This window comes from Arthrobacter sp. 'calajunan', from assembly GCF_046940185.1.
Classification (GTDB): domain Bacteria; phylum Actinomycetota; class Actinomycetes; order Actinomycetales; family Micrococcaceae; genus Glutamicibacter; species Glutamicibacter soli.
This window is the reverse complement of the sequence record NZ_JBKZDY010000001.1, coordinates 170,593-227,362: the sequence shown is the minus strand read 5'-3', so window position 1 is coordinate 227,362 and position 56,770 is coordinate 170,593. Positions and strand designations below refer to the sequence as shown.

Annotated in this window: 56 protein-coding genes (1 of these 56 cut by a window edge); 23 read left to right on the top strand and 33 right to left on the bottom strand. The window is 65.0% G+C overall.

Annotation, left to right across the window (positions count from 1 at the left end; genetic code table 11):
* The 17 genes from RF641_RS01080 to RF641_RS01000 all read right to left on the bottom strand — a co-directional run.
* Positions 1-398: the 5' portion of a flagellar hook protein FlgE gene (locus RF641_RS01080; RefSeq protein ID WP_047118830.1), read on the bottom strand. It extends 781 nt beyond the left edge of the window; 398 of the gene's 1,179 nt are visible here — the first part of the coding sequence; the start codon lies at positions 396-398; its stop codon lies beyond the left edge, outside the window.
* 57 nt (positions 399-455) lie between these two features.
* Positions 456-998 carry a flagellar hook assembly protein FlgD gene (locus RF641_RS01075; RefSeq protein ID WP_424572214.1) on the bottom strand — a complete coding sequence of 181 codons (543 nt, stop codon included), beginning with the start codon at positions 996-998 and terminating at the stop codon, positions 456-458.
* 17 nt (positions 999-1,015) lie between these two features.
* Positions 1,016-2,461, bottom strand: a complete 1,446-nt coding sequence (locus RF641_RS01070) for a flagellar hook-length control protein FliK (RefSeq protein WP_424572213.1) — start codon at positions 2,459-2,461, stop codon at positions 1,016-1,018.
* A 17-nt stretch (positions 2,462-2,478) separates the two neighbouring features.
* The gene (locus RF641_RS01065) at positions 2,479-3,300 is read right to left on the bottom strand and encodes a C40 family peptidase (RefSeq protein WP_424572212.1); all 822 of its coding nucleotides are present in this window, start codon (positions 3,298-3,300) and stop codon (positions 2,479-2,481) included.
* Positions 3,297-3,719 carry a flagellar FliJ family protein gene (locus tag RF641_RS01060; protein WP_424572211.1) on the bottom strand — a complete coding sequence of 141 codons (423 nt, stop codon included), beginning with the start codon at positions 3,717-3,719 and terminating at the stop codon, positions 3,297-3,299. The genes RF641_RS01065 and RF641_RS01060 overlap by 4 nt, the downstream gene beginning before the upstream one ends.
* The gene (locus tag RF641_RS01055; protein ID WP_424572210.1) at positions 3,719-5,047 is read right to left on the bottom strand and encodes a FliI/YscN family ATPase; all 1,329 of its coding nucleotides are present in this window, start codon (positions 5,045-5,047) and stop codon (positions 3,719-3,721) included. The genes RF641_RS01060 and RF641_RS01055 overlap by 1 nt, the downstream gene beginning before the upstream one ends.
* On the bottom strand, positions 5,044-5,652 hold the full coding sequence (locus RF641_RS01050; protein ID WP_424572209.1) for a FliH/SctL family protein: 609 nt from the start codon (positions 5,650-5,652) through the stop codon (positions 5,044-5,046). The genes RF641_RS01055 and RF641_RS01050 overlap by 4 nt, the downstream gene beginning before the upstream one ends.
* Complete coding sequence (fliG, locus tag RF641_RS01045; RefSeq protein WP_424572208.1) at positions 5,642-6,664, bottom strand: flagellar motor switch protein FliG; 1,023 nt, start codon at positions 6,662-6,664, stop codon at positions 5,642-5,644. Before fliG ends, RF641_RS01050 begins: the two co-directional genes overlap by 11 nt.
* A complete protein-coding gene (gene fliF, locus RF641_RS01040) occupies positions 6,661-8,262 on the bottom strand; it encodes a flagellar basal-body MS-ring/collar protein FliF (protein ID WP_120990845.1) in 1,602 nt (533 codons plus the stop codon). The genes fliG and fliF overlap by 4 nt, the downstream gene beginning before the upstream one ends.
* Positions 8,263-8,270: 8 nt before the next feature.
* Positions 8,271-8,576, bottom strand: coding sequence for a flagellar hook-basal body complex protein FliE (fliE, locus tag RF641_RS01035; protein WP_052772314.1), 306 nt, complete (start codon positions 8,574-8,576; stop codon positions 8,271-8,273).
* Positions 8,576-8,971, bottom strand: coding sequence for a flagellar basal body rod protein FlgC (locus RF641_RS01030; protein ID WP_047118824.1), 396 nt, complete (start codon positions 8,969-8,971; stop codon positions 8,576-8,578). Before RF641_RS01030 ends, fliE begins: the two co-directional genes overlap by 1 nt.
* Positions 8,968-9,309, bottom strand: coding sequence for a flagellar basal body rod protein FlgB (locus RF641_RS01025; RefSeq protein WP_424572207.1), 342 nt, complete (start codon positions 9,307-9,309; stop codon positions 8,968-8,970). Before RF641_RS01025 ends, RF641_RS01030 begins: the two co-directional genes overlap by 4 nt.
* Before the next feature lie 123 nt (positions 9,310-9,432).
* Positions 9,433-9,756: a hypothetical protein gene (locus RF641_RS01020; RefSeq protein WP_120990374.1), complete on the bottom strand. Its 324-nt coding sequence runs from the start codon at positions 9,754-9,756 to the stop codon at positions 9,433-9,435.
* A complete protein-coding gene (gene fliS, locus RF641_RS01015; protein WP_047118821.1) occupies positions 9,749-10,162 on the bottom strand; it encodes a flagellar export chaperone FliS in 414 nt (137 codons plus the stop codon). The genes RF641_RS01020 and fliS overlap by 8 nt, the downstream gene beginning before the upstream one ends.
* The gene (gene fliD / locus RF641_RS01010) at positions 10,162-11,466 is read right to left on the bottom strand and encodes a flagellar filament capping protein FliD (RefSeq protein ID WP_424572206.1); all 1,305 of its coding nucleotides are present in this window, start codon (positions 11,464-11,466) and stop codon (positions 10,162-10,164) included. Before fliD ends, fliS begins: the two co-directional genes overlap by 1 nt.
* 147 nt (positions 11,467-11,613) lie before the next feature.
* A complete protein-coding gene (locus RF641_RS01005; protein WP_053797838.1) occupies positions 11,614-12,480 on the bottom strand; it encodes a flagellin N-terminal helical domain-containing protein in 867 nt (288 codons plus the stop codon).
* A 113-nt stretch (positions 12,481-12,593) separates the two neighbouring features.
* Positions 12,594-13,412: a sigma-70 family RNA polymerase sigma factor gene (locus RF641_RS01000; protein ID WP_424572205.1), complete on the bottom strand. Its 819-nt coding sequence runs from the start codon at positions 13,410-13,412 to the stop codon at positions 12,594-12,596.
* 257 nt (positions 13,413-13,669) lie between these two features.
* Between RF641_RS01000 and RF641_RS00995 the strand changes: the two genes are divergently transcribed.
* The 6 genes from RF641_RS00995 to RF641_RS00970 all read left to right on the top strand — a co-directional run bounded on the left by RF641_RS00995 (position 13,670) and on the right by RF641_RS00970 (position 18,640).
* A complete protein-coding gene (locus tag RF641_RS00995) occupies positions 13,670-14,161 on the top strand; it encodes a flagellar protein FlgN (protein WP_047118817.1) in 492 nt (163 codons plus the stop codon).
* A 9-nt stretch (positions 14,162-14,170) separates the two neighbouring features.
* Positions 14,171-15,583, top strand: a complete 1,413-nt coding sequence (flgK, locus tag RF641_RS00990) for a flagellar hook-associated protein FlgK (RefSeq protein ID WP_113607860.1) — start codon at positions 14,171-14,173, stop codon at positions 15,581-15,583.
* Positions 15,584-15,592: 9 nt separating this feature from the next.
* Positions 15,593-16,468, top strand: a complete 876-nt coding sequence (flgL, locus tag RF641_RS00985; protein ID WP_424572204.1) for a flagellar hook-associated protein FlgL — start codon at positions 15,593-15,595, stop codon at positions 16,466-16,468.
* Positions 16,465-16,839 (top strand): flagellar assembly protein FliW, encoded by a 375-nt coding sequence (gene fliW, locus RF641_RS00980; protein WP_113607861.1) that lies wholly within the window; start codon positions 16,465-16,467, stop codon positions 16,837-16,839. The genes flgL and fliW overlap by 4 nt, the downstream gene beginning before the upstream one ends.
* Before the next feature lie 222 nt (positions 16,840-17,061).
* Positions 17,062-18,198 carry an LLM class flavin-dependent oxidoreductase gene (locus tag RF641_RS00975; protein WP_424572203.1) on the top strand — a complete coding sequence of 379 codons (1,137 nt, stop codon included), beginning with the start codon at positions 17,062-17,064 and terminating at the stop codon, positions 18,196-18,198.
* Positions 18,182-18,640, top strand: a complete 459-nt coding sequence (locus RF641_RS00970) for a MarR family winged helix-turn-helix transcriptional regulator (RefSeq protein WP_424572202.1) — start codon at positions 18,182-18,184, stop codon at positions 18,638-18,640. Before RF641_RS00975 ends, RF641_RS00970 begins: the two co-directional genes overlap by 17 nt.
* A gap of 77 nt (positions 18,641-18,717) precedes the next feature.
* Here the strand turns inward: RF641_RS00970 and RF641_RS00965 are convergent, their stop codons facing one another.
* On the bottom strand, positions 18,718-19,194 hold the full coding sequence (locus RF641_RS00965) for an SRPBCC domain-containing protein (RefSeq protein WP_424572201.1): 477 nt from the start codon (positions 19,192-19,194) through the stop codon (positions 18,718-18,720).
* Between the two features lie 123 nt (positions 19,195-19,317).
* On the opposite strand from RF641_RS00965, the gene RF641_RS00960 reads away from it, so the two are divergent.
* Complete coding sequence (locus RF641_RS00960; protein ID WP_424572200.1) at positions 19,318-19,923, top strand: dihydrofolate reductase family protein; 606 nt, start codon at positions 19,318-19,320, stop codon at positions 19,921-19,923.
* 27 nt (positions 19,924-19,950) lie between these two features.
* On the opposite strand, the gene RF641_RS00955 is transcribed toward RF641_RS00960, so the two are convergent.
* Positions 19,951-20,460: a GNAT family N-acetyltransferase gene (locus tag RF641_RS00955; protein ID WP_181728166.1), complete on the bottom strand. Its 510-nt coding sequence runs from the start codon at positions 20,458-20,460 to the stop codon at positions 19,951-19,953.
* A gap of 404 nt (positions 20,461-20,864) precedes the next feature.
* On the opposite strand from RF641_RS00955, the gene RF641_RS00950 reads away from it, so the two are divergent.
* The 3 genes from RF641_RS00950 to RF641_RS00940 all read left to right on the top strand — a co-directional run bounded on the left by RF641_RS00950 (position 20,865) and on the right by RF641_RS00940 (position 25,129).
* The gene (locus RF641_RS00950; RefSeq protein ID WP_424572199.1) at positions 20,865-22,511 is read left to right on the top strand and encodes an MFS transporter; all 1,647 of its coding nucleotides are present in this window, start codon (positions 20,865-20,867) and stop codon (positions 22,509-22,511) included.
* 429 nt (positions 22,512-22,940) lie between these two features.
* On the top strand, positions 22,941-24,482 hold the full coding sequence (locus tag RF641_RS00945; RefSeq protein ID WP_424572198.1) for an AAA family ATPase: 1,542 nt from the start codon (positions 22,941-22,943) through the stop codon (positions 24,480-24,482).
* Positions 24,479-25,129 carry an HNH endonuclease gene (locus RF641_RS00940; RefSeq protein ID WP_424572197.1) on the top strand — a complete coding sequence of 217 codons (651 nt, stop codon included), beginning with the start codon at positions 24,479-24,481 and terminating at the stop codon, positions 25,127-25,129. The genes RF641_RS00945 and RF641_RS00940 overlap by 4 nt, the downstream gene beginning before the upstream one ends.
* A 177-nt stretch (positions 25,130-25,306) precedes the next feature.
* Here the strand turns inward: RF641_RS00940 and RF641_RS00935 are convergent, their stop codons facing one another.
* Genes RF641_RS00935 through RF641_RS00915 form a run of 5 tightly spaced genes read right to left on the bottom strand, consistent with a single transcriptional unit; the run spans position 25,307 to position 31,088 of the window.
* Entirely contained in the window at positions 25,307-26,452 is a 1,146-nt protein-coding gene (locus RF641_RS00935; protein ID WP_424572196.1) for a cysteine desulfurase family protein, read from the bottom strand.
* Complete coding sequence (gene nadC, locus RF641_RS00930; RefSeq protein WP_424572195.1) at positions 26,449-27,315, bottom strand: carboxylating nicotinate-nucleotide diphosphorylase; 867 nt, start codon at positions 27,313-27,315, stop codon at positions 26,449-26,451. The genes RF641_RS00935 and nadC overlap by 4 nt, the downstream gene beginning before the upstream one ends.
* Complete coding sequence (locus RF641_RS00925) at positions 27,312-28,991, bottom strand: L-aspartate oxidase (RefSeq protein ID WP_424572194.1); 1,680 nt, start codon at positions 28,989-28,991, stop codon at positions 27,312-27,314. Before RF641_RS00925 ends, nadC begins: the two co-directional genes overlap by 4 nt.
* Positions 28,988-30,289: a quinolinate synthase NadA gene (gene nadA, locus RF641_RS00920; RefSeq protein ID WP_424572193.1), complete on the bottom strand. Its 1,302-nt coding sequence runs from the start codon at positions 30,287-30,289 to the stop codon at positions 28,988-28,990. The genes RF641_RS00925 and nadA overlap by 4 nt, the downstream gene beginning before the upstream one ends.
* Before the next feature lie 58 nt (positions 30,290-30,347).
* Positions 30,348-31,088 carry an NUDIX hydrolase gene (locus RF641_RS00915; protein WP_113607870.1) on the bottom strand — a complete coding sequence of 247 codons (741 nt, stop codon included), beginning with the start codon at positions 31,086-31,088 and terminating at the stop codon, positions 30,348-30,350.
* Positions 31,089-31,268: 180 nt separating this feature from the next.
* Between RF641_RS00915 and RF641_RS00910 the strand changes: the two genes are divergently transcribed.
* The 3 genes from RF641_RS00910 to RF641_RS00900 all read left to right on the top strand — a co-directional run bounded on the left by RF641_RS00910 (position 31,269) and on the right by RF641_RS00900 (position 33,045).
* A complete protein-coding gene (locus tag RF641_RS00910) occupies positions 31,269-31,973 on the top strand; it encodes an alpha/beta fold hydrolase (protein ID WP_181728167.1) in 705 nt (234 codons plus the stop codon).
* Positions 31,974-32,104: 131 nt separating this feature from the next.
* A complete protein-coding gene (locus RF641_RS00905) occupies positions 32,105-32,788 on the top strand; it encodes a hypothetical protein (protein WP_424572192.1) in 684 nt (227 codons plus the stop codon).
* Complete coding sequence (locus RF641_RS00900; protein ID WP_424572191.1) at positions 32,788-33,045, top strand: hypothetical protein; 258 nt, start codon at positions 32,788-32,790, stop codon at positions 33,043-33,045. The genes RF641_RS00905 and RF641_RS00900 overlap by 1 nt, the downstream gene beginning before the upstream one ends.
* 21 nt (positions 33,046-33,066) lie before the next feature.
* Here RF641_RS00900 and RF641_RS00895 read toward each other — a convergent pair whose 3' ends face one another.
* The gene (locus RF641_RS00895) at positions 33,067-33,846 is read right to left on the bottom strand and encodes a helix-turn-helix transcriptional regulator (RefSeq protein WP_047118803.1); all 780 of its coding nucleotides are present in this window, start codon (positions 33,844-33,846) and stop codon (positions 33,067-33,069) included.
* A gap of 84 nt (positions 33,847-33,930) precedes the next feature.
* Between RF641_RS00895 and ilvD the strand changes: the two genes are divergently transcribed.
* The 6 genes from ilvD to hpaD all read left to right on the top strand — a co-directional run bounded on the left by ilvD (position 33,931) and on the right by hpaD (position 44,276).
* Entirely contained in the window at positions 33,931-35,859 is a 1,929-nt protein-coding gene (ilvD, locus tag RF641_RS00890; RefSeq protein WP_120990344.1) for a dihydroxy-acid dehydratase, read from the top strand.
* An 826-nt stretch (positions 35,860-36,685) separates the two neighbouring features.
* Entirely contained in the window at positions 36,686-38,269 is a 1,584-nt protein-coding gene (locus tag RF641_RS00885) for a DUF222 domain-containing protein (RefSeq protein ID WP_424572190.1), read from the top strand.
* Positions 38,270-39,425: 1,156 nt separating this feature from the next.
* The gene (locus RF641_RS00880; RefSeq protein WP_424572189.1) at positions 39,426-40,928 is read left to right on the top strand and encodes a fumarylacetoacetate hydrolase family protein; all 1,503 of its coding nucleotides are present in this window, start codon (positions 39,426-39,428) and stop codon (positions 40,926-40,928) included.
* Positions 40,928-41,587: a GntR family transcriptional regulator gene (locus tag RF641_RS00875; RefSeq protein ID WP_047118798.1), complete on the top strand. Its 660-nt coding sequence runs from the start codon at positions 40,928-40,930 to the stop codon at positions 41,585-41,587. The genes RF641_RS00880 and RF641_RS00875 overlap by 1 nt, the downstream gene beginning before the upstream one ends.
* A gap of 52 nt (positions 41,588-41,639) precedes the next feature.
* Positions 41,640-43,145, top strand: a complete 1,506-nt coding sequence (hpaE, locus tag RF641_RS00870) for a 5-carboxymethyl-2-hydroxymuconate semialdehyde dehydrogenase (RefSeq protein ID WP_047118797.1) — start codon at positions 41,640-41,642, stop codon at positions 43,143-43,145.
* A 33-nt stretch (positions 43,146-43,178) separates the two neighbouring features.
* Positions 43,179-44,276 (top strand): 3,4-dihydroxyphenylacetate 2,3-dioxygenase, encoded by a 1,098-nt coding sequence (gene hpaD / locus RF641_RS00865; RefSeq protein WP_047118796.1) that lies wholly within the window; start codon positions 43,179-43,181, stop codon positions 44,274-44,276.
* 112 nt (positions 44,277-44,388) lie between these two features.
* On the opposite strand, the gene RF641_RS00860 is transcribed toward hpaD, so the two are convergent.
* Positions 44,389-44,682: an META domain-containing protein gene (locus RF641_RS00860; RefSeq protein WP_047118795.1), complete on the bottom strand. Its 294-nt coding sequence runs from the start codon at positions 44,680-44,682 to the stop codon at positions 44,389-44,391.
* A 140-nt stretch (positions 44,683-44,822) separates the two neighbouring features.
* Here RF641_RS00860 and RF641_RS00855 point away from each other — a divergent pair, with 140 nt between their 5' ends.
* From RF641_RS00855 to RF641_RS00840, 4 genes are all read left to right on the top strand, one after another.
* Entirely contained in the window at positions 44,823-45,299 is a 477-nt protein-coding gene (locus RF641_RS00855; RefSeq protein WP_424572188.1) for an HD domain-containing protein, read from the top strand.
* Between the two features lie 44 nt (positions 45,300-45,343).
* Positions 45,344-46,009, top strand: coding sequence for a phosphoribosyltransferase (locus tag RF641_RS00850; protein ID WP_424572187.1), 666 nt, complete (start codon positions 45,344-45,346; stop codon positions 46,007-46,009).
* A gap of 32 nt (positions 46,010-46,041) precedes the next feature.
* Positions 46,042-47,682, top strand: a complete 1,641-nt coding sequence (locus RF641_RS00845) for an ABC-F family ATP-binding cassette domain-containing protein (RefSeq protein ID WP_424572186.1) — start codon at positions 46,042-46,044, stop codon at positions 47,680-47,682.
* Between the two features lie 122 nt (positions 47,683-47,804).
* The gene (locus RF641_RS00840; RefSeq protein WP_424572185.1) at positions 47,805-48,902 is read left to right on the top strand and encodes a fatty acid desaturase family protein; all 1,098 of its coding nucleotides are present in this window, start codon (positions 47,805-47,807) and stop codon (positions 48,900-48,902) included.
* A 22-nt stretch (positions 48,903-48,924) separates the two neighbouring features.
* Here the strand turns inward: RF641_RS00840 and RF641_RS00835 are convergent, their stop codons facing one another.
* From RF641_RS00835 to RF641_RS00805, 7 genes are all read right to left on the bottom strand, one after another.
* Positions 48,925-49,302: an META domain-containing protein gene (locus tag RF641_RS00835; protein WP_113608147.1), complete on the bottom strand. Its 378-nt coding sequence runs from the start codon at positions 49,300-49,302 to the stop codon at positions 48,925-48,927.
* Positions 49,303-49,387: 85 nt separating this feature from the next.
* Complete coding sequence (locus RF641_RS00830; RefSeq protein ID WP_424572184.1) at positions 49,388-50,845, bottom strand: MFS transporter; 1,458 nt, start codon at positions 50,843-50,845, stop codon at positions 49,388-49,390.
* A gap of 173 nt (positions 50,846-51,018) precedes the next feature.
* On the bottom strand, positions 51,019-51,762 hold the full coding sequence (locus RF641_RS00825) for a TetR/AcrR family transcriptional regulator C-terminal domain-containing protein (RefSeq protein WP_047118788.1): 744 nt from the start codon (positions 51,760-51,762) through the stop codon (positions 51,019-51,021).
* A gap of 52 nt (positions 51,763-51,814) precedes the next feature.
* Positions 51,815-52,804 (bottom strand): HAAS signaling domain-containing protein, encoded by a 990-nt coding sequence (locus RF641_RS00820; protein WP_424572183.1) that lies wholly within the window; start codon positions 52,802-52,804, stop codon positions 51,815-51,817.
* Between the two features lie 84 nt (positions 52,805-52,888).
* Complete coding sequence (locus RF641_RS00815) at positions 52,889-53,782, bottom strand: sugar ABC transporter permease (RefSeq protein WP_053797814.1); 894 nt, start codon at positions 53,780-53,782, stop codon at positions 52,889-52,891.
* Complete coding sequence (locus tag RF641_RS00810; protein ID WP_424572182.1) at positions 53,782-55,377, bottom strand: ABC transporter permease subunit; 1,596 nt, start codon at positions 55,375-55,377, stop codon at positions 53,782-53,784. The genes RF641_RS00815 and RF641_RS00810 overlap by 1 nt, the downstream gene beginning before the upstream one ends.
* Before the next feature lie 129 nt (positions 55,378-55,506).
* Complete coding sequence (locus RF641_RS00805) at positions 55,507-56,769, bottom strand: sugar ABC transporter substrate-binding protein (protein ID WP_424572181.1); 1,263 nt, start codon at positions 56,767-56,769, stop codon at positions 55,507-55,509.
* Position 56,770 lies beyond the last annotated feature (1 nt).

Genomic DNA, 56,770 nt, shown 5'->3' with positions numbered 1-56,770 from the left:
AGTCCGCCGTCCGGGCTGACCAGCCGCCCGTTGGCGTCGAAGTCGAAGGCGCCGGCGCGGGTCAGCGAGGTCGTGCCGCCCGAGCGCGTAATGAAGAATCCGTCGCCGGAGATCATCATGTCCGTGGATCGGCCGGTGTTCTGGCTGGACCCCTGGGCGAAATTGGTGGAGATGCCGGCGACCTGCACGCCCAGACCCACTTGGGCCGGGTTGGATCCGCCCTGGTTGGCGGCCGGGCCCGTGGCGCCCTGGGTGAGCTGGGAGAGGGTGTCCTGGAATTGCACCGAGGACGACTTGAACCCGGTGGTGTTGACGTTCGAGATGTTGTTGCCGGTGGCATCCAGCATGGTCTGGTGGGCGCGAAGGCCGGAGATTCCTGAATAAAGTGAACGCAGCATGACGGGGGCTTTCTGTGAGTGGAATTTAATTGTTTAATGGGGCAGCTTGGTGGCGGCCTAGCTGGGCAATACGTTGGGCAACGAGTTGGGCAAGGAGGCCGCTGCGTTGGGCTTCGCGGGGGCAGCTTCCTCAGGAGACCTGGTGTTTTCGGGAAGATCGTTGTCCGGCGCCGCGGCGGGGGCTTCGGTCTTCTGCGGGTCCCGGACCGCAATCACGGTGGTCAACGCAATCTGCTTCTCCCCCACGCTGAGCACCGGTCCGTTGGCAGTGAAGGTGACCGCGGTGACGATTCCTTCCACCGGCGGCTGGTCAGCCGAGGTCACGTGCTGTCCCATGAAGGACGAGGCCGCGGTGCGCTGCTGGACTTCCAGCGAGGTTTGCTGCGCGGCAGTCAGCGTGTTGAGCCGTTCCATGGACGCCAGCTGCACGGTCTGGGAAATCATTTGATTGGTGTCCATGGGCGCACTGGGATCCTGGTTCGCCAACTGGGTGACCAGCAGGTGCAGGAACACTTCCGAGTCCATGGTCTGTTTGGGAACACGCTGCCTGGCGGCGGCGGCTGCCGTGCCGCCTGATGCGTCGAGGGGGCTGATAGTCATCGTCGGAGGTCTTTCGGTTAGGCCAGCAGGTCGAGCCTGGCGACGGGGCGAGCGGGTGGAGCGGGTGTGCCAGGCAGGGCTGGATTCTCCGTTGCAGGGGCGGTATCCGCGCCTTCGGCCAGTGGGATTCCAGGGCTCGGATGCTGCCGGGCGGGAGCGTTGTCGGGGTGACGCTGCTGGAAGTGCCCCTGGCCGGAGCCGGCGAATCCCTGGCCCGCACCGGAACCAGTGTTCCCCGTGGACGCGGCATTCTCTGGCGAGAGCACCTGCACGCTGCCCTGCCCGAGCGCTGCCATCTCACGGCGCAGTTCCGGCAGCAAGGCACGCAAGGCGTGGGTTCCCGCATCGGTCGGTGCCGACAAGTCGACCCGAAGTCCGGAGGGACCCAGCTGAGCGCTGACGGTGATCGGTCCCAACGTTTCCGGTGCCACATGGATATTCATGGTTCGCTGGCCAGGGACGGCACTGAGGACGGTCACGAGCGGCGCGGTGAGCTGCTTCAGCAAGGGCCGGTGCACGGGTGCCGGGCGTGCGGTCGGGACCTCTTCCAGCGGTGGCAGGCCGTCAGCCCGCTGCGGCGGAGCGGTTCCCTGCAAGTTGCCAGCGCTCGCCAGCGCCACCGCGGGAAGCGGCGATTCGGGCGGGGCCTGCGCAAGCCGCTCCCCTGCTCCTGCGGCGACCGCACCTGTTGGTTTCGGCTCACCGGCCACGGCAACCTCGGGCGGTTGGGGTGCATGCTGGTGCGGGAGCGCGCGGGGAACTTGGCCCTCGGAAACCTCGAGCGGCGTGGCATCGGCTTCGGCGTGACCCACAGCGTTCTGCGGCACAGCGGTCCCGGGCGCGGGCGCGGGGTTCTGCACAGGAATCGTCCCGACAGCACCCGGAATCAGGGTGCCGGCAGGCATCCGCCCTGCCGCTTGCGCGCCGGCGGAGGCGGGGGCGGTGAGCGCAGTCACGGCGGACCCCGGAGCGGCGCTCGGTATTGCCGCGCCGGCCGGCTTCTCGGTCGGGGCGATGCTCCCCGTGGAAGCAGGATCGGCCGAAGGCTCCACCGGCAGCGTGATGCCTGCGGCGGGACCGCCCAACGGCTGGATGCGGGCAGGGACCTTGCCCTGCTGCTCGACTGTCCCGGATGATTCGGTCCCTCCGGACGCACGGTCGAGCACCGGCAAGGACCCAGGCCCGGCTCCCCCGCTGGTTTCGGGAGGCAGCTCGATGGTCAGCAACAGGTTCTGCGCGAGAACCGGCGGCATTGATGATTCCGGCGCGGCGGGCGGGACTGCGGCTTCTGCAGGTAGTGCGCGATGATCCGGCTCCGGCACGGGCAGGGTCCGAGGATCCAGTGCGGCCGCCGGCTCATCCCCGGCCCGGGCCAGCAGCCCGGCGAAACGCTGCGCTCCCGAAGCCTGGCCCGACGGCATCTGCGCGACAGGTGCCGGAGAGTCCGCCAATTGGAGCGGCAAGGTGGAGGGGATCCTGGTCATCGTGAAACCGCCCGCGCGCTGTCGAACAGTGCCCGCTGCGCGGCCCGCGCGTCAGCTGGACCGGAGTTCGCGGCTGCCTCCGATGGCACGATGCGGCGGATGGTCATGATGTCCTTGTCGGTTTCGAACAGTTCGCGGATGCTCACGCTCTCGCCCGGCCGCGGGGCATGGATCATCTTGTTCCCACCCAGGTAGATGCCGATATGCCCGCCACCGCGGGTGACAATCAGGTCGCCGGGCCTGGCCTGGGCCAACGACGGCACCTCGGTGCCTTCCTTGGCTTGCTGCCTGGCGACGCGCGGGAGCTGAATCCCCAGATCGCGGAAGGTGTGCTGGACAAAGGAGGAGCAGTCAAGGCCCACCTTCGGGTTGTTGCCTCCCCAGACATAGGGCACTCCCAAGTACTTTTTCGACGCGGCGACCACCCTGGCGCCGTCGATGCCCCCTGCGGCCGCAGGTTCGGAGGCGCCCTGCGCACGCGTGGTAGCTGCAGTCTTGCCAACTGCCTCGCGCTGTCCCCGCTCGGCTTCCCTGGCAGGTCCGGCGCCGGCAGCTGCGGGCGCGGCGCCGTTCGCCGAGGCATCCAGGGCATTCTGGAGCACCTGCTGGAACTCAGTTCCGGCGGGGGAATCGAATGTGATGCCCGCATTGGTGCTGTTCGCTGCGGCATTCGCCGTCCCCTGCAGGGATCCGCCCAGAACGTTGCCCGCAGTGGCGGCAGACCTGGTTTCAGGCGCGGAGGGCTTCGGAAAGCCGGTCACCCGGGCCAAGTTGGATTCGATGGCCCCGATACGCGCGGCGACGTCAGCGTAGCTCACTGTCGAGTCCTTTCCCGAGCGGTTCCTGCCAGATCGTCAAGGAGGTGCTGCTCCCGGGCAAGATCTGCGTGCTGCACCGCCTGGTGATGGCGGGCTTCGAGTTTTTCCAGCGCTTTCACCCCGCGGCGCTGTGCGCGGTAGGCCTCGGCCGCCAACTCGCGGTCCTCGTCCAGCTGGGCTTCCAGCGCCTGGAGGTCCGCCAGCGCCGATCGCCCGGCTGACCGGGCGGCGGCAATGGCCAGCAGCGATGCGCTGTCCACCGGATCGTTGGCGCTGCCGTGCAGTTCCTGCAGGGTCTGCTCGCGCTGCAGCGTGTGGGCGCGCACCGCCTGGTTGGCCTCGGCCAGGGCGCGCGCCGCCTGGCGTTCGCCGATCTGCCGCAACCGCAGCAGGGATGCCAACGAGAATTTCCGGCTCATCATTCAACTCCCAACCGGGCAAGCAGCGCTGTCAGCTGCGCCCATGATTCGTCGACCGGGCAGCCTTCATCCAGCGGCTGCTGCAGGAAGGCGTCGATGGCCAGCCGATGCTCCACCGCGGCATCGGCCAGCGGGTTCGAGCCGCTCTGGTACGCCCCCACGTCGATCAGGTCCTGTACGCTGCGCCCGGCCGCCATCACCTGGCGCAGCCGCCCCGAGGCGGCCTTGCGGGAGGGATCGTTGATTTTCGAGGCCAGCCGGGAGACCGAGGCCAGCGCGTCGATGGACGGGAAATGCCCCTGCACCGCCAAGGCGCGGTCCAGCACCACATGCCCGTCCAGCAGCGAGCGCGCCGCGTCGGCCACCGGTTCGTTGTGGTCGTCGCCGTCCACCAGGACCGTATAGATTCCGGTGATCGCTCCCTGCTGCGCGGTGCCCGCCCGTTCAAGCAGCCGGGCGAGCAGCGAGAAGGTCGAGGGCGGGTAGCCGCGGGTCGCCGGGGGCTCGCCGGCCGACAGCCCGATCTCGCGCTGCGCCATGGCCACGCGGGTCAGCGAGTCCATCATGAGCAGCACCTGCATGCCGCAGGCGCGGAAATGCTCGGCGATGCGTGTTGCGGCCAGCGCGGCGCGCAACCGCATCTGGGCGGGTTCGTCCGCGGTGGAGACCACCACCACCGACCGGGCCAGGCCTTCGGGGCCCAGGTCGTCTTCGAGGAATTCGCGCACTTCGCGTCCGCGTTCACCGATCAGCGCGATGACGTTCAGCTGCGCCGTAGTCCCCCGGGCGATCATGGACAGCAGCGAGGACTTGCCGACGCCGGATCCGGCGAAAAGCCCAAGGCGCTGCCCGGCGCCCACCGTGCACAGGGTGTCCAGCACCCTGACCCCCAGCGGCAGCGGCCGGGTGATGCGGTGGCGTTCCATGGCCGGCGGGCTGTTATTCTCGATCGGCACCAGCTCGTGCTCGCCCAGTGCGCCTCGTCCATCGATCGGCTGGCCCAGGCCGTTGAGCACGCGGCCCAGCAGCCCCGGCCCGGCGGGCACCAAGTGCCCGTGGCGTCCGCGGCGCACCGGGTCCCCCAGCCGGATCCGCTGCAGCGAGGCCAGCGGCATGCAGTGCAGCCCGCGGCCGGTGGCCGCAACAACGTCGACCGCAACTTCCTCCGTGCCGACGCTGAGCACCGACCCGACCGGGGCGTCCAGTCCCTGCACGCCCAGGCCCAGCCCGATCAGTTCGCTCACCACCCCAACGCGTTCGGGTGCCGCGGCGGACAGCGCCTGCGCCCAGTGCGGCTGCAGCAGGTTGTGGTGCGCCGGCGCGCTCATGGCGCACCGCCGCACAGCGCGTCCTTGGCCCGGCGCAGCGCGGTGGAAATCCTAGCGTCCAGGAATCCGTGCTCCAGCTCCGCCACGGCGTCCCCGGCGGACAGCGCCGCATCCGCGCGCAGCTCGATCCCGCTGCCGGGAAGTGTCTTCCGTCCCAGCAGCTGCAGGTCCTGCGGGTTCAGCCGCACCGCGCACACCGGCTCGGTGCCTGACAGCTTCGCTGCGCGTTCCATCGCCGCGCGGGCGGCGAACTGCTCATCGCACAGCACCTGCCCGATGATCGCTTCGGCCAGTTCCACGGCCGCCGCGGTCAGCGCAGCGGCGGATTCCTGCACCGGCGGAACTGCCAGCGCGGCGACGGCCCGGCCGGCGGCGCGCAGGGCGGCCAAGGCCTGGGCCTGTTCCTCGGCCTGCCGGGCCTGGGCCTGGGCTGCCTGCAGCTGAACGGCTTCGCGCTGGGCCCGGGCCGCCTGTTCCGCGGCCCGGATCCCCGTCGCGTAGCCCTCGGCGTAGCCGGTGGAACGCGCGTGCGCCAGGACCTGTTCCTGCGGCGCGGAGTCCAGGGAGCGGAAGGCCACGGGACGGAAATTCTGTTCAGGAGACAAAGTCGTCTCCGTCGCCGCGTCGGACGGTGATTTCGCCGCTGGCTTCCAGCGCGCGGATCTGCTGCACGATATCGGCCCGTGCCGCCTCGACTTCGGAGACCCGCACCCGGTCCATGACCGCGATTTCCGAGTCCAACAGCTCGGCTGTGCGTTCGGAGATGTTCTCGCGGATGACCGCTTCCAGCTCGTCGGCCGCGCCCTTGAGCGCGAACGCCAACGTCGTGGCGTTGACTCCGCGCAGCACCCTTTGGATGTCGCGGCGCTCGAAACGCAGCAGGTCGGCGAAGGAAAGCAGCCGCGAGGTGACCTCTTCGGCCAGCGCGGCGTCGAATTGGCCCAGCGAAGCGAGGATCTCCTTTTCCACGGCGATATCCGAACGGTTGATGATGTCCACGAGCGGCTGGATGCCGCCCACCTGTTCCACCGGTTCGTGGCGGGCGACCAGGCTGCCGGTGCGCCGCTTGAGCTCCTCGGAGACCACCCGGACAGCTTCGGGCACCGCGGTGCCCATGGTCGCCAGCGCCGCGGCGATCTGCGTGCGCAATTGCGAGGGCAGCCCGGCGAGCACCTGCGAGGCGACCTCGGGGCGAAGGTAGCCCAGCACCAGGGCCGCGGTCTGCGGCAGCTCGCCGTCCAGCAGCGAGATCAGGTGGGCGGCATCGGTTCCTTCGAGAAACTCGAAGCTGCTGCCGGCGGTCGAGGAGGACAGCCGGTTCATGACGATGGTCGCCTTCTCGTTGCCGAACGACGCTTCCAGCAGGCCGGAGGCCGCGTCACGGCCGCCGACCAGGCTCGCGGTGGCCAGCTCGTGGACTTCCCCCAAGGTGGCCTGGATGACCTCGTCGTCCACCCGCCGCAGGCGCAGCAGCTCGGCGGCGATCTCCTCTGATTCGAATTCGTTGAACTGGCGCATCACCTCGGCGGCCTGATCCTGGTCCAGCTGCATCAGCACCACTGCGACCTTCTGGATTCCGCTCAGTTCACGGGGCGTGCTATCTGTTTCCTGGCTCATGCATCACCCTTTGAATCCATCAGGCTGCGCAGGTGCTGGGCCATCTTGGCGGGGTTCTGCGCGGCCAGCGCGCTCAGTTCTTCGCGTTTGGTCTGGGCGTCCAGCTGCTGAACGTGCGGCGTGCTGACGGTGGCGGGGATCTGGCTGATGGTGGTGGTCGGGGTGTCGGCCACGACGGACACCGCCGCGCTGGGCTCGCGCAGGCTGCGCAGGTCCTGCAGCTCGCCCAAATCCACCAGCTCGCTGCTGCGCCGGTTGCGGCGGCGCAGCAGCAGGTAGACGGCCAGCAGGACCAGCACCAGCACGATCGATCCGGCGATGACCAGGGTGCGCAGCAGCTCCGCGTCCCGTGCGGCTTTCGCGGCGTCGGAGGCCTCGGTCAGCGCGTTTTGCGCCGCGGTCGCCGATTCGGTGCTGAACGGCAGCACCGAGACGTTGATGGTGTCCTTGCGCCCGGTGTCGATTCCGGCGGCGGCGCTGATCATGGCGGTCAGCTCCTGCACGTCCAGGCCGGAGGCGGCCTGCGCGTCCAGCGCAACCGAAACGCTCTGCCGGTTCAGGTTCCCGGAAGGCACCAGCCGGTTCTCGGTGACCTTGTTGACCGCGTTGGTCCGGTCGGTTTCGGAGGAGGTGAACGTCCCGTCCTTGGCCTCATCGCTGGGCACCGCGATGTTGTCCGGACCCAGGACACCCGCTTCGCCGCTGCCGTTGCCGCTGCCCTGGTAGTCTTCCTTCTTGCTTTTTTCAGCCAATACCGGGTTGTCCTTGGGTGCGCTGAAGCTTTCCTCGGTCCGCTCCGCGGATTCCAGCGACACGTCGGCGGCCACCGCCACGGTCGCGTTGCCGGGGCCGACCACGCGGTCGAGCATCGTCTGGATCATGGAGCCCACACGCTGCTCGTACTCCGAGGCCTGCTTGCCGGCAGATCCCTCCACGCCAACGCCGGCGGCCGAGAGCAGGGTGCCGTTCGAGTCGACGACGGAGATGTCGGCAGGCTTCAATCCGTCCACCGCGGCGGAGGTGAGGTGCACGATGGCCTGCACCTGGTCGGCGGTGAGCGTGGTGTTCGGCTTGGGCTGGACGAAGATCGACGCGGTCGGGGTGGTCGCGGAGTCCACGAACACCGTCTGCTCCGGGATGGCGAGCTTGACCGACGCCATGCTGACCGAGTCCAGGGCCATAATGGTGGAGGCCAGTTCGCCCTCCAGCGCCCGCTTGTAGGTCACGTCCTGCTGGAACTCGGAGGCCGTGACACCCATCTGGTCGAGCAGCGAATAGCCGCCGGCGCCCGCGGTGGGCAGGCCGGCGGTGGCGGCCTTCAGCCGCGCTTCGTACACGTTCTCCTGCGGGACCAGGATGGTTCCGCCGGCGCCGGTGATTTCATAGGGCACCGCGTCGGCCTGCAGCTGCTCGACGATGCCCGACGCGTCCTCGGCGGAGAGCCCGGTGAACAGCGGCGTCATCTTCGGCTGGCTGGCGAAACTCACCAGCGCGACGGTTCCCAGCACCACGATGGCCAGGCCGATGACGGCGATGGTGCGCTGGGCAAGGGTGAAACCACGGATGCTTTCTCCGAGCTTCACCAGGGCTTTGGGCATGGTTGCCACTAGGCTTGCATCCTCATGATCTCGTTGAAGGCTTCCACGCCGCGGTTGCGGAAGGTCGCTGCCGTTTCAAGGGCCAGCGAGGCGCGCGCGGAGGCCAGGGTCGCGGTATGGATGTCGGCCAGTTCGCCGGTGACTGCCTTGAGCGACAGGTCGTTGGAGGTCGACTGCAGCTGCTGCACCTCGGCCAGCGCGCTGCCCAGCGTGGCGGCAAAGGCCGAGCCGTCGCTGCTGCGGGGTTCCGCCTGGCGGTAGCCGGCAGGGGTTGTCGGGGTGGTGGCCGACACGGGGGTGATCTCGAAGTTCATTACTGGCCACGTCCAATCTGCAGGGCGGCTTGATAGCTTTCACGGGCGCGGTCGACCACGGCGGCGTTGACCTGGTAGCCGCGCTGGGCAAGGATCAGGGAGCCCATCTGTTCCGACAGGTCGATATCGGGATAACGCACGTTGCCATCGGCATCGGCCAACGGGTGGTCGGGCTCGTGCACGATCCGGCCCTCGGCGTCGCCGCGTTCGATGCCAGCGACGTACACCCCGTTGGCGTCGTCCCCCGCGCGCGCCAGGACGTACTGGGCGCGAAAAGCCTCGTCGTCGGTGCTGCGCGCGGTGTTGGCGTTGGCCAGGTTGTCCGACACCGCGTCCAGCCACTTGCGGTGGACGGTCAGGCCGGTTCCGGCGATTCCGATGGCGTCGAACATCAGCTGCCCTTCAATGCGGTGCGGATGGAGCTGAAGGTGCCCGAAGCGGCCTGGGTCGCGAACTGGTAGCGCAGCAGGGTGTCCACGTTGGACAGCGTCTCGGTGTCAAGGTTGACATTCGAGCCGTCCAGCCGCGTGGGTTCCAGGGACCGGTTGGTGCTGGCGACGGCCTCGCCGCTGCCTTGCGAAATCGACGCGGCCAGCGCGGACTCGAAGTCAACCCGACGGGCTTGGTACCCCGGGGTGTTCACGTTCGCGATGTTGTTCGCGATGGCGCGCTGGCGCAGGGAGAGCGCGTTCAGGGCGCTCTCCATCGCTGCAGAGGTCACAGATTCAAACAAGACGTGTCGCTCCAGAGTCTTCAGCTGGGCCCATCCATGGGCAACGGGGCTTGCGAGCGATCCATGCTCCCCCATGACAGAAGCAACTATCGGTTGCTTTGCGGGCCCGGTTAGCCGAATTCCCTAGCCAACCGCGTCAAGGTACACGGCGGCGTCCGCTGGCGGACGGGGCACGCTGTCAACGGCCCTGAGCTGGGCGGCGATGTCGTTTCTGCGTCGGGCGTAGGCATCGATCAGCTCGCCCAGCTGCCCCAGGACCTCGGCGGCGCGCTGGCGAAGCCGGGCTGGAAGCGGCATTCCGGATTCAGGGGCCTTCCAGGCGGCGATGTCCAGGTCGACGAGCTGTGCGTCCACGTGCAGCGCGGCGGCCAGACGGGCGCAGCGGGCCTCAAGTTCGTCGAGCAGCTGGTCCCAGGTGCTGCACTGCGATGCAAGTACTTCAGCCAACGTTGACCCCCGCGTGCTGCACTGCCGGGCCGCCCGGGGAAGCCGCGGCCTCGTGCCATGCTTCCTGCAGCGGCTTGAGCAACTCGATGGCCTGGGCGGTGAGCTGGATGTTGCGCTGGATGTTCGCATCGATGAGCAGCTGGGTGACGAAAACGTAGAGGGATCGCAGCCCCGCGCCGCCGGACCACGCCGAGTCGTCGAGGCTGGAGGACAGCTCGGCAATGATCGCCTGGGCGTGCAGCAGGTTCTCTGCCGCTGCGCCCCAGTTCGCCGAGTCCTGGGCGCTCTTGGCCCGATGCAGGTCGACCATCAGCCGATCGTAGAGCATGGTCAGCAGCTTGGCCGGGCTGGCGGAAAGGATCGCCTCCCGGTTTAGTTGCGCGATCTTCTGGGCAGGATTGAGCATTATTTCTCCTTGGTGCTCGGCAGCGAGGCAAGTTGCGAAGCGAGGTAGGACTGCTGGGCGTTCATGTTGCTCAGCTGCACTTCCAGGGCTGAATAGATGCGCTTCAGGCTCGCTTCCCGGCTTTCCAGCCGGCGGTCCCAATTCAAGATCTGGTCATTGAGCCGGGTGATCGTCGTTTCCTGCCCCTTGATGCGCGAGCTGATGTCCCCGGAATACTTGTCGGACAGTTCGCTGCTGACAGTTTCCACGCGCTTGGCCAGGGTGGCGAAGGCCGACTGCACCCGCGCTGGGTCGGCGTTCAGCGCCTTGGTGAATTTCTCTTCGTCGAAATCGAGTTTTCCCTCTCGGGTGATCGAAATGCCGATTTCCGATGGCGAACGCCCGTCCACCGGCCTGATCGCCGCATCCGTGAGGCGCTGCGTGATGCTTCGGACCATGCTGTCGCCAGTGAAGATCATGCCGCTGGTGGCGCCACCGGTGCCGATGGTGACCGAGGAGTTGGCGGAGATGAAGTTCAGCAGTCCGTTCAGCGAGTCCACCAGGGAGGAGGCTTCCTTGGCGGCGGCTGCCATGTCGCGCTGCACGGTGAGGGTGACCGGTTCGCTCGACGTCTTGGAAACGCTCACGTCGATACCCGGCATGAGCCCGGCGAAGGTATTCGACGCGGAGCTGACTGTCTGCTCCGCGGCGCTGCCGGCCCAGAGCGTGACCGTGGCATCCTGCGCGGCACGGATCTGGGTGAAGGGAACGGCCGTGCCGGCCACTGAGAAGGAATTCGCCGCTCCGCTGGCGTCCGCGGTGAACTGCACGCGGTACGTTCCGTCGCCGACCGCGAATTTGACGGCCTTGACTCCCGCCTCGGAAGCGTTGACCGCGGTGATCACGTCGTCCAGGGACGCGGAGACGGCGGTGATGCTGTAGTCCTTGCCGGCCGAGCTCAGCGTGAAGGAGGAGCTGTCCCATTCGGTGAGCGGTCCGGTGACGGTAACCTGCTGCTGGGCGAGCTGGTCGACGGTCAATTCCAGAGATCCAGTCGCGGCCCCGTCGGAGGTCTTCACGGTGACCGAGTTTGAGCTGGATACCGAGGTGAATTTCTGCAGCGCCTCGGGTTTGGCCAGGGTGGCCGAAAGTTTGGCTACGTCCGCGACGCGGGTATTCAGCGACTGGAGCGCCGAGACCATGGTCTGCGTTGCGGTGACCCGATTTTTCAGCATGGTCTGGGGAATCGCTTCGACCTGCATCAGCGACTTGATGAGGGCGGCGGTGTCCAATCCACTGGCCAGGCCATCAAGAGAAATTCCCACGGATACTGCCTCCCGGACTGTGAAAGATGATGTACGTGCCCGCGTGCCCGGAAAGGGCCTCTCGGCCTCTTTCCGGGCGCGGGGCGCCAGGCTGCCGGATTCCGGCGCGCCGACGCGCGCGGCCGGCAGCGGCTAGCCAGCGGGTGGTTAGCCCAGCAGCTTCAGGACGCCCTGGTTGGACTGGTTGGCCTGAGCGAGCATGGCGGTACCAGCCTGGGACAGGATGTTCGAGCGGGTGAAGTTCACCATCTCGCCGGCCATGTCCACGTCGCGGATGCGGGACTCGGCGGCCTGCAGGTTTTCGCGCGACACGTTCAGCGAGTTGATCGCCGATTCAAAGCGGTTCTGCACTGCGCCCAAGGCCGCGCGGCCACTGGACACGCTGGTGATGGCGGTGTCGACGGTGCCGATGGTCGCTGCCGCAACCGAGGCCGACGCGAACCCGTCGGTGGTCACGATCGCGGCCTTCAAATCGGTGGCCAGGGTCTTGATGTCGATGCCGCCCTGGCTCAGATCCAGCGAGATCTGGCTGTCGCCGCCGGTGCCGGCGCCGATCTGGAAGGACATGACGCCGTTGCCGGTTGAGCCGGCAGTGGCATCAAGCAGGTTGATGCCGTTGAAGTTGGTCGTGTCGCCGATGCGTCCCAATTCGTCGACCAGGGCGGTGACTTCGGTGGTGATGGCCTTGCGGGATTCCGCATTGTTCGAGTCGTTGCCGGCCTGTACTGCCAGATCGCGCACACGCTGCAGGATCGAGTGGACCTCGGTCAGCGCGCCTTCAGCGGTCTGGATGACAGAGATGCCGTCCTGGGCATTGCGGGCGGCAACGTTCAGGCCGTTGACCTGCGAACGCAGGCCTTCGGAGATGGCAAGTCCGGCGGCGTCGTCTGCCGCGCGGTTGATGCGCAGGCCCGAGGACAGCTTTTCCAGCGACTTCGACAGGTCGTTCTGGGTGTTGGACAGGTTGCGGTGAGCATTCAGCGCCGCGAGGTTGGTGTTGATCTGCATACCCATGATGTTTTCCTCCGTGAGAACGGGTGTTGTTTACCTAGGTCCGTCCATGGACCTCGTGAACAACTATCGGCCGTACTCCGCGAGCGGTTAGCAGGATGCTTCCACCTCGAACATCACGCAATATCCGCTGTCATCGGCGGACCGGTCCAGTCGTCCAAGCGTCCGCCTGTTGCCTGGCGGGCAAACTCGTCGAGGTAGCTGTCGCGCCGCGCCTGGGCGGACTTCGTGAGTTTGGGCTGCACGACGGGCGGCCGGTCGGTGAGGTAATGCGTCTGGATGGCTTCGTGCAGCAGCTTGAGGGCGACGGTGCGCTGCTGCGAGATTGCCGAATGCGTCACGCCCGCCTCGGCAGCAATCTGCTTGACCGTGGCGCCTTCGAAAAAGAGTCGGCGGATCAGGATCTGGAGTTTCTGGGGCAGGCACTGCACGGCCGCATGGATCACGCTGATGCGTTCGCGGTGCAGGATGTTTTCCTCCGGGATTCCCATCTCGGACAGGAGGCTGTCATGCATGGTTTCCTCCAGCGCCACCACGCTGCGCTCGGCATCGGCCATCACCGCGCGCACGTCCGCGCTGCTCACGCCCATGGCGTCGGCCAACTCATGCTCCGATGGCTGGCGTCCCAGAACACCGGTCAAGGCTTCCTGGACGTTGCGGGTTGCAGTGATTTTCTGGCGCGCCCCACGGGTCGCCCAATCGTTCGAACGCATATCGTCGGCAAAGGCACCCATGATCCGGCGGCGGGCGAAGGCGCCGAAAGGCACTCCACGGGAGGGGTCGAATGATTCGGCAGCGCTGATCATCGCGATGGTGCCGACGGAGACGAGATCTTCGCGCGAAAGATGCGTCGCTTTCGAGCAAAGTTCAGCTGCTAGATATCCGACAAGGGGGAGGTTTGCCAAAACCAATTCATTGCGTGCTTCAAGCTCCACTGTGCCGGAGTCCTTTATCTCAGAGTGCGATTGGCTATGTGTCTACCCCAACTAGACAATCGGCCACGCGAACTAACATTAGAACTACATGAGGGTTTTTGACAAACGCTATTTATGAGGCGTTTTCGGACGTATTGTCTCCAGTTTTTCGGGCCTTCGTAGGCGCCTGGCGACCCGGCGCCGCTAACCGTCTTCCACTCGCCGCCGATACTATTGGTTATCGAGGCATTTTGGGGAAATGCCAGAATTGGAGAATCATGACCAATCGGGTAAATGAGCTGTCGACGCTCCTGTTCAAGGAACGGGAATGCCTTGAACTGCTCCATTTCAAACTCGAGGAACAGAATTTACTGCTCATTGCCGGCAAAACGCAATGGCTTTCGGCAGCGACTCGAGAAATCGAACATGTGCTGGAACGCATGCACCATACCAGCCTGGAACGCACGCTGGTCGCCCGCGAGGTGGCCGAAAGTTGGGGCGGCGACCCGGACTCGTCGCTCTCCGAATTGGCTGCGCTCGCGCCAGTGGGGCCGTGGGGAGAGATCCTCACCTCCCATCTGACGGCGATCCATGAATACACCAACGTCATCGCGGCGACTCGCGACGCCAATGAGCAGTTCCTCCGAGCCGCTCAGCGCTCGGCCCAGGAAACCCTTGCGAACCTCGGCGATTCAGCATCGACCTATGGCCGCAGCGGAGCGGCCGATGTTCCAGGCACCGATGCCCGCATACTCGACACCAATGTCTAAGGAATCCAGATGAGCACCTTCGGGAGCCTGAATACCGCCCTGTCGGGGCTCAACGCGGCGCGAGCTGCCATGGAGGTTGCGGGGAACAACTTGGCCAATGTCGCCACCCCGGGATACACCCGGCAGCGTGCCGAGTTCCAATCCGCAGGGGCGGTGGCCTCCACCGGCAAGATCACCTCGTCCGGGCGCATCGACCAAGGCGTCGTGTTCACCGGCATCGCCCGATTGGCCGACGCCAGCCTGGACGCCCGCGTCCGAGGCACCGTCGCGCTGGCCTCGCAGAGCTCGGTGCGCGCCGATGCGATGGCAGATCTCGAATCAATCCTGCGCGAACCGGGCGAGAACGGCCTCTCCGCGTTGCTCAACGATTTCTGGGCCGGATGGGAAGACGTGGCAGGCCAGCCAGGCGACGCCGCCGCGGGGGCCGTGCTGCTCCAGCGCGCGCAGTCGGCGGTCGACCGCATCGTCCAGATGGATGACGAGATCAACGGCCAGTGGACCTCCCAGCGCCAGGACCTGAGCACCCGCATCGACGATCTGAATGCCACCGCGCAGGGCGTCGCGGCGCTGAACGGGCAGATCCGTTCGCTCACCGCCGCCGGTGGTTCGCCCGCTGCGCTGCTCGACCAGCGCTCGCAGCTGGTCGAGCGCCTGGCCGAGCTGTCCGGCGCGAGCGTGCGCGAGCTGCCCGATGGAACCGTGGACGTACTGCTGGAGGGCAGCCCCCTGGTCACCGGGACTACTGCCCGCTCGCTGCAGCTGTCCGGAGGCCGGAACAGCGAGGACGCCGCGGTCTCCGTGCGCTGGTCGCACCGGCCTGACGACCAGGTGTCGCTGGATGCCGGCAGCATCGCGGCAGGGCTCGCGGTGCTCTCCCCCGCCACCGGTTCCTACAGCTCGGGGCCGCTGGCGCAGGCTGCCGCGCAGCTGGACCGGATCGCCCTGCGCCTTGCCGAGGCGGTCAACCAGGTGCACCACTCGGGATTGACCAGTGCCGGCACGCCTGGCGGCGACTTCTTCGGCATCGATCCGGCAAACCCAGCCGGCAGCATCAAGGTGCTGCTCCACGACGGGTCCCAGCTGGCCACCGGCTTGCCCGGCGGCGGCGCGCTGGACGGCTCGAACGCTCAGAAGCTGGCCGAGCTGGGCAAGACACCGGACGGCGCCGACGCGCTGTGGTCGCGGCTGGTGATCGAGGTGGGAGCCACGAGCCGCGCCGAGGCAACCCAGGCGCTGTCCAGCGCTATGGCCGCGGACGGTGCCGTCACCGCGCGCCACGGCGCCTCCGCGGTGTCGTTGGACGAGGAGAACATCGCCCTGCTCAGCCACCAGCATGCCTACCAGGGCGCTGCCCGAGTGCTCACCGCACTGGACGAAATGCTGGACACCCTGATCAATGGCACCGGCCGTGTTGGACGATAGGACCTGCACATGACACGCATTACCACGTCGGCGCTCAGCTTCAATGCCGAACGCAACCTCGCCGCCGCGGCCGCCCGGCTGGCCACGGTCCAGGACAAGATCGGCTCCAACAAACAGATCAGCCGGCCCAGCGACGACCCGGCGGGGGCCGCCGAGGCGATGGCGGTTCGCACCGAGCAGCGCCAGAACGCGCAGTTTTCCCGGAACGCAGCGGATGCCAATGGCTGGCTGTCTTCCACGGACGTCGCCTTGTCCGCCGCGACCAGCCTGCTTCACCGGGTGCGCGACCTGACCGCCCAAGGAGCCAACGACGGAGCGCTCGGACCGGAGGCCCGGGAAGCGATCGCCCTTGAACTCGACCAATTGCGTGAGCAGATGGTCGGGGTGGCCAACACCCAGTACCGCGGGCGCTTCTTGTTTGCCGGCACCTCGGATGCCGGCAGCGCGCTGGATGAGAACCTGCAGTTCTCCCAGGGCAGCGAGGTCCTGCGCCGGATCGGGCCGAATTCCTCGGTGCGCGTGGACGCCGACGGCGCTGCCGCCTTCGGCCAAGGCCCGGACAGCGTCTTCAGCCTCATCTCCTCCATCGCGCAGGATTTGCGCAATGGCGTCAATGTGTCCTCACGACTTGAAACGGTGGATGCCCACTTGCAGAACATCCTTGCCACCCAGGCCTCCGTCGGCGCCAGCCACGCCACGGTGCGCACGGCCGAGCAGAGCCTGCTGGGCGATGCAGTCAACCTCGAGGCCCGGCGCGCGGGCACCGAGGACATCGACCTCGCCACCGCCATCCTGGAGCTCAAGAGCCAAGAGGTCGCCTACCAGGCGGCGCTGTCCGCCGCGGCCCGCACCCTGCAGCCTTCACTCATGGACTTCCTGCGATGAGCCGCAAACTGATCCCGTCCTCCGCCCTGCCCGGATTCCCGCAGGCGCAAACGCTGGAGCTTTGTGCTGTCGACGGCGCCCCGGGCCTCTTTGCGCTGTCATCCCCCGAGGCGCCATCATTGCGCTGGTTCGTCCTCGAGACCGCAGTGCACCTGCCGCACTACACACCGCAGTTCTCCGAAGACCACCTGGCGGCGGTCGGCCGGCCGGCGCAGAACGCGCGATTGGTCCTTGCCGTGGTCAACACCGCCGACCAGCGACCCAGCGCCAACCTCTTCGCGCCGCTCTTGGTCAACGACGACACCGGGCAGTGCTCCCAGGTCCTGCTTGAATCGCAGGATTGGCCTTTGCGCCATGACCTGAGCGCCTAACCTCGAACTCCGGCGGAAGGATTGTTTAATTTTCTTCCGGCGGAGTTTTCTTTTCCGCCTGGATACTGCATAGTAGCGATTCAGGCGGAATCCGATTTGGTCTCTGCGTCGCAGCTTCCCACCTCGGGAATAATTGACGCCTCAACTTGTTTTTACATGCATACGCATATAAATTGGAGACGAGCACACGATGTGACGTTTCACCAGCTAATAGGAGTAGGCATGCAGTTCGGAGTTTTCTCAGTCAGCGACATCACCCGCGATCCCACCACCGGCCGTGTGCCAACAGAGAAGAAACGCATCGACGCCCAGGTCGCCATCGCCAAAAAGGTCGAGGAAATCGGCATGGACGTCTACGCCATCGGCGAGCACCACAACCGCCCGTTCTTCTCCTCCTCGCCGACCACCACCCTGGCCTACATCGCGGCGCAGACCGAACGCATCATCCTGTCCACCACGACCACGCTGATCACCACGAACGACCCGGTGAAGATCGCCGAAGACTTCGCCATGCTGCAGCATCTGTCCAACGGCCGCACCGACCTCGTGCTCGGCCGCGGCAACACCGGCCCGGTCTACCCGTGGTTCGGGAAGAACATTCAGGACTCGGTCAACCTGACCGTGGAGAACTACAACCTGCTGCGCCGCCTGTGGGACGAGGACGTGGTGAACTGGGAAGGCCGCTTCCGCACCCCGCTGCAGAACTTCACCTCCACCCCGCGCCCGCTGGACGACGTGGCCCCGTTCGTCTGGCACGGCTCGATCCGCACCCCGCAGGTCGCGGAAATCGCCGCCTACTACGGCGACGGCTTCTTCGCGAACAACATCTTCTGGCCGAAGGAGCACTACCAGCAGTTGATCGGCCTGTACCGCGAGCGCTACGAGCACTACGGCCACGGCCGCGCCGACCAGGCTATCGTGGGCCTGGGCGGGCAGTTCTACATGGCCAAGGAATCGCAGCAGGCGGTCAAGGAGTTCCGCCCGTACTTCGACAACGCCCCGGTCTACGGCCACGGCCCGTCGCTGGAGGACTTCACCGCGCAGACCCCGCTGACCGTCGGCTCCCCGCAGCAGGTGCTGGAGAAGACGCTGAGCTTCCAGGAGTACTTCGGCAGCTACCAGCGCCAGCTGTTCCTTATTGACCATGCGGGCCTGCCGCTGAAGACCGTGCTGAACCAGCTGGACATGTTCGGCGAATACGTGCTGCCCGAGCTGCGCAGGGAAATGGACGCCCGCGCGCCGAAGGACCTGACCCCGGCACCGACACATGCAGGCCTCGTGGCAGCTCGTGACGCTAAACTGAAGGCTGAGCAAGCCAACGCCCCAAAGGAGCCTGAAGTCAGTGACCGGGACCAGTAACACCCCCGCCCCCGTGAAGGTCACCATCGACGCCTGGGAGTCGCTCTTCCGGGCGCAGGTGGCCGTCATGAGGAAGGTCAGCGCCAAGCCGGAGTTCCACAAGCTCTCCATGCGCGAATACGATGTGCTGTTCAACCTTCGCATCTGCCCGGGCGGCCGCAGCCGCCTGGTCGACCTGAACCGCTACCTGCTGATCTCGCAGCCGAGCCTGAGCCGCATGGTCACCCGGCTGGAGGACAAGGGCCTGATCACCCGCGAGGCCGATCCCACCGACCAGCGCGCGATGCAGCTGTCGCTGACCCCCAAGGGGCTGGCTGTCCAGCAGGAGATCGGCCGCGAGCACGTCAAGCACATCTACGAGCAGATCGGCACCGCGCTGAGCGAGGAAGAATTCCTCCAGCTGCAGCAGCTGACCTCCAAGCTGCGTAGCGCCATCAAATAGCACGCACGAGAAACGCCGGCGGATCCAGCCCCACGGGGCGGTTCCGCCGGCGTTGCCGTGCCACGCGGCGGCCGCCGCTACTTGTAGAAGCCCTCGCGCAGCACGATGCCATGCTCCAGCCAGCATTTCATGGCCGCCAGCATTCCGGTCCATCCCTCGCAGTTGCCGAAGGCCGCCGCGGCGCCTTCCTCGGTGGCCTGCCACGCGGATTCGGTGATGACGACCTTGGTGCGGGAGTTGTCGTCCTCCGGCTCGAACTCGAAGGCGACGGTGTTCTGCGCATCGGGCGCCGACGAGTGGTTGGCCTCCCACTGGATCACGATGCGCCGCGGCGCCTGGGCCTCCAGCACCTTGACCGGGAAGGCCCCCGGGAAGTCGTGGAAGTCCCAGGTGACGGTCGCGCCGGTTTCCAGGCGGCCCTTGGCGCCGCCGGTCGTGAAATAGTGCGAGAGCTGTTCGGGATCCGCGACGGCCTCGTACACTTGCACGCAGGTCTTGGCGATGTGTCCCGAAACGCTGAAGGACAGCTGGCTGGGGGCTGGGTCGTGGCTCACGACACTTTTCTACACCTCGTGCTCCCAGCGGGGCAAGAGCCCGTCGCGCATTCCCAGCCGCAGTGTCCATGCCTCCTGCTATCCTGTCGCCATCGGATCCTCGACTGACTGATGGAGCGCATCATGGCACGGGTAACCTGCGACGTCACGATCTCACTGGACGGCTTCGTGGCCGGAGTTGAGCAGAGCCTGGAGCAGCCGCTGGGCCGCGGCGGCGAGCAACTGCACCGCTGGCAGTTCGAAGCCCGGGAGGACGACGCCGCGGAGCGCGCCGGAATCCTGGATGCCGGCGCCTACATCATGGGCCGGAACATGTTCAGCCCCGAGCGCGGCGAACCCTCGGGCAGCTGGCGCGGCTGGTGGGGCGAGGATCCCCCGTATCACGCACCGGTCTTCGTGCTCACCCACCACGAGGGCGAACCGCTGGCCATGGAGGGCGGCACGGTCTTCAACTTCGTGACCGGCGGGATCCGCCAGGCGCTTCAGCTGGCGCGCGAGGCGGCCGGCGGGAAGAATGTCGCGATCGCCGGCGGAGCGTCGACCATCAACCAATTCCTGGAGGCGGGACTGCTGGACGAGCTGCGGCTGCACATCTCCCCGAAGCTGCTGGGCTCCGGCGAGCGCCTCTTCGAGGGCGTGTCAGGGCAGGAGTTCATCCCGCGCTCCTCGCGCAGCACCGGGCTGGTCACCCACGTGATCTACGATCTCGCACCGCGGGGATCCGTCTGACCCGGCGCAGGCTTCGGAGCCGAGGCCCTAGCAGCCGAAGGGGCTGGCGTACCGGTAGTCGCCGCGCGGCAGGGCGCTCTCGTCGAACACGCGCACCATGAAGTGCTCGCCCCAGGTCGGGTCGCTGGGGATGATGCCGCGCCCGGACGCCGGTTCGTAGCCGAAGCGGTGGTAGTAGCCCGGCGAGCCGAGCAGCACGATGCCGCTGAGCTGCGCGTTCTCCGCGGCGTCGTGGATCTGCTGCATCAGGATCGAGCCGACACCGCGGTGCTGGTACTCCGGAGCCACGGCCAGCGGGCCCAGGCCCAGCATCTGCTGCCCGTCGACCCTTCCCCAGGTGGCGATGACATGGCCGATCACCACGGCGTCGTCGAGCGCGACGATGGAAAAGCGCGCATCGTAGCCCTCGCAGTCGAAGAGCTGCTGCAGCAGCCCGACTTCTTCGGGCTCGACCATCGGATCGATTCCGGCAAAAGCCGCATGCGTCACCGCATAGACTGCGGCCCGGTCATCGAAGCCCTCTGGACGAATCTGCATGATCGCCAACCTACCAAATCAGCATCGCCTTGGTAAATCGAATCTTGCTACTGCCCGGCCTGTTCCCCCTGCTCCTTCCGCGCCCGTCCGGCCCGGATTCCTGCAGGCCACGCGGCACATCAGCTGACCGCGGGCCCTTGAACGCGGCGGCCGGAAGGTGCCATGAGGCGTTCACCATCAGCGCATCATCCGGAGGTTGACCATGTCCGTGCATCGCACCGCGCGGCGCGCTGCGTTGGTGCCGGGCCGCAGCGCTGGCTGCCACTCTGTAAGAGGACCCGAACGTTGTCCATATTCAACCATTTGGTGGATGAGCAGTTCGGTTTCCCGGATTACGATCATGAATTAAAGGCACACCGCACGGCAGCACGCCGGCGCACCAGCAACCACCAGAGGCCAGAGACGTGACGACAGACAAAACACGAAACACCGCACCCGGCACCGTCCCACGCTCCGCAGCGCACCCGTGGGCGGCGCTAGGCATCCTGGCCGCAGGCCTTGGACTGGTGGTGCTGGACGGCACCATCGTCGGCGTGGCGCTGCCGACCATCATCGCCGACATCCACCTGGACCTGGGCGACGCGCAATGGGTCAACAGCCTCTACGCGGTGGTGCTCGCGGCGCTGCTGCTGTCCACCGGTAGCCTGGCGGACCGCTGGGGCCGCAAGAAGATGTTCATCGCCGGCCTGCTGGTGTTCATGGGCGGTTCGCTGCTGGCCGCCAACGCCGACGCGGCCGGCTCGCTGATCTCCGCCCGCGCCCTGCAGGCGGTGGGCGCGGCGAGCATCATGCCTTCCACCCTGTCCACGGTGAACTCGCTGTTCCAGGGCAAGCAGCGCGCCGCCGCCTTCGGCGTATGGGGCGCGGTGATCTCCGGCGCCGCGGCCATCGGCCCGCTGGCCGGCGGCCTGCTCACCGAATACGCCTCCTGGCACTGGATCTTCCTGGTGAACCTGCCGCTGGGCGCCGTGCTGCTGGTGCTGGGACTGCTCTTCGTGCCCGAAACCAAGGGCGGAACCACCGGCCGCGGCGTGGACGTGGACGGGGCGCTGCTCAGCGCGCTGGGCATGGGCGCGCTGGTGTTCGCGATCATCGAAGGACCGGACGCCGGCTGGATCACCCCCACCAAGGAACTGAAAATCGGCTCGTTCACTTGGCCGGCCGATGCGGCGGTATCGTTGCCCGGCATCGCGCTGCTGGTCTCGGCCGCGGCCATCACGCTGTTCATCTTCTGGGAACGGCACCGCGCACGCAACGGCCGCGCCGCGCTGCTGGAACTGCGCTTGTTCGAGCACAAGACCTTCACCTGGGGCAACCTGACGGCCGCGAGCGTGGCCATCGGCGAATTCGCGCTGCTGTTCGTGCTGCCGCTGTTCCTGGTCAACGCCCTGGGGCTGAGCGTGCTGCATACAGGCTTCATCCTGGCCGCCATGGCGCTGGGCGCCTTCTTCTCCGGAGCTTCGGCCCGGCACCTGGCCGCGGTGCTCTCCCCGGCCGGCACCGTGCTGCTGGGCCTGGGACTGGAAACCGCCGGTGTGCTGGTGCTGGCCCTGGTGCTCAGCGCCGGGGTGTCGGTGTGGGCCGTGGCGGTCACCCTGGTGGTCTACGGGCTGGGCCTGGGACTTGCCTCCGCGCAGCTGACCGGCACGGTGCTGGCCGAGGTTCCGGTTCAGATTTCCGGCCAGGGCTCGGCCACGCAGAGCACCGTGCGCCAGATCGGCTCGGCGCTGGGCACCGCGATCTCCGGCGCCGTGCTCTCCGCGGCGCTGGCCATCACCCTGCCTTCGCGGCTGGATGAGGCCTCGGTCCCCGCCGCGCAGGCTTCCCAGCTGGCCGAGGCCACCCGGCAGAGCGCCGGCACCACCATCACCCAGCTGCGCGTCCAGCCTCCGGGCGGGCACGATGCGGCCTCGACCATCGACGCCTTGTCCGCCGGGTTCTCCGACGCCACCCGCCTGTCGATGCTGGCTGCGGCGTTCTTCCTGCTGCTCGGCGCCGTGGGCGCCTGGCGGCTGCTCTCCGCGCAGCGGGTGACAAACATGAGAGATTAAGCGTAGTAAGCCATTATGTGCCCGACATTAGTCAGAGGATGAGAATTAGTTCACCCGACGGTCAGCATGAAATAATTAATGAAAATCAATGGCAGAGTTTCAGCCACAGAGACCATGAAAGTTCCATTTCTGCATTTTCACGAAATTATTCACCATAAATAAAGCATTCTGGGTCTGACATTCTTGAACACCGCCCAAATGTAGATAGGTAAAGCAAAAGTCAATATCCACCGATAATATTTTGCGAAAAAAGTGTCAAGACCGTTAATATGCGACCTTTTTCGATTCAGCCGTGGCTATGGAGATCAAGACAAGAACTTCACTCAAGCTAAAAAGATCCTCCACACCATCGTTATCGATTCATGCGAATGCACCATTGGATTCGAGGCAAGCAGGGAGCCCCACAACTGGATGTATTACAATCTACCTATGGATCTCAACGTTGACCTCATACTCAAAAAGGCCCGGTTGGCATTGCGTGTACTTTATAATACCGGCATTCCTCACGATCACGCATCGCTAGTCAATCAAATAAGCTCAATGAAAGTTTCTACCGAAACTCCAAAAGATTCGATAAATAATACAGTAATGGGCCTGTCTCTCCTAGAGAAAGGAAACTTTATAACGTCTTCTGCGACAACAGGCGCTAAAACCTATGCCATCTCAAATTGGATTACACCCTTATTTTTGGATCGAATTGAAATCGATAAGAGCCTATTTATTTTTGATGGATTTGATGAATGGCTCGATGAAGCCCGACTATTGAATGAGATTAGCTCGCAAAGACACAATCTTACAACTGGAATCGCTCGATTAGAGGTTTCCAATTGGCGTCAATTCAACAAAGTGGACGTTATTCTTCACCCGCGCCTTACCATCATTACAGGGGAAAACGGTTCCGGTAAAACTAGTCTGTTAAGCCTCTTAGCTCCTCATTTTTCATGGAACCCAATCTTGGTTCAACGATCCACGGACGAAGGAAGCCGAGAATTCCTTCAAAGTATCGGAACGATTTCATATACCAACAGGGAAATAACCCCCGTGTACTGCGAAGTTTCGTCGGGCGTTTCTAATGCCAAGATCCGATACTCATCACGACAACAGGTACCTGGAATCTACATCAATTCTCATAGATCCGTAAGTTCCTATCAGACACTTAATTCCTTGCCCTCGAAGTTTTCCGAGTGGGACGTATTACAAGAAGAGTTCCTAAACGAAATACAAGTAAGGTACACTGGCAACCATTCAAGATTCTCACCACTATATCGCATGAAAGAGGCTCTCATTTCTGCGGCAATGTACGGTGAAGGAAATAGAGCAATACGCCCCAATCATGCCGCAAGAATACTTTGGGATGGTTATCAAGAAATACTTCGACTCCTACTACCAAAGTCACTCCAATTTGATCGGTTCGAGATTGAAGATGCGGAATTGATTCTTGTCACCAAAACTTCAGAATTTCCATTGGAAGCAATCTCTGGCGGCATAAGCGCGATCCTAGAATTATCTTGGCAAATATTCCTTAGACAACGAGACCAAGAGTCATTCACCGTTTGCATTGATGAACCCGAAAACCATCTTCATCCGGAACTTCAACGGACGATAATTCCTTCTTTTCTCAAAGCTTTCCCAAACGTCAGTTTTATCGTTGCTACGCACAGCCCCTTGGTAGTTACTTCAACGGAAAATTCATTGGTTTATGCACTAAGTCCTGACCAAACTGGTCGAATATCTTCTCGCAAAGTTTCTAATGTCAACACATCTGCAACACCAGACGAAACCCTTACTTCAGTTCTCGGACTAGACACAACACTCCCCGTGTGGGTTGAATCGAAGCTTTCAGACATTCTTACGAAAATTTCATTGACTCCTTCTGCTAGTGATCTGAGAGAATTGCAATCAGAATTGCGCAGAATTGGACTTGGAAAGCAGTTCCCAGCAGCAATTAATTCGATTACGGAGAAGCGTTGATTCGTTTATCAAAGGGGCTTAAGCCAGTTTGGATTTCAGTCAATCAAGAATCTAAGACCCTTGAATATGAAAATGCGGCAAGGGGTTGCGAACCTTCCCCTTGGCGTGAAAGCACTATTTTGGAAGCATTAAGGAGAGAAACGAATAGCAAATGCATGTACTGCGAAGGAATAATTGACGACGTTTCCTATGCCGAAGTCGAACATATTCAACCTAAAGGATTATTCAAAAACTTAGTCCTCGAATGGGACAATCTTGGGCTGGTATGCAAAAGATGCAATGTCAGTAAAGGTGCATATTGGACCGATAATGCAAGCTTGCAACTTCTCAATCCTTACAAGGATATCCCAGAACTACATATAGAATTCCACGGTCCGATGATAACGGCTTGCGCTGACAGTACCCGTGGAAAGAATACACTTCGGCAATTGAAATTCCCAGAAAGAACTGATCTCCTGCTTTCTCGGGCAAGGGCCATAGAAAATATTAATCGAATTATTGAGCTTTGGGCACAAGCGGCTGATTTGGAAGTCAAAGAACTTTTGGCAGACGACGTTCACGTAGCGCTTTGCCACGACAAAGAGTACAGTGGAACGCTACGAGCTTTTGCTCGCTCCAAAGGATTCCCCCTGAGAGACCAATATTAATTGGAGTAAATTATCTCACCAGTCAAGAATGCAGAGTAGTGTTGTGAAAATAGGATCAAACCTTGATCAATTCTTACTTGAAAAGAAAAATGGCCTCTGAGTATTATTTACTAGTTTGCTTTATAGATTAATCTCGAAATTGAAGGCACAACTGTCTGTTTCGGGCCTCCTATCTATTTATCCCTTGAGCAGCCCGCCCACCGCGGCGATGACCGCGTTGGCCACCTGGCTCAGCTCGTTCTCCTTGATGCCGCGCCCGAAGGACAGCCGCACCGCGGTGTGCGCCAGCTGCTCCTGGTACCCCATGGCGGTGAGCACCGGCGAGGGATCGGTGGATCCCGCCGCGCAGGCGGATCCGGAGGAGCACAGCACCCCCTTGCGCTCCAGTTCGATCAGCACGGTCTCCCCCGCGGTCTTCGGGAATACGAAGGACACGATGCCGCCGATGCGCTGGCTCTCGCTGCCGGTCAGCCGCAGGCTGCCGGGGTGCTTGGCGTCCAGCCCGCGGGTGATCTTCTCGATGAGGTAGCGCCCGTAGCCCTCGCCCAGCCCCTGCTCGCGCTGGGCGGCGCAGGCCTGCAGAGCCACCGCGATGCCGGCGGCGGCCGCCGGGTTCTCGGTGCCCGAACGCAGGCCGGACTGCTGCCCGCCGCCGTGCAGCAGCGGCACGAAGCGGTGCTTCGAGGACAGGTACAGCGCCCCGCTGCCCTTCAGCGCACCGATCTTGTGCCCGGAGATGCTCAGCGCGTCCACCGCGGCGGCCAGCGGCGCCAAGTCCAGCCAGCCGGCGGCCTGCACCGCGTCGGTGTGCATCAGCGCCCCGGCCGCTCGGGCCAGGGCGGCGACCTCCGCCACCGGCTGGATGGTGCCGACCTCGTTGTTCACCGCCATCACCGAGACCACGGCGACGTCGTCGTCGATCAGCTGCGCCGCATGCGCCAAGTCCACCAGCCCGTCGGCGTCCACGTCGATCAGCCGCAGCGTGAAGCCGTGGAAGTCCGCCAGGTAGCGGCAGGCTTCCAGCACCGCTGGGTGCTCGACGGCGCTGGCCACGACCACGCGTCCGCGCGGGTTGCCCAGCGCGCCGCCGATCACCGCGGTGTTCGCGCCCTCGGTGCCGCCGGAGGTGAAGTAGATTTCCTCCTCGTGCACCCCCAGCTGCGCGGCGACCTGGGCCCGGGCCCAGTTGGCGGCGCGGCGGGCCTGGTGCCCGGCCTCATGGTGCGAGGCGGGGTTGCCGAAGTCGCGGGTGAGCAGCGGGGAGACGGTGTCCAGCACCTCCTGGCGCGGCGGGGCGGTGGCGGCGGCGTCCATGTAGATCATGCGACCACCATATCCAGTCCCAGGTCGATCGCCGCCACCGAGTGGGTGATCGCGCCCGAGGAGATGATGTCCACCCCCGCCTCGGCCACCGCGGCGACGGTGCCGGCGTTGATGTTGCCGCTGGCCTCCACGATCGCGCGGCCGGCGATCAGCTCGATGGCCGCCGGGATGTCGGCGGGGTCGAAGTTGTCCAGCATGACCACGTCCACCCCGGCGGCCAGCACCGCCGGCAGCTGGTCGATGGAGTCCACCTCCACCTCCATGGTCGTGGTGTGCCCCAGCCGGGAGCGCACCGAGGCCAGCGCCTCGGTCAGCGCCTGCGGGGTGCTGAACAGGGCCAGGTGGTTGTCCTTGGCCATGAACGCGTCGGAGAGGTTGTCGCGGTGGTTCACCCCGCCGCCGCAGCGCACCGCGTAGCGTTCCAGCGCGCGCAGCCCCGGGGTGGTCTTGCGGGTGTCCGCGATGCGCGCTGTGGTGTGCGCGACCAGGTCCACCAGTTGCCCGGTGGCGGTGGCGATGGCGCTCATGCGCTGCAGCAGGTTCAGCCCCACGCGCTCGGCGGTGAGGATGGAGGCCGCCGGGCCGCTGACCTCGATCAGCGTATCCCCCGCCGCGAAGGTGCGCCCCTCGGCGACCAGCTGGGTGGTGGCGATGCCCGGGTCCACCGCGTGCATGGCGCGGGTGAACACCGTGCCGCCGGCCAGGATTCCGGGCTGGCGGGCGCGCACCCGGCAGGTGGCGACCGCCCCCGCCGGCACGATGGTGTCGGCGGTCAGGTCCCCGCGGGGGTTGTCCTCTTCCAGCGCGAAATTGATGATGCGGTCGATCACGCGCAGCGGGACGGGATGGATGGGTGCGTTCACGCGGTGTGTTCCTTGCTGCTTGGGCTTGAAGTGGTCAGGGGTGGAGAAAGCTGTTCGGCGGTTTGTTCGGCGGTTTGCTCGGCACAATTCAGCTGCCAGCCGTAGCGGATGGCAGGCTGCGATAGCCCGGGCGCCGAGTCCAGCCGATGGTGGGCGCCGAGCGATCCTCCGCGCGCCAGCGCGCCGGCCGCGGTGAAGCGGGCGGCAAGCCACAGGTTCTCCAGCTCCTGCTGCGCGCGAGGGGACTCTGCCACCGGGGCGGAGGCCGCCAGCAGCTCGGCGAAGCGCTGAAGCTGCTTGCCGGTGCGGTACACGCCGATGGCCTCGCTGGCCTCGCGCTGCAGGGTGTCCAGGTCCAGCGGGGCCTCGGCCGCGCCGAGCGCGGACAGCGCCGTCGGCAGCTGGGCGACGGTCATCCCGTCAAGCCCATCGAGGTCCGCGCAGCCCCCGGGATCGTCGGAAAGCATGGCCTGCACCGCGGTGCGGGCGAACACCATCGCCTCCAGCAGCGAGTTGCTGGCAAGCCGGTTGGCGCCGTGCACCGTGGTGTTGGCGCATTCGCCGGCCGCGTAGAGCCCGGGCACGGTGGTGCGCGCGCTGGTGTCCGTGGTGATCCCGCCCATGGCGTAGTGCTGGGCCGGGACCACCGGGACCAGGTCCGCGGCCAGATCAAGCCCGCAGGCCGCCAGCCGTGCGGTGATCGAGGGGAAGCGCCGGGCGGTGAAGCCCGCGCCGCGTTGCGCGTCCAGGCCGCGGGCGTCCAGGTACACCCGGCGCCCGGCCAGCAGCTGGCGGTGGATGCCGCGGGCCACCACGTCGCGCGGGGCCAGCTCGGCATCGGGGTGCTCGGCGGGCATGAAGCGCTCGCCGGTGCCGGTGACCAGCACCGCGCCCTCCCCGCGCACCGCCTCGGAGACCATGCCGGCCTCCGGGTAGGCCGCCGGGTCGACCAGCGTGGGGTGGAACTGCACGAATTCCGCGTCGGCGATCACCGCGCCGGCCCGGGCCGCCAGCCCGATCCCGTCCGCGGTGGCCCCTGCCGGGTTGGTGGTCGCGGCGTACAGCCGGCCCAGTCCCCCGGTGGCCAGCAAGACCGCGTCGGCCTCGATCCGGTGCGACGTGCCGTGCTGCAGGACCTCGACCCCGGCCACCGCACCGCGCTCGTCGAGCACCAAGGACGTGGCCAGCGCATGCTCGCGCACCGTCAGCTCGCCGGCGTCGCGGGCGCGCAGCACCGCGGCGGACAGGGCCGCAACGAGCCCCGCCCCGGTGGCGTCCCCGGCGATGTGCAGGATGCGGTGGGCGCTGTGCGCTGCCTCCAGGCCCAGCTGGTAGCCGCCCTCTGCGGTGCGGTCGAACGCGACCGCGTGGCCTTCCAGCGCATCAACCAGCTCGGCGGCCGAGGCGCACATGAAGTCCACCGAGGTTTCCCCGCAGTGCCCGGCGCCGGCGGCCCGCGTGTCAGCCGCGTGCGCGGCCACCGAGTCCCCGGCGGCGATGGACTGCGCGGTGACGGCGCTCAGCCCGCCCTGGGCCAGCTCGCTGTTCGAGTCGCCCAGCCGGTCCTTGGTCAGCAGCACCGGATGCGCCCCGGCGGCCGCCGCCTGCAGGGCGGCGCTCAGCCCGGCGACCCCGGAGCCGATGACCACCGGGCGCTTGGCCCCTGCGCCGCTCATGGCCGGGCGGCCAGCATGCGTTCCAGGGCGATTTTCGCGTCGCCCTGCTGCTCGGCGGGCACGGTGATCCGGTTGACCACGCGCCCGGCGACCAGCTCCTCCAGCACCCAGGCCAGGTAGCCGGGGTGGATGCGGTACATCGTCGAGCACGGGCAGATCACCGGGTCGAGGCAGAAGATGGTGTGCTGCGGGTACTCGGCGGCCAGCCGGTTGACCATGTTGATCTCGGTGCCGATCGCGAACACCGTGGGCTCGGTCGCGTCGGCGATCGCGCGGCGGATGTAGTCGGTGCTGCCTGCCTCGTCGGCCGCGTCCACGACCTCCATCGGGCATTCGGGGTGCACGATCACGCGCACGCCGGGGTACTCCTCGCGCGCCTTCGCGATCTGGCCCGGGTTGAAGCGCTTGTGCACCGAGCAGAAGCCGTGCCACAAGATGACCTTGGCATCGCGCAGGGTCGCCGCCTCGTTGCCGCCCAGCGCCTTGCGCGGGGTCCACATGGGCATCTGCTCCAGCGGCACGCCCATGGCCTTGGCGGTGTTGCGGCCAAGGTGCTGGTCGGGGAAGAACAGCACGCGCCGGCCGCGCTCGAACGCCCATTCAAGCACCGTGGCGGCATTCGAGCTGGTGCACACCAGCCCGCCGTTGCGGCCCACGAACGCCTTCAGCTCGGCCGAGCAGTTCATGTAGGTGACCGGGATGACCGGCAGGCGCCCGTCGTCCTGCTCGTCCTTGTACAGTTCGGTCAGCTCGTCCCAGCACTGCTGGACGCTCGGCCCGTCGGCCATGTCCGCCATGGAGCAGCCCGCGGCGAGGTTCGGCAGGATGACCGCCTGGTCCTCGCGCGAGAGGATGTCTGCGGTCTCCGCCATGAAGTGCACACCGCAGAAGACGATCGCCTCCGCCGTCTCGCGGGTCAGCGCCGCGTTGGCCAGCTGGAAGGAGTCGCCGACGAAGTCCGCGTACTTCACCACCTCATCGCGCTGGTAGAAGTGGCCCAGGATCACCGCGCGCTCGCCCAGGGTTTCCTTGGCCGCCAGGATGCGCGCGTCCAGCTCCTGATCGCTGGCCGCCAGATACTCCTGCGGGATGCTGCCCTGCACCGGGTGGCCGGCAGGCACCTCGTCCGTTTCCGAGGCGCCAGGGCCGTAGCCGCCGGGGGTGTCCCAGGGGTTGGACTTCAAATCGTCCGAGCAGGTGGAGCCCGGGGCCAGCAGGTTCAGCCGCGCGATGTTCTGCGCGACCGAGGCGTTGTGCTGGGCCGAAGCCGCGTCGGTGAAGATGGTGTTGGTGCTCATGGTGCTCCCCCTTCAGGGATTCAACGGTCTAGTTGAAAAAGTGTGGTGAAGTTGCTTCTCAGCCCTGCGGCGGCTCGACCTGCAGGGGGTCGACCTGCAGCGGATCGGGCCCGTGCCCGACGTAGCGGTAGAGCCGCGGCGGGCGGTGCTTGCCGCCGGCCTGGTATTCGTCGGTCGCCTCGATGCTGGCGGTCGAGTTCAGCGTGCGCCGGAAGTTCGCCGGATCCAGTCGGCGACCGAGGATCGCCTCGTACACCCCGCGCAGCGCCGCGAGGGTGAAGCGCTCGCCGAGCAGCCGGTGCGCGATCTGCCCGTATTCGGTTTTGTTGCGCAGCCTCCACAGCGCGTAGTCCACGATCTGGCGGTGGTCGAAGGCCATCCGCGCGATCTGCGGATCATCGATGTCGAACCAGGCAACGTTCTCGTCCCGCACCGTCGCACCCACCTGGTCCACGTGCATCAGCGCGAAGTAGGCGATGGTCACCAGCCGGTGCGTGGGCGAGCGGTCGATGTCCCCGAAGGTGTAAAGCTGCTCCAGGTAGTTCGGACGCAGCCCGGTGGTCTCGGCCAGCGTGCGCCCGGCCGCCTGGCCCAGCGACTCGCGCGCCCCCACCGGACCGCCGGGCAGCGCCCACAATCCCGCGTGCGGCTGGCGGATGCGGCGCACCAGCGGCAGGCACAGCTTGTCCGGCCCGCCCTCGACGCCCTCGCGGATGCCGAGGATCACCGTGGACACCGCCAGCGTCGGCGGCATGTTCCGCCGTTCGTCGACGTTTGCCCAGCTTGGTACCGATGTCATCAGGTGTGATGCCCCGTTTCAGGTTTTCCAGCAGTTTCCGCGGTCCGGACCGCGTTAGAGTCATTCTGACATTAACTATCTCGTCGCGCTAGCGCAAGACGATGTTTACCTGTTTTGTGGCCTATGATCGGTAGCATGACCCTTGATCTGAATCTCCGCGTCATTCGCACAAACTCCGAGGTGAGCGGACCATCCGTACTGCTCATCCACGGCTTCGCCTCATCCGGCGAATCGAATTGGGAACGGGCCCGGTGGACGAATTATTTCACCGACCATGGCCGCAACGTCCTGCTTGTCGACCTTCCCGGCCACGGCACCGACCCGCACCGCAACGAAGGCAGCTGGGCTCCGAGCCAGATCCGCCAGGCGCTGGCAGCCATCGTGATTGATCTGGACGAAGGTCCAGTCGACGTGCTGGGCTACTCGCTGGGCTCGCGCCTCGCATGGGAATTCGCCGCCTGGAACCCGGATCTGGTCGAGCACCTGGTCATGGGCGGCCCGGGCGCCAACGACATGCTCGCCGGCTTCGAGATCGAACAGGCCCGCAAGTTCCTTGCCAGCGGCGAGGAGATCAACGACGACCTCACCGCGTCCATCATGCAGATTGTCGCCGCCGAGCCGTCCAACGATGCCGAAGCGCTGTTCAAGCTGATCGAGGGCATCAAGACCGAGCCTTTCGAACCCGAAAGCAAGATCCCCTCCACCCCCACCTTGCTGGTCGCCGGCGACCTCGATGACCTGGCCACCACGATGCCGCAGCTGCGCCGCCTGCTCAAGAACGCCGGCACCCGCAACGAGGTGCTCTGGCTGGCCGGACGCAACCATGCGAACGCCGTCACGAGCCGGGAATTCAAGGAAAAGACCTTGGAGTTCTTGGGCGCCTAACCCACGTCGAAGCGCTGGCACCTTGACCGCGGACCTCACGACCTGTCGAGCGAGGTCCGCGGCCAAAAGGGTTCTCCACATCTCGAAGCGCGATTCACCGTTGATCCGCTGGTCACGACTATCGTCGCCATATGGACTTCTTCAGCTGGCTGCAGGAATTCTTCAATTCCGTTTGGATTTGGATGACACCAGGCATTTCGGCCTTGGCTTCCTGGGGCCCCATTTTGCCGGCCTTGGTTGGATTTATCGCAGCCTTGGCCGCACTCCGGATATTCAAGCTCCGCACAAGGGTCGACCATGCGGGTCAGTGGCGGAAGCGCGTCCAATACGGAATCGAACTGGCAAAAAGTGATTCCACCACGGATCAGGCATTGGGTTCCCTGATACTAGGAACTCTTGACGGCCCCCAAAAACCATGGGTGTTCAAGAATCCTCGCTATTCGAATAACCGCAATGGCCCGTCGGCCCAACCTGAGCCGCCATTGACAGCGAAGCCAGTCGAGCCGCATTCATCGTTGCCTGACGAATCAAGCAGTGTGCTGGGACGCCTCAGGGCACTTCGCCATTTCAAGAAATCACATCGTGATGGCTGGTTCGTATCGCAAAGTGAGGCCGCCATGCTGGGAGCTATGTCCCGGATCATTTCGGATGACATCTCAGGGCCAGGGAAGTCTACAACCTCGCCTGAAAATTCGAACGACAGCGCAACAGTCGATGCGCGCGAACCGGTCTGGGACGGCATACTCACCGGCTTACGTGACGTTCGGACGAAAGCTAGACTTAGGACAAGAGCATCTAGAAAACGGTGGAAATAATGGCCACACGACGAAATCGGAATGCTGAAATCATCGTCGAAGACGAAGTGTCCGCCCCAGATCTGCACGTCGAAAAACGCGGCGATGACGAATACATCATTGTCGATCCAGATGACAACGTGCACTCAAAAGTGCTCAGTTATCTGGCCATGTTCGCAGCCAGGCAGCACGCGAAAAATGCGGCGGCTTTCTCGCCGACCATCACGTTGAGCCCGAACATGAAGGCTCTGATCAAGTACCAAATTCCAGGCGAATAGTCCCACCTGTCACAGACAACGCTACAGCGGCGCGTAGAACAGCAGCGTCAAGTCCGAGGCTTCCGCCGGAATCAGGTTGTGCTGTTCGTAGCGGGTCAGCCCCTTGGCCGGGTGGTTGAACAGCCGCTCGCGGGTGCCGAAGCCGGCCACGTCGCGCTCCTTCCAGATCGCCGCGAATTCCGGCGAGGCCGCCGACACACGGGCGACGATGCCGCTCTCCCCCGCAGGGTTCAGCCAGCCGCGCGTCTCGGCGCGGAAGCTTCCCACGAACCCGCGGCTCTGCTCCGCCCAGTCGGGCAGCATCTGCCGCAGCGACGCATCGGTGAATACCAGCCAGAGCAGGTTCCGATCGCCCTCCTCCAGCATCTCAATCCGTGGGTACAGCTGCGCGTAGTGCTGGTTCCAGCCGATGATGCTCCAGTCCGCGGAGAGCAGGAACGCCGGGAACTCCAATGCATCCAGCAATCGCTGCAGCGCCGGGGTCATGCCCTCGGAGGCTGCCGGAATGGTGTCGCGGTGCCCGCCGAGCGAGAGCAGGTAGGTGGTTTCCACCGGGGTCAGCCGGTAGAGCCGGGCCAGCGAGTCGAGCACCTGGCGCGAGGGGTTGATGTCTCGGGCCTGCTCCAGCCACGTGTACCAGGTGACGCTGATGCCGGCCAGCGTGGCCACTTCCTCCCGGCGCAGCCCGCGCAGCCGGCTGCGGCCCACCGCCGGCAGGCCGTGCGCGGCGCGGTCCGCCCGGGCCCGTCGGTCCTTGAGGAAACCGGCGAGCTCCTCCCTGCGGCGCTGACTAGCGTTCATCGGTGCCCCGTCGTCGTCTGGTAGTAGTACTACTAGTATTATCACCGTCTGGGTCTGCGGCAAAACCTGTGATGTGATTATGCAATGACCACACTTCGTTCCCACACCGTCACCCATGGCCGCAACATGGCAGGCGCCCGCGCCCTGTTCCGCGCGGCTGGAGTCAACGGCGCAGATCTGGGCCGTAAGCCCATCATCGCCGTGGCCAACAGCTTCACCGAATTCGTTCCGGGCCACACCCACCTGCAGCCCGTGGGCCGCATCGTCTCCGAGGCGATCACCGCCGCCGGCGGCATCCCGCGCGAGTTCAACACCATCGCGGTGGACGACGGCATCGCCATGGGCCACGGCGGCATGCTGTACTCGCTGCCCAGCCGCGACCTGATCGCCGACTCGGTCGAATACATGGTCAACGCCCACTGCGCCGACGCGCTGATCTGCATCTCCAACTGCGACAAGATCACCCCGGGAATGCTGATGGCCGCGCTGCGCCTGAACATCCCGACCGTGTTCGTCTCCGGCGGCCCGATGGAATCCGGCCGCGCCACCCTGGTGGACGGCACCGTGCGCACCCTGGACCTGGTCGACGCCATCTCCGAGGCGGTGAACGAGAACGTCTCCGACGCGGACCTGCTGCGCATCGAGGAATCGGCCTGCCCGACCTGCGGCTCGTGCTCCGGCATGTTCACCGCGAACTCGATGAACTGCCTGACCGAGGCCATGGGCCTGTCGCTGCCGGGCAACGGCTCCACCCTGGCCACCCATACCGCCCGCAAGGACCTCTACGAGAACGCCGGCAAGCTGGTTGTCGAGATCTCCAACCGCTACTACGGCGAATCCGACGACTCGGTGCTGCCGCGCAGCATCGCCACCGAGCAGGCCTTCGGCAACGCCATGGCCTTGGACATCGCCATGGGCGGTTCCACCAACACCATCCTGCACCTGCTCGCCGCCGCCCACGAGGCCGGCGTCGAGTTCGGCCTGGACGAGATCGACGCGGTCTCCCGCCGCGTGCCGTGCCTGGCCAAGGTCGCGCCGAACGCGGCAGGCGCCGGCAAGATCTACTACATGGAGGACGTGCACCGCGCCGGCGGCATCCCCGCCATCCTCGGCGAGCTGCGCCGCGGCGGCCTGCTGGACGAGACCGTGCACACCGTGCACTCCAAGACCATGGGCGAATGGCTGGACGCCTGGGACATCCGCGGCGGTGCGGCCACCGAGGAATCCCTCGCCCTGTGGCACGCAGCCCCGGGCGGCGTGCGCTCCTCCACCGCGTTCTCCCAGTCCGCCCAGTGGGAGGACCTGGACACCGACGCAGCCGAAGGCTGCATCCGCTCGGTCGAGCACGCCTACTCCAAGGACGGCGGCCTGGCCGTGCTGCGCGGCAACATCGCCGTGGACGGCGCCGTGGTCAAGACCGCCGGCGTGGACCCTTCCATCTGGACCTTCACGGGCCCGGCTGTGGTCTGCGAGTCCCAGGACGAGGCAGTCGAGAAGATCCTGAACAAGCAGGTCAAGGCCGGCGACGTCGTTGTCATCCGCTACGAAGGCCCCAAGGGCGGCCCAGGCATGCAGGAAATGCTCTACCCGACCTCGTTCCTCAAGGGCCGCGGCCTGGGCAAGGAATGCGCGCTGATCACCGACGGCCGCTTCTCCGGCGGCACCTCGGGCCTGTCCATCGGCCACGTCTCCCCCGAGGCGGCCTCCGGCGGACTCATCGCACTGGTCGAGGACGGCGACTCGATCTCCATCGACATCCCGACCCGCGGCCTGACCTTGAACGTCTCCGACGACGTCCTGGCCGAGCGCCGCGAGCGCCTGCTGGCCACCACCGGCTACCGCCCGGCCAACCGCGAGCGCGTGGTCTCCCCTGCGCTGCGCGCCTACGCCGCTATGGCCTTGTCCGCGGACAAGGGCGCGGTGCGCGACGTCGACCGCGTGGAGCGCGCCCTGCGCGAGGCCGACGAGCGCGCTGCTGCAGCAGAACGTACGGCAGCAACCGCACAGGCCTAACCCGTACTGACAGCCGCGAAGGGCTCGGAGCATTCAGATCGAATGCTCCGAGCCCTTCGCGCATTTGCGGGCCCGTTAGCTCGGCTGCATGATGCCGACAGGCCCAGAAACGACAAATGACTTGGGACTCATCCATTGTGAGTCCCAGGCCTGTCGAGATACTTTCCCACCCCCAAGTGAGCATGCATCCAACAAGACAAAATCTCTCCGCGCACCCCCAAGTGCAATTCCTGAACTGCGCCATCCCCATGGCATGAGTTCGTTGTGCGGCTGATTTCGTCTTTCACCAGTTAAGAGTGCTTCACTGCCGCTTCGTGACGCGGTTTTCTAAAAATAACTCTTTCCTTGGGAATGATTCCGCACCACTGTCCGATAAAAATGCATGTCAGAACTCTTTTGCGGATAGGAGAGTCTTTCGAAATTCCACCAAGAATAACTCTCGCAGGATTCAGTCCTTGACGAATTTTTGAGCTTCATCGTTCTGGCATTCCTCCAGAAAGACGTCGAGCGAAGCCACCTGAATGCTTCCCACCGAGGCCTACGGTTCCATGGTCACCCCATGGCAGTGGTTCACGGATTCAGATAACTTCGCCCGACATGAGTTAAGAGCGGATTCGGCCAAGATCGTGACGGGGATGTCGAAATACAATCGGAAGCTTCTCTTCGGAGGCATCCAGTCACGATTAGGCCCTTGGCTGTTCCAGGGCGAAGACCGACGCCACCACCATGATTTTGAATCGAACCTGATCCCTATCGATCAGGAATGAGATATCCCGAAGTCGTAGATACTTACCCATACTGTCGGAAGACGGAGGACAATTAAGTTATGGGTATCAGAGATATTTTCGAGAATGACGACGACTCCCACCGCCTCCCGATTGAAGCACCGGGGCTGAGGGACACCGTCCAAACGACAGGTACATGGGGCGCGGCTATTCAGCGTCAGAAGTACTTCACCGGTCCCCTGGAAGTGCTGACCGAACTCAATAAGCAGATGCCTGCCCAAGACCTGGCCGTCGGGCTAGACCAACTGGCCATGCTTAGCAGGCTCCGCAGCATGCTGGATGCTAGCGAGGCAGTCCTCATGGCGGACACCTACGAACTCTTCGCGCGAGGTGTCGCTCTCCAATCCAACGGCGACAACCGCATTCAAGCAGAGGACGAACCTACCCCTGAACAACTTACGGAAATGGGTGTCTCCGCCGACGACATTCTGGCGAACTTGTCTGCAGGCTACTATCGCGTCACCCCACATGACCAAGAAATAGCACGCTCCTCGTTTGTTGCCGAAGCATCCATCGCCATGAGAGATACAGACAATCACATTTCCAATAAACTCACCATGGCTGAAGGTTTGCGGCATCTATGCCTTGAAACCTTGAATGCGTTGAGCGCCGGTGAAATTACAACTCAGACCGCGCGCGAGATCATCAAAAATGCTCAGGACCTCGAAACTGAAGACGTGCACCGCATGGAAGAACTCCTGCTGCCATTTGCCAAACACGCCAGCGATTCGGCCGTCCGGCAACGGGCACGCCGGCTTCACGAAAAGATGCACCCGAAGCCAATCGACGAACGCCACAAAGATGCAAAAGAAACCCGGGATCTGCGTTGGTGGATGGAGAAAGACGGTATGGCGGTCGCGCAACTTCGCGGCCCAGCGGAAGATATCATTTCAGTGGTAAACACCGTCGAACATCATGTCGTTTCAAACGTCGATCCCGAAGATCCCCGAACACGCGGTCAATTAAGATACGACACACTGAGGGACGCCTTGCTGGACGGTTGGCCGGAGGGCGGCGGCAGTACGCTGAAAACCAAGGTGGCCGTAACGATTCCGGCTGTCGAGATGCTGGCAGATCCTCGAAAGGCCTTGGCAGACCTCGAAGGATACGGTCCAATCCCGATTGGAACGGCTTTGAAGCTGGCGGCGGATGCCCCGTCGATGCTTCGATTGCTGACTGACCCGTGGAGCGGCGCCGTTATCGACGTCGACCGCAAGAAGTACCGCCCACCGCAAGCTCTTCGAGACCTGCTTAGATTCCGGGATACGCAGTGCCAGTTCCCGGGATGCAACCGCTTGCCAGAGCGATCCGAAGTTGAACACATCGATGACTGGGCCAAAGGCGGCGGAACCAACCGCACCAACACCAAGCTTTGCTGCAAACGACATCAGATGTTCAAGCACGCTTTGGGCTGGAACTACACTTACCTCCCCGATGGCTCAGTCATGTGGCGCACTCCTCATGGGCAGACATGCATCGAAATTCCAGGATCAGTGACGAGCGTTCAGAACTTCGATTTCAACGCAGATCGCACCCCGCAACGTCTCGACATCGAGCTCACAGACCGCGTAAGGAAAGTTCTGGGGTACGAATTCGAAGAACCGCCTGAAGTAGACGCGAACTAGCTCTTGCGAGTTTCCAAAACAGGATTGTTGCCCCGTTCCACAGCCTCACATCGTCGAGCCTACGTATGGATTCAAGGCAGAAAACAACATGTCAATTGACATGTTCGTGTGCTTTGAATTCGGTTCAGCGCCGCGAGTAGTTGCCATCCTCGCATGAACGAATTATTGATTCAATGGACGGCGGCAGTTCGCCTACGGTTTCTGCATTTTCTCTGATCGAGCAAAAGCGACCTGCTAAATGAACAAAAATTCTGTTCATTTCCACCGCGTTATTAGTTGTCGCCGACTCTAGTCATTTGCCGCAACCCTGCAGGGGTTCACCAATATCAGGTTGGACAACTCGCCGCTTTAAGAGCACGGCACACCATCCACCCACATCCCCCGCCGGCACTGTTGTGAACAATTATTCTGTTCACTTTCCGCCATCACGCGCTCTGGATTTGAATTATCGTCATGTTCGGGTCGCATGGATTCCTGAAAGATAGGTCCGGAGTGCTGAGATCCAGAAGTAAGTAGGTGCACCGCGTAAATCCAACTCCCTGGCAACAGCGGATTGCAGCATGAGCATTATTTTTGTTCATCGGCAGGACGGGGCTCTCGGATCGCCAATTGCCGGACGTTCCCCAGAGCGTCTCGAATGCACGGCGAACCGGCAGCTCGGGCGCTGGCTTTCCCCACCCGCCCTGCGCATCGCCTGTTTCAGGTGCTACGAGGGATACCTGATATTCGGGCGTCGTGCCGGTCAGCGAAGCGCTCCTACAGGAACTGAACACATTTTCTGTTCATTTTTCACCGGCAGTTCGCTTGTGGTCCATGGCGACGTCTCCACGTATTCGATCCGCCACGCCACGATAAAAGCATCTTGGCAGGCACGGGCAAACTGAGATGAACACCGTGGAAATCGCACACAAACCGAGATATTTACCAGTGCCCAATCGACGTTTGGATCGTATGCCTCTAGCTCCTCGCGTTACGGCACCGCGAAGAATTAAATCACGTGTCGAAACCCGCGGAATCGCTGGAGTTGGGAGCCCTTGGTCCGGTCCCGGAAAACAATTGTGGATTGCCATCTTGACAGTCCCTGAGATTGGGAGCACACTGATCGTATACGATTTGATGTACGAGATCATGTACGACGAAAGTGGGCAATTCACCGATGAGCACTCAGATTCCGGTCACCGAGGAAACCTTCAGCCAGGCAGGAAAGGTTCTGGCCGTACACCTGAGCTACTCTTCGCGTGCAGCGCAGCGCGGTCGCACCCCGAAGTTCCCGAGCTACTTCATGAAGGCTTCCAGCTCCCTGGCTGCCACCAACGGCACCGTTGAGCGCCCGGCCGGCACCGAGCTGTTGGCTTTTGAAGGTGAGATCGCACTGATCATCGGCAAGGCAGCCCGCCGCGTCTCCGTCGAGGATGCCTGGAGCTACGTCGGCTCCATCACCGCATCGAACGACCTGGGCGTGCACGACATGAAGTACGCGGACAAGGGATCGAACATCCGCTCCAAGTCCGGCGACGGCTACACCCCGCTGGGTCCTATGGCACTTGACGCCGCTTCGGTCGACCCTGCCAAGCTGCGCGTGCAGACCTGGGTCAACGGCGTCATCGCCCAGGACGCAGACACCTCCGAGCTGCTGTTCTCCTTCGCGCAGATCGTTGCAGACCTGTCCCAGCAGATGACCCTGCTGCCGGGCGACATCATCCTGACCGGCACCCCTGCCGGGTCCACCGTCTTCTTCCCGGGCGACATCGTCGAGGTTGAGGTCACCGACCTCGTCTCCGGTGCCACCACCGGCAAGCTGAAGACCACCGCAGTGGAAGGCACCGCCACCTTCGCTGACTTTGGCAACCAGCCAAAGGTCACCGATAAGGACAAGGAAGACGCCTACGGCGACCGCGAGTCCGCCGGCCTGGCTCCGAAGCTGACCGGCAAGGATGTGCTGACCGACGCCATCCGCGAGCAGCTGGCCTCCGTCGCGACCGCAACCCTGTCCGGCACCATGCGCAAGCACGGCATGAACAACGTGAACATCGAGGTTTCCGGCGCCACCAAGGGCATGCAGCGCGTGATCGGCACCGCCGCCACCCTGCGCTACATCCCGAACCGCGAAGACCTGTTCAAGGCCCACGGCGGCGGCTACAACATGCAGAAGCAGGCCATCGACGCGGTCAAGGACGGCGAGATCCTGGTCATGGAGGCCCGCGGCGAGACCGGTTCGGCCACCTTGGGCGACATCCTGGCACTGCGTTCGCAGCAGCTCGGCGCCGCGGCCATCATCTCCGACGGCGGCGTGCGCGACCTGGATGCCGTGAGCAACCTGGATATCCCGGTCTTCCACAACGGGCCGCACCCGGCAGTCCTCGGCCGCAAGCATGTGGCCTGGGACCGCGATATCACCGTCGCCTGCGGCGGAGTCTCGGTCCAGCCGGGCGACGTGATCGTGGCCGATTCCGACGGCATCGTGGTGATCCCGCCGGCCATGGTCGAGCAGATCGCCGCCGAGGCGGCGGCCACCGAGGAGAACGACGAGTTCATCTTCGCCATGGTCAAGCGCGGCCACGGCATCGAGGGCCTGTTCCCGATGAACGCCGAGTGGAAGACCAAGTTCAATGCCTGGAAGGATGCAGGCAGCCCGGACCTGAACTCATGGGCGCTGTAATGACCGCTTCCAAGTCCGAGGCCGCCTACCAGCTGGTCTCCGAGCGCATCGTCAATGGCGCCTACTCCCCGGGCTACCGCCTGGTGCTGGGCACCATTGCCGACGAACTGGGCTGCTCCGTGGTCCCGGTGCGCGAGGCGATCCGCCGGCTGGAGGCCGAAGGGCTGGTGCACTTCACCCGCAACGTCGGGGCGACCGTCGCCCACGTGGATTCCACGCTCTACCTGCACACCATGCAGACGCTGATGATCATCGAACCGGCCGCCACCGCACTGGCAGCCGACGCGATGGACGCCGCGTGGCTGGCCGAAGCGCGCAAGCTGAACGATGCGATGCGCCAGTGCCTTGAGGACTTCGATCCGGTCGCGTTCACCCGCATGAACACCGAGTTCCACAAGCTGCTCTACGGCCAGTGCCCTAACCCGCACATCCTGGACCTGGTCCAGCGCGGCTGGCGCCGACTGGCGGCCATGCGGGCCAGCTCCTTCACGCACATCCCGTCACGGGCCAAGGCCAGTGTCCAGGAGCACGAGGCGTTGCTGGAGCTGATCGCGAACCACGCCACCCCGGCGCAGATCGAGACTGCATGCCGCGCGCACCGCGCGAACACGCTGAACGCGTACCTGGCTTCGGCCGGAATGCCGCCCAGCGCCATCTAGAAAACTTATCCCGCACCAATTTTTCACACCGCACGAAAGGAAATGCCCGCTGATGAGCAAGCACTTCGTTCCAGAAAACCTGCCGGCCAAGATCCAGCACTACATCAATGGCGAATTCGTCGATTCCATTGGCGGCGAGACCTTCGAGGTCCTGGACCCGGTGACCAACACCGCGTACACCACCGCCGCAGCCGGCCAGAAGGCCGACATCGACGCCGCCGTGGCCGCTGCCACCGAGGCATTCAAGAACGGCCCATGGCCGAAGATGAAGGCCCGCGAGCGCGCCAACGTGCTGTACAAGATCGCCGACGCGGTCGTCGCCCAGCAGGACCGCCTGGCCGAGATGGAAACCTTCGACACCGGCCTGCCGATCACCCAGGCCAAGGGCCAGGCCCAGCGCGCCGCGGAGAACTTCCGCTTCTTCGCCGACCTGATTGTCGCCCAGCACGACACCGCGTTGAAGGTGCCGGGCACCCAGATCAACTACGTGAACCGCAAGCCGATCGGCGTCGCAGGCCTGATCACCCCGTGGAACACCCCGTTCATGCTGGAGTCCTGGAAGCTCGCCCCGTCGATCGCTTCGGGCTGCACCGTCGTGCTCAAGCCTGCCGAGTTCACCCCGCTGTCCGCTTCGCTGTGGGCCACCATCTTCGAGGAAGCCGGCCTGCCGAAGGGCGTCTTCAACCTGGTCAACGGCATGGGCGAAGACGCCGGCGACGCACTGGTCAAGCACCCGGACGTCCCGCTGATCTCCTTCACCGGCGAGTCCTCCACCGGCCAGCTGATCTTCCGCAACTGCGCCGAAAACCTCAAGGGCATGTCGATGGAGCTGGGCGGCAAGTCCCCTGCCATCGTGTTCGACGACGCCGACTTCGACGCGGCCATCGACTCCACCCTGTTCGGCGTCTTCTCGCTGAACGGCGAACGTTGCACCGCCGGCAGCCGCATCCTGGTCCAGCGCGGCATCTACGAGAAGTTCGTCGAGGCCTACGCGGCGCGCGCCAAGAACATCAAGGTCGGCGATCCGCACGATCCGGCCACCCAGGTCGGCGCGCTGGTGCACCCTGAGCACTACGACAAGGTCATGAGCTACGTCGAGATCGGCAAGTCCGAAGGCCGCCTGGTGGCCGGCGGCGGACGCCCGGAGAACCTGCCCGAGGGCCAGGAGAACGGCTCCTACGTCGCACCGACCGTGTTCGCCGACGTCGCCCCGGATGCCCGCATCTTCCAGGAAGAGATCTTCGGCCCGGTTGTCGCCATCACCCCGTTCGACACCGACGAGGAAGCCCTTCAGCTGGCGAACAACACCCGCTACGGCCTGGCCGCCTACGTGTGGACCAACGACCTGAAGCGCGCGCACAACTTCGCGCAGGACATCGAGGCCGGCATGGTCTGGCTGAACTCGCACAACGTGCGCGATTTGCGCAGCCCGTTCGGCGGCGTGAAGGCTTCGGGCCTGGGCCACGAAGGCGGCTACCGCTCGATCGACTTCTACACCGACCAGCAGGCAGTGCACATCACCCTGGGCGATGTCCACACCCCGAAGTTCGGCGCCTAACCACAAAATTTCTGCTTGCAAAGGAGCAACCCAATGAGCAACGAGATCCCCAAGCCAGTCGCACCAGCACCGGATATCCTGCGCTGCGCCTACGCTGAACTGGTCGTCACCGACCTGGCCAAGTCCCGCAACTTCTACGTGGACGTCCTGGGCCTGCACGTATCCTACGAGGACGAGAACCAGATCTACCTGCGCTCCTTCGAGGAGTTCATCCACCACAACCTGGTGCTGACCAAGGGCCCGGTGGCCGCGCTGAAGGCCATGGCATTCCGCGTGCGCACCCCTGAGGACGTCGACAAGGCCGAGGCCTACTACCAGGAGCTGGGCTGCCGCACCGAGCGCCGCAAGGACGGCTTCGTCAAGGGCATCGGCGACGCCCTGCGCGTCGAGGATCCGCTGGGCTTCCCGTACGAGTTCTTCTTCGAGACCACCCACGTCGAGCGCCTGCACATGCGCTACGACCTGTACTCGGCCGGCGAGCTGGTCCGCCTGGACCACTTCAACCAGGTGACCCCGGACGTTCCGCGCGGCCGCAAGTACCTCGAAGACCTGGGCTTCCGCGTCACCGAGGACATCCAGGACGACGAGGGCACCACCTACGCAGCCTGGATGCACCGCAAGGGCACCGTGCACGACACCGCGCTGACCGGCGGCAACGGCCCGCGCCTGCACCACGTGGCCTTCTCCACCCACGAGAAGCACAACATCATCCAGATCTGCGACAAGATGGGCGCCCTGCGCATCTCGGACCGCATCGAGCGCGGCCCGGGCCGCCACGGCGTGTCCAACGCGTTCTACCTGTACATCCTGGATCCTGACGACCACCGCATCGAGATCTACACCCAGGACTACTACACCGGCGACCCGGACAACCCGACCATCACCTGGAACGTCCACGACAACCAGCGCCGCGACTGGTGGGGCAACCCGGTTGTGCCTTCGTGGTACACCGAGGCCTCCAAGGTCCTGGACCTGGACGGCAACGTGCAGGAAATCATCGAGCGCACCGACGACTCCGAACTGGAAGTCACCATCGGCGCCGACGGCTTCTCCTACACCCGCGCCGGCGACGAGGACGGCTCGTACCACGGCCAGGCTTCGAAGGGCTTCAAGCTGGGCAACCAGCTCTAAACCCTTCGCGCGAATGCAGCCCTTCCCTGGCTGCTACGTGAAGAACTGCGGTTCGCACACTGTGCGAACCGCAGTTCTTTTTTGCATCCCGGGGCCCGCAATCCCGGGCGGCTCAGGATTCCAGCGGGGCCAGCCGCCCGATCTGACGGCCCTGCGCGTCGCTGATGACCAGCTGCCCGTCGACCTGACGCGCGCTGGCCAATCTTGAGAGCCAGGTGTCCACCCCCTGGCAATACATCATGGTGCTGGCCATCTGCGAGAACAGATAGCCGTCCCCCTCACGGCTCCACGAGCCCATGAGCCGGTTGCAGCCATCCGAACCGCTGGCCCGGCCGTCTTCCCAGAGCACCAGCGAGGGCTGTCCTGCGGCCTCGCTCCCCCACTGCGCGATCATCTTTTCATCCATACCACCGAGGGTAGTCCCCGTGCCCGGGCTTCCGCCGAATCGACCCCGGGTGTCGCACCGACTTGCTAGCGTGGGACCCAGGAGAAATTCTGCATCCCAAGCCCCGGCATCCCAAACCCGGGCAACCCAGGAGGAGCGCAATGGACAACCGGCAGCCGGCAACAAGCCGGGAAGACGTGGTGGCGTTGGCCCGCGCCATCGCCGCCAAGGCCCACCAGGGCCAGACGGACAAGCTCGGCGCCGCCTATATCGGCCACCCGGCCCGGGTCGCCGAGCATGCCCGGCGCCTTGGCGGCAACGAGTACGCGGTGGCCGCGGCATGGCTGCACGACGTCATCGAGGACTGCGAGGTGAGCGCCACGGACCTTTCCGCAGCCGGCATCCCCCGGGAGGTCTGCGATGCCGTGGTGCTGCTGAGCAAACGGCCCGGGCAGAGCCTGGAAGAGTATTGCACCGGGGTGTTGGCCAACCCGCTGGCGATGCTGGTCAAGCGCGCCGACCTGGCCGACAACACCGACCCGGAACGCACCAGCCTGCTGCCGGAACACACCCGGGCGCGGCTGGCGGCCAAGTACGCGCGCACTGCGCAGCTGCTGGGTGTTCGGCCGGAACATTGACGCAGGAGCATTGACTTTGTGATGCTTTGGGCAAGACTGGGAGCATGGCCCAGCAATCGCACGAGGGATACCGGGATCGCAGCCATGCCGGCGCCGCGCTGGGCATGGCGCTGGCCAGCGAGCTGCCCGCCGGCAACTACACGGTGCTCGGGCTGCTGCGCGGCGGGGTGCCGGTGGCGTCCGAGGTCGCGCGCAGCCTGGGCGGACGGCTCGGGGCGCTGGCGGTGCGCAAGCTCGGGGTGCCGAGCAACCCGGAAATCGCCTTCGGCGCGATCGCCAGCTACGGGATGGCGTCCGGACGCTACCTCGACCAGGAGATCCACCGGCGGGCGCTGCGCTACTTCGGTGAATCCGAACTGGAATCCGTGGAATTCCGCGCCACCGGGGAGCTGATGGAGCTGGCCGGGGAGTTCAAGCCCTACGCCCCGGATCTGGCAGGGCAGCAGGTGGTGGTGTGCGACGACGGCATCGCCACCGGCTCCACGATGCTGGCCGCGCTGGATCTGGTGTGGCGGCTGAAGCCCAAGCTGGTGGTGGTCGCGGCCCCGGTGGCCCCGTCGGAGCTGGTGCAGAACCTGGCTTATCCGGCCGATCAGGTGGTGATCGCCTGGCAGCCGCCGGACTTCCGGGCGGTCGGCGCCCACTACCAGGACTTCGCCCCGGTGCAGCGCGAGGAGGCGCTGCGGCTGCTGCGCGCGGCAGGGAATTAGGCAGTGCCGGCAACCCACCTAGAATTGAGTCCATGACTGCAACGCTCGTCGCCAAGGACCTCGCCGGCGGCCACGCCCACCGTACCCTCTTCTCGCACCTGGATTTCACCGCCGCCCCGGGAGATGTGTACGGGGTGGTCGGGGTGAACGGCGCAGGCAAGAGCACGCTGCTGCGCCTGCTGGCAGGGGTGGACGAACCCCAGGGCGGCTCGGTGTCCACCACCCCGGACGGCGCGTTCATCGGCTGGCTGCCCCAGGAGCACGAGCGCTTCGCAGGCGAGGACATCGCCGCCTACCTGGCCCGGCGCACCGGCTGCGCCCAGGCGACCGGGGCCATGGAAGCCACCGCGCAGGACATGGCCGAGGGCAAACCCGGGGCGGACGACGCCTACGCGGCGGCCTTCGAGACCTGGATGGCCTCCGGCGCCATGGACCTGGAGGACCGGATCCCCGAGACCCTGGCGGAGCTGGGCTTCACGCTGCCGCTGGACACCCAGACCGCGGCGCTGTCCGGCGGGCAGATGGCCCGCGTCGCGCTGGCCGCGCTGCTGCTCTCCCGCTTCGACGTGGTGCTGCTCGACGAGCCGACCAACGACCTCGACCTGGCAGGGCTGGAACGCCTGGAGCAGTTCATCATGGCGCTGCGCGCGCCGGTCATGCTGGTCTCGCACGACCGCGAGTTCGTGGCCCGCTGCACCACCGGCATCATCGAACTCGACCTAGCGCAGAACCAGGTCGCCGTCTACGAGGGCGGCTACGACTCCTACCTAGAGGAGCGCGCCGTGAACCGCCGGCACGCGCGCGAGGCCTACGACGAGTACGCCGGGAAGAAGGCGGATCTGGTGGCGCGCGCCCGGACCCAGCGCGAATGGTCCTCGCAGGGCGTGCGCAACGCGATGCGCAAGGCCCCGGACAACGACAAGATCCGCCGCCGCGCCAACAGCGAATCCTCCCAGAAGCAGGCAGCCAAGGTGCGCCAAATGGAATCGCGGATTGCCCGGCTGGACGAGGTGGCCGAACCGCGCAAGGAATGGGTGCTGCAGTTCTCCATCGCCGACGCCCCGCGCGGCTCCTCGGTGCTGTGCACGCTGAACCAGGCGCAGGTTTCGCTGGGCGGTTTCGCGTTCGGCCCTACCAGCGTGCAGGTCAACGCCGGTGACCGGATCGGCATCACCGGCCCGAACGGCGCGGGCAAGTCCACGCTGCTGAACCTGCTGCTCGGCCGGCTGGCCCCGGACGCCGGAAGCTCGGTGCTGGGCGCCTCGGTGCTGATCGGCGAGATCGACCAGGCGCGCAGCCAGTTGCCGGCGCAGCTGCCGCTGGGCGAGGCGTTCGAAGCGGCGGTGCCGGAGTACTCCTCGGCGGAGGCCCGCACGCTGCTGGCCAAGTTCGGGCTCAAGGCGGAGCAGACGGCGTCGGCGGTGGGCAAGCTGTCCCCCGGCGAACGCACCCGCGCCTCGATGGCGCTGCTGCAGGCGCGCGGGGTGAACCTGCTGGTGCTCGACGAACCCACCAACCACCTTGACCTGCCCGCCATCGAGCAGCTCGAAGAAGCGCTGGAGGCCTACCAGGGCGCGCTGCTGCTGGTGACCCACGACCGGCGCATGCTTCAAAACGTGCGGCTGGACGCGCGCTGGCAAGTGCTGGACGGGCAGCTGTCCGCCGCCTTCTAGCTCGGCTGCGTCATCGACCAGCGGGCGCTCAGCAATCTGCCGTACAGTGAAACGCAGAGGAGCCGAGACTTTCAGTTCTTTACGACTGAGACGTCGACAGCTGCCACACCCAAGGATCCAACTTGAGTAGCACTCCCGTTTTGCCATCGCCTGCACCCTCGGTGCGGCCCGGAGACCCCAAAAGCTTTTTCCACGTCAAGAAACTGGTCGGCGAAGCCGGGCTGATCCGGCGCCGGCCCGGGCATTACCTGGGCATCGGCATCGTGCTTGCCGCGTTGCTGGCGGGCACCGTGGCAGGCATGCTGCTGCTGGGCGAGAGCTGGTTCCAGCTGCTCATGGCCGCCGCGCTTGGCCTCTTGCTCACCCAGTTCGCCTTCCTGGCCCACGAAGCGGCGCACCGCCAGATCCTGGCTTCCGGCAAAACCAACGACAAGCTCGGCCGCTTCCTGGCCAACTTCGTGGTCGGCATCAGCTACCAGTGGTGGATGAACAAGCACAGCAAACACCATGCAACTCCGAACACCATCGGCAAGGACCCGGACATCGAATGGGACACCATCTCGTTCCAGCCGGCCGACGCGAAGCGCCAGCGCGGCCTGCTCAAGTGGATCACCCAGCGCCAAGGCTACCTGTTCTTCCCGCTGCTGACCTTGGAAGGGCTGAACCTGCATCTGCAGTCGATCAAGTACCTGTTCATCGGCCAGAGGGTGAAGCACCGCCGCCGCGAACTGATCTCGATCGGCCTGCGCATTGCCCTGTACCTGGGCGCCATCTTCTTCCTCTTGCCGATGGGCATGGCCTTCGCCTTCCTCGGCGTGCAGCTGGCGGTCTTCGGCATCTACATGGGCGCTTCGTTCGCGCCCAACCACAAGGGCATGCCCATGGTGCCCGCGGACGCCCGCATCGACTTCTTCTCGCGCCAGGTGCTCACGGGACGCAACGTGTTGGCTCGCTCCAGCTTCGGCAACAGCGTGCTCTCGCACGTCTACGGAGGGTTGAACTACCAGGTGGAGCACCACTTGTTCCCCTCGATGCCGCGCGCCAATCTGGCAGGGGTTTCAAGGATCGTGCGCAGCTACTGCGCCGAGCACCGGATCCCCTACACCGTGGCCAGCGTCCGCGAGTCCTACGCCCAGGTCATCTCCTACCTGAACAAGGTCGGGCTTTCGGGCCGCGACCCGTTCGAGTGCCCCATGATTTCCGGATACCGCAGCAGCTAGGGACCAGATGGACCCTGCCCGGCTACTTGCTGCGTGTGAGCGTGCCGATCTGGTCGCCCTTGGCATCCGAGAAGGTCATCTTGTCGCCGGAGATCGTGGCGGTGGCGGCCCCGCCGAGCCAGGAATCGACGCCCTCGCAGTACATCTGGGTGCTGCCCATGGCGCCGAAGTCCACGGTGCCGTCCTTTTCGGTCCACTGGCCGATGAGGTTGTTGCACCCGTCGCTGCCGCTGATCTTGCCGTCGGAGCCGAGGTTCAGCCACGGCTGGCCTTCGGCCTCCGTGCCCCAGGTGCCGTCCAGACTCGCCGGGGCCTGTTCGGCCGGGCCGCTGCTCGATCCGCATGCGGCCAGGCTCAGCGCCAGCGCTCCTGCTGCCATCAATCCTGCAAGTCGTTTCATGTCTTCCAGCTTAAGCCACGCTTAGCGCGCTGACCAGTGCAATCGCAGACCCGGAGCGTCGTTTCGGCCTGCGGTGCCAGCCCTGCTATTGAGGCTGGGCTCCGTGGTGGTCGTGGCGCCAGTCGGCCACGGCGACCCAGAGCGTGGCGATCACCAGCAGGCCCGTGGCGGCGAAGGACAGCGTCATCGCCAGCGGGTAGCCGACAACCTGGTTCATGCCGTAGAACACGGCGGTGATGACCGCGATGCCCACGGCGGTGCCCACGCGCTGCGAGGTCTGCATCAGCCCGCCGGCGGAGCCAGAGTTCTGAACGGGTACCTCCATCAGGGTCAGTGCCTGGTTCGGGGAGATGATGAAGCCCTGGGCGGCGCCGATGAATGCCAGCGAGAGCAGCATCCACCAGATGCTCACGATCCCGCGCGCCTCCAGCTCGACCACGGCCACCGTGACGACCAGCCCGAACAGCGCGCTGAGCGTGCCGCCGATGACCAGCCGGCGCCCGGCGGTCATCACGTAGCGGCCGGCGACGTTCGAGCTGAGCGCCGAGAGCAAGGCCGCCGGCAGCGCGATCAGCCCTGCCTGCAGCGCGCTGAAGCCCAGCGCCTGCTGGGTGTAGACTGCCACCAGCACCCAGACGCTGGACACGCCCATGAAGTACAGGCCGGCGATTACTGTGCCGTTGGTGAAGCTGCGCACCCTGAACAGCGCCAGGTCCACCATCGGGGCCGCGCCGCGCGCCTTGTAGCGTTTCTCCCATGCGATCCACAGCAGCATGAACAGCAGCGCCACCGGCAGCAGGGCCCACAGCCACGGGTTCTCGCGACCCTGCACGAACGGGAAGAGGAAGGCGAAGATGCCCAGCGCCAGCAGCAGCCCGCCCACCGGATCCAGATCGAGCCGACCGGAGGGTTTGGTGAACAGCGGACGCGGCAGCCAGATGACTGCCAGCAGCAACGCGATGATCCCGATCGGCACGTTGATCAGGAACGTGGAGCGCCAGCCTGCCTCGGCCCCCAGCCAGTTGATCAGCGCCCCGCCCATCACCGGGCCGATGGCCACGGAGAATCCGATGACCGTGCCCAGCAGCCCGTAGGCCCGTCCGCGTTCCGCGCCGGTGAAATGCTGCTGGATCAGGCCCATGACCTGCGGGTTGAGCAGGCCGGAGCCGACGCCCATGACGAAGCGGGCGATGTTCAGCATCAGCGGGTCGGCGGCCAGCCCGGCCAGCACGGAAGCCAGCGTGAAGATCACGACGCCGGCGATGAACATCATGCCGCGGCCCAGCAGGTCCCCGGCACGCCCGGCGGCTACCAGCACTACGCCGAAGGTCAGCGCGTAGCCGGCGAGCACCCACTGCATGTCGGCCTCGGTGGCCTGCAGGGTGGTTTCGATCGAGGGAAGCACCACGTTGACGATGCTGACCGAGACCAGCGACATGAACATGACGGCCAGCAGCACACCGAGCAGCTTCCAGCGTCCGGCCGGCGAAAGCACCCCAGGCGCCGGAATGGCGGCTGCGGCGGGCGCAACCTCGGCAGCCAACGGGGGGTCTTGCGGGGGGTGGATGGCAGGCATGGCAACTTTCGGACAACGGCTGGCGGAGCTGGTTCGGTGCGCGCCGAAGCCGCCGGGCGGTTCATGGCACGCGCTGGGTATAGCGTCCGGAGGCACCGGGATATTCCCCGCACCTGCTGCGGGGCTGGCGTTTGCTCTGGTCAGTCAGCGGCTGGCAGCGCGTCCAGCATTCCCTGGATGGAGAGGATGCGCAGCTGGAGCAGCTCTTCGAACAGGTCGTCGCTGTCCATGCGCGGCTGTTTCAGGGATTCGCGTACCAGCGGGGCCTCGGCCTCCGGGTAGCGCTCCAGCCAAGCCTGCGGCACCACACGGGAGATGTAGTCGTTCCGGCCTTCCGGGACACGGTCCAGGAAGTAGTCCGCCTGCAGGGCAAATGACATGATGTCGCGGCTGAACGCCCGGATCAGGGTCAGCGCCTGCGGCATCTCGAAGCCCATGTCCGTGTAGAACCGCAGCAGCCGTTCCATCATCTCGATGTAGCGCGGTCCGCCGTCCACCTCCACGCGCTCGGAGATCGGAACCACCGCAACCAGCGGATAGGTGCGGTACAGCGCTCGGCTGACCCGGTAGAACTTGCGCACGGTGTCACGCCAATTGACCGGGTCGAACTCCAGCAGCGGCGTGCTGCGGATGAAAAGCTCCACCGCCATGTTCACGACCTCCTGCCGGTCGCTCACGTAGTTGTACAACGCCCGCGAGGTGGCCCCGAACCGTCCCGCCAGGCCGTTCATGGTCAGCGCGGTAAAGCCTTCGGAACCGATGATCTTCAACGCTTCGGAAGCGATGGCTTCCTTGGTGATGGGAACCTGGGAGGCGTCCTTGCGCGGGCGTCCCCGCCCCCGCTTCACCGGAGTATCGTCTTCAGTGCGATCCACGTCGCTCATCTGGCTACCCTTTCACGGTGTTCATTGTCCATCATCCGGCAACGACCCCTGGTTACAACAGCGCCAGCAGGTTTCGCGCCCGTTCATGCCACATGCCGGCGGCCAGGGCCAGGTGGCCGCCGGCGAAGGACATCGCCCCGGCAAGCCACGGCCACAGCAGCGGCGCTTCGTAGGTGGTCGGCAGCGCCGCGATGAAGCCCGCGACCATGACCAGCAGGCCGGTGGCGATCAATGCGATGTGGCTCCAGCGCCGCCGCAGCGGAAGCAGCAGCGCCAGGGCCGCAAGCGCCGCCGCCGGAACAAGGATCAGCCACGCATTCCCGGTGAAGCCCTGTAGGCCACGGTAGGTCGTGTAGCCGATGGCCGCAAGCAGGGCCGCGGAAGCGCAGATCAGCCAGGCCGGACCGGGGCTGGCCATGGATCCGCGCATCATCAGCAGCGGGGTAAACACCTGCGCCCAGAGCAGCACCGCCAGCGGGAGGAGGAACGCGCCCAGGCTCGCCAGTCCCAGTACGCAGGCGGCGGTGGTCGCCAACGCTCCAATGACCTGCAGGATCAGGCCGGGAATTCCGTGGACAACCAGCGGCAGCAGGCTGAAGAGCACCGGGATGAAGGCGAAAATCATCACCGCGGAGCCCAGCGACAATTCCAGCTCGGCTAGGGTGCCGAAGATCGTGCCGTCGACGTAGCCGAAGGACAACGGCTCGGCGAGCGCAACAAATTGCGAACCGAGCACCAGCAGCGCGGCGGTGAGCACCGACAGCGCGAAGATCGGCCAGGCCAGAATGCGGGTCAGGAATTGGCGGCCGCTGCTGACCTTCAGCTCCGTTGGTTCGGTAGGGGTGAACCCGGCGGCGACCGCAGCCGGCTCCCCCAGGCGGCGCAGCAGTTCGGACTTGCGCCGGCCCTTGCCGGGTAGCCGGGATATCTGTTCGCGGGTATGTGCAAGGATCTCGGTGCGCTCGGCGTCGGAAAGAAAACTCAATTCCCGACGCAGCTGTTCAAGATAGTTGCGCGCGGCCCGCGGCAGATGAGATTGCATCCATCCAGCTTACGTGGCCAGCCTGAGAGTTGGCGATCGTCTGGCGGTTAGCGCGGCGCGCTCCAGCTGCACGGGGGCGACGCGCTATTTTCCCGCGCCGGCGGTCAAACCGCCCACGATGTACTTCTGCAGGAAGAGGAAGAGCACCATGACCGGCAGCGCCGCCAGTACCGCCCCGGCGGCGAACACCGACCAGTTGGAAGTGAACTCCTCGGACACGTAGGAGTACAGCCCCACCGCAAGTGTCTGGTTTTCCGGCGAGACGAGCACAACCGAGGCGATGACGAAGTCCGACGTGCTGGAAATGAATGACAGCAGCCCCACCACGGCCAGGATCGGTGCGACCAGGCGCAGGATCATGGTGAAGAAGATCCTGGCGTGGCCGGCGCCGTCGATCTTGGCGGCTTCGTCGATCTCCACCGGGATGGTGTTGAAGAATCCGTACATCAGGTAGGTGTTCACGCCGAGCGCTCCGCCCAGGTACACCATGATTAGTGCAATCTTGTTGTCGATACCCAGGGCCGGGTACACATCGCCCAGCGAGGTCAGCAGAATGAAGATGGCCACGACTGCCAGCAGCTGCGGGAAGATCTGGACGACCAGCAGGCTGACCAATCCGAAACGGCGCCCGGTGAAACGCATGCGCGAGAAGCTGTAGGCCGCCAGTGCGCCGAGGAATACCGAAGCGGCGGCGGTGGTCAACCCGATGAGCAGGGTGTTTCCGAACCAGGCGGCGAAGGGCCGCTGCTCGTTGCGGAACAGGTCGACATAGCTTTGCAGGCCGAGCTGGGTGAACAACCCGTTGGATGAGAGCAGCGTTCCGTTGGGGTTCAGCGACGCCGAGAGCACGTAGAGCAGCGGGAACGCCGCGTAGATGCACAGCGCCACGCCGATCAGGTGGCGCCAACCGGTAGTAGCGAACCATTTTCCGAAGCTGCGGCGTGCTGCGGGCTGCTGGACGGGAGTTTGCGTCGACATTAGTTCAGCTCCTCCAGAGCCTTGGTCTGCTTGAAGCTGATGACCGCGATGACGGAGACCAGCACGAAGATGATGATGGAGAATGCACTGGCCAGGCCGTAGTCGCGCTGGGAGCCGACGAAGGCGACCTTGTAGACCATGGAGATCAGGATGTCGGTGGAGCCCACGTTGAGCCCTGCCCCTTCGAGCCGCGGTCCTCCCTCGGTGAGCATGTAGATCACGTTGAAGTTGTTGAAGTTGAACGCGAACGAGCTGATCAGCAGCGGGGCCACAGAGACCAGCAGCAGCGGGAGCTTGATCAGGCGGAAGACCTGGAACGGCTTGGCACCGTCGATCTTGGCCGCCTCGGCCAGTTCATCCGGGATCGACTGCAGCGCCCCGGTGCAGACCAGGAACATGTAGGGGAAGCCGAGCCAGAGGTTGACCCAGAGCACGGAGAACTTCGCCAGCCACGGATCGGTCAGCCATGGGATCGGCGCACCGCTGAAGAGCACCTGGTTCACGAAGCCGAAATCCTTGTTGAGCATGCCTGCCCAGACCAGGCCGCCCAGGAACGCCGGGAAGGCATAGGGCAGGATCGAGATGACTCGGTAGATCTTGCGGCCCTTCATACGCAGGTCGTTGAAAACCAGCGCCAGGAACAGGCCCAGGAAGAAGGTGGTGGCCACCGACAGCAGGGCGAAGGCGAAGGTCCATGCGGTCACCGATCCCAAGGCGGTGCGAATGGAGGAGTCGGTGAAGGCCTTGGCGAAGTTGTCGAAGCCCACGTTGATCGACCAGCCGGGCATCAGCTGGGTGCCGTCCGGGGCGGTGAAGGCGCCGACGCCGGTGTCGCTGTAGACCACCGAGGTGGTGGAGTCCGTCATGGTTCCGGCGGCCTCGTCGTAGACCAGGTTCGACGTGTACTGGTAGGCGGTGCGCCCGTCGGAGGTGCGCAGCGACCCCTGGGCCGGGTCATCGCTCATCGGCACCGCCAGGGAGGTGACTTCCTGCTGGCGGCCGAGCAGGTCGGCGAAGCTGAGCTGCGTGTATCCGGCAAGCTCATCCGCGGTGATCGGCTCCAGCGGCTGCTCCGTGGTGCCTGCCATCTGCACCCCGTCGCGCTCGACCAGCAGCGACAATTCACCGCCGTCATCCAGCACCGTCACGGGCAGCCCCGGGGAGTCCGGGACGCGGCTCTGGTTGGACTGGAGCAGCGCCATGACTGCGTCGTCCTTGTCCGAGTTGTGGCCCGAACCGTAGTTGGTGAAGGCGATATAGCCGGTGTAGCCGATCACGAACACCTGGAAAATCAGCAGGAAGATGGTGCCCGGCAGCAGGTACTTGGCCGGCAGCCAGCCCCGCTTGAAATACACGACGTTGATGGCCGCGGTGATCACGGCGACCACCGCGGCGATCGCCCAGGCTTCGCGGCCGATCGCGGTGAACAGCGCGAATATGGCGGTGGCGTCCACGATGCCGATCATCGCGATCTTGGCCAGGATCAAGCCGGTGGAGGTTGATGCTGCGGTGGACAGCCGCTTGGCGGCCGGGGACAGCGCGTCGGCCTGCTCAGGCTCGCTGCGGTGCGGCGGCTTCTGGTGGGTCAGTGACATCTGTGGCTTGTTCCTGGGTCGGAGGTCGGCGAACTTGCGGTACGGCGTAGGCCGTGCCGAGGATGTGGTCGCGTGTCGGGACGGCAAATTGCCGCCCCGACACGTCCGGCACGCGCACGTGCGGCGGTGTTACTTTGAGATGGACTTTTCGATATCGGCGGTCATCTGCTTCCAGCGCTTGGCCGGTTCGGCCTTGCCGGAAATGATCTCTGCTTCGGCGACGCCCCAGAATTCCCACACGGCTGCCATTTCAGGGATGTTCGGCATCGGAACGCCGTCTTCGCCGACCGCGCCGAAGGCCGCGATGGTCTCATCGGACTTGGCCGCCTCGAAGGCTTCCTTGTTGGCCGGCGGACGGTTGCCCACTTCGTAGAGCTTGGTCTGGACCTCGGCGGTGCCGATGTAATTGGTCAGGAACTCCGTTGCTGCCAGCAGGTTCTCGGTCTTGGAGGAGACGAAGAAGCCCTGGACTGCCACGAATGGCTGTGCTTCGTCGCCGCCGGCGCTTGGGATCGGGTCGATGGCCAAGTCGATCTTGGCGTCTTCGGCCGCTTCCACGTTCCACGGGCCGGTCAGCAGGAAGGGCGAATCGCCGGAAATGAACTTCTCCTTGGCGATGTCAGCGTCCACGGAGGTCTTCAAGGTTCCCGCTTCGCCCTGGTCGGCGAGCCACTGGGCGAACTCCAGGCCGCCCTCGTTGCCGATCTGCAGGTCGCTGGCGTCGTAGGCGCCGTTTTCATCGGTTCCGAACACCGGAGCGTCAAAGGAGGTCTGGAATGGGTAGGCGTGGAACGGGTCGCCCAGCTCCGATACCTGTACCAGGAACGGGAATTCGGTGCCCGTCTTCTCTCCCTCGGCGATCATCTCGTCGAAGGTTGCCGGGGCCTTGTCGGCGAGATCCTTGTTGCGCAGCAGTGCGAGGTTCTCCGTTGCGTACGGGACGCCATAGGTGTTGCCCTCATAGCTCATCGCGTCCATGGCGACATCCTGGAAGTCCGCGCTCTTGTCGCCAAGCTCGACCGGCTGGACTACGCCGTTGTTGACGAGGTTGCCCAGCCAGTCGTGGGCACCGATGGTGATGTCCGGGCCCTTGCCGGTTGGTACCTGCTTGAGGAAGTCTTCCTGGATCTTGGAGAAGTCCTTGATCACCAGATCGACCTTGACGCCCGATTTGGCCTGGAAATCCGCTGCGGCATCCTTCAGGACCGGCTCGCGGTTGGCATCGACCCACACGGTCAGCGATCCTGCTTCGGCGGCGGCCGGCGAGGACTGCGCAGCCGTTTCCGAAGGCTGCGGGGTTGAACTGTTCGAACCACCGCAGGCGGTCAGGGATAGCGCCGCAATTGCGGTCACCGCCCCACCCAGAAGAAGGGAGCGCTTGTTCACCATCATG

Excerpts from the sequence above, each read along its gene's own strand:
- RF641_RS00945 (WP_424572198.1), top strand. The coding sequence starts at position 22,941 with ATGGATCTCAACGTTGACCTCATACTCAAAAAGGCCCGGTTGGCATTG.
- RF641_RS01075 (WP_424572214.1), bottom strand. The coding sequence starts at position 998 with ATGACTATCAGCCCCCTCGACGCATCAGGCGGCACGGCAGCCGCCGCC.
- RF641_RS00810 (WP_424572182.1), bottom strand. The coding sequence starts at position 55,377 with ATGTCACTGACCCACCAGAAGCCGCCGCACCGCAGCGAGCCTGAGCAG.
- RF641_RS00885 (WP_424572190.1), top strand. The coding sequence starts at position 36,686 with ATGGGTATCAGAGATATTTTCGAGAATGACGACGACTCCCACCGCCTC.
- RF641_RS01055 (WP_424572210.1), bottom strand. The coding sequence starts at position 5,047 with ATGAGCGCGCCGGCGCACCACAACCTGCTGCAGCCGCACTGGGCGCAG.
- fliW (WP_113607861.1), top strand. The coding sequence starts at position 16,465 with ATGAGCCGCAAACTGATCCCGTCCTCCGCCCTGCCCGGATTCCCGCAG.
- RF641_RS00880 (WP_424572189.1), top strand. The coding sequence starts at position 39,426 with ATGAGCACTCAGATTCCGGTCACCGAGGAAACCTTCAGCCAGGCAGGA.
- RF641_RS00995 (WP_047118817.1), top strand. The coding sequence starts at position 13,670 with ATGACCAATCGGGTAAATGAGCTGTCGACGCTCCTGTTCAAGGAACGG.
- flgL (WP_424572204.1), top strand. The coding sequence starts at position 15,593 with ATGACACGCATTACCACGTCGGCGCTCAGCTTCAATGCCGAACGCAAC.
- RF641_RS00960 (WP_424572200.1), top strand. The coding sequence starts at position 19,318 with ATGGCACGGGTAACCTGCGACGTCACGATCTCACTGGACGGCTTCGTG.
- RF641_RS00905 (WP_424572192.1), top strand. The coding sequence starts at position 32,105 with ATGGACTTCTTCAGCTGGCTGCAGGAATTCTTCAATTCCGTTTGGATT.
- fliF (WP_120990845.1), bottom strand. The coding sequence starts at position 8,262 with ATGCCCAAAGCCCTGGTGAAGCTCGGAGAAAGCATCCGTGGTTTCACC.
- ilvD (WP_120990344.1), top strand. The coding sequence starts at position 33,931 with ATGACCACACTTCGTTCCCACACCGTCACCCATGGCCGCAACATGGCA.
- RF641_RS00835 (WP_113608147.1), bottom strand. The coding sequence starts at position 49,302 with ATGAAACGACTTGCAGGATTGATGGCAGCAGGAGCGCTGGCGCTGAGC.
- RF641_RS00825 (WP_047118788.1), bottom strand. The coding sequence starts at position 51,762 with ATGAGCGACGTGGATCGCACTGAAGACGATACTCCGGTGAAGCGGGGG.
- fliG (WP_424572208.1), bottom strand. The coding sequence starts at position 6,664 with ATGAGCCAGGAAACAGATAGCACGCCCCGTGAACTGAGCGGAATCCAG.
- RF641_RS00860 (WP_047118795.1), bottom strand. The coding sequence starts at position 44,682 with ATGGATGAAAAGATGATCGCGCAGTGGGGGAGCGAGGCCGCAGGACAG.
- RF641_RS00935 (WP_424572196.1), bottom strand. The coding sequence starts at position 26,452 with ATGATCTACATGGACGCCGCCGCCACCGCCCCGCCGCGCCAGGAGGTG.
- fliS (WP_047118821.1), bottom strand. The coding sequence starts at position 10,162 with ATGCTCAATCCTGCCCAGAAGATCGCGCAACTAAACCGGGAGGCGATC.
- fliE (WP_052772314.1), bottom strand. The coding sequence starts at position 8,576 with ATGAACTTCGAGATCACCCCCGTGTCGGCCACCACCCCGACAACCCCT.
- flgK (WP_113607860.1), top strand. The coding sequence starts at position 14,171 with ATGAGCACCTTCGGGAGCCTGAATACCGCCCTGTCGGGGCTCAACGCG.
- RF641_RS00975 (WP_424572203.1), top strand. The coding sequence starts at position 17,062 with ATGCAGTTCGGAGTTTTCTCAGTCAGCGACATCACCCGCGATCCCACC.
- RF641_RS00875 (WP_047118798.1), top strand. The coding sequence starts at position 40,928 with ATGACCGCTTCCAAGTCCGAGGCCGCCTACCAGCTGGTCTCCGAGCGC.
- nadA (WP_424572193.1), bottom strand. The coding sequence starts at position 30,289 with ATGAGCACCAACACCATCTTCACCGACGCGGCTTCGGCCCAGCACAAC.
- RF641_RS00845 (WP_424572186.1), top strand. The coding sequence starts at position 46,042 with ATGACTGCAACGCTCGTCGCCAAGGACCTCGCCGGCGGCCACGCCCAC.
- RF641_RS00805 (WP_424572181.1), bottom strand. The coding sequence starts at position 56,769 with ATGATGGTGAACAAGCGCTCCCTTCTTCTGGGTGGGGCGGTGACCGCA.
- RF641_RS00815 (WP_053797814.1), bottom strand. The coding sequence starts at position 53,782 with ATGTCGACGCAAACTCCCGTCCAGCAGCCCGCAGCACGCCGCAGCTTC.
- RF641_RS00955 (WP_181728166.1), bottom strand. The coding sequence starts at position 20,460 with ATGCAGATTCGTCCAGAGGGCTTCGATGACCGGGCCGCAGTCTATGCG.
- RF641_RS00925 (WP_424572194.1), bottom strand. The coding sequence starts at position 28,991 with ATGAGCGGCGCAGGGGCCAAGCGCCCGGTGGTCATCGGCTCCGGGGTC.
- RF641_RS00895 (WP_047118803.1), bottom strand. The coding sequence starts at position 33,846 with ATGAACGCTAGTCAGCGCCGCAGGGAGGAGCTCGCCGGTTTCCTCAAG.
- RF641_RS01060 (WP_424572211.1), bottom strand. The coding sequence starts at position 3,719 with ATGAGCCGGAAATTCTCGTTGGCATCCCTGCTGCGGTTGCGGCAGATC.
- RF641_RS00915 (WP_113607870.1), bottom strand. The coding sequence starts at position 31,088 with ATGACATCGGTACCAAGCTGGGCAAACGTCGACGAACGGCGGAACATG.
- RF641_RS01005 (WP_053797838.1), bottom strand. The coding sequence starts at position 12,480 with ATGGGTATGCAGATCAACACCAACCTCGCGGCGCTGAATGCTCACCGC.
- RF641_RS00855 (WP_424572188.1), top strand. The coding sequence starts at position 44,823 with ATGGACAACCGGCAGCCGGCAACAAGCCGGGAAGACGTGGTGGCGTTG.
- RF641_RS00850 (WP_424572187.1), top strand. The coding sequence starts at position 45,344 with ATGGCCCAGCAATCGCACGAGGGATACCGGGATCGCAGCCATGCCGGC.
- hpaD (WP_047118796.1), top strand. The coding sequence starts at position 43,179 with ATGAGCAACGAGATCCCCAAGCCAGTCGCACCAGCACCGGATATCCTG.
- hpaE (WP_047118797.1), top strand. The coding sequence starts at position 41,640 with ATGAGCAAGCACTTCGTTCCAGAAAACCTGCCGGCCAAGATCCAGCAC.
- RF641_RS00820 (WP_424572183.1), bottom strand. The coding sequence starts at position 52,804 with ATGCAATCTCATCTGCCGCGGGCCGCGCGCAACTATCTTGAACAGCTG.
- RF641_RS00900 (WP_424572191.1), top strand. The coding sequence starts at position 32,788 with ATGGCCACACGACGAAATCGGAATGCTGAAATCATCGTCGAAGACGAA.